The sequence below is a fragment of the Streptomyces venezuelae ATCC 10712 genome, assembly GCF_008639165.1.
GTDB classification, from domain to species: domain Bacteria; phylum Actinomycetota; class Actinomycetes; order Streptomycetales; family Streptomycetaceae; genus Streptomyces; species Streptomyces venezuelae.
The window spans coordinates 2890473-2945935 of record NZ_CP029197.1 but is presented as its reverse complement, the minus strand read 5'-3'; the positions used below and the strand labels follow the sequence as shown (position 1 = coordinate 2945935).

The following is a 55463-nucleotide window of genomic DNA, read 5'->3' as shown; positions in this document are numbered from 1 at the left end:
ATGGCGCCACCGGCGTCTGCGAGTCCTCCGGAACCAGTGACGCCACCGCCCTCGCCTCCGCCGCCGCCGCGCTCCTCTGGGCCAAGCACCCCGACTGGACCAACAACCAGGTCCTCAAAGTCATGCTCAACACCATCGCCGCGCCCACCGAGGGCGGGAAGCGCAGCGACTACATCGGGTACGGCGCCATCCGGCCGCTCCGTACGCTGAAGACCCCCGGCGACCCGGGGCCGGCCGATGTCCGGCCCATCGACGACCTGAAGGCCGTCGCGACCGAGGCGCCCGCCACCGAGGCGCCCGGGACCGCGTCCGCCGCGCCGACGCCCGCCGACGGGAAGACCGGGGCCCCGGCCCCCGCCCCGCAGGCCGCCACCACCGACGACGGCGGCAACACCGGCCTCTGGATCGGGCTCGGCATCGGCGCGGCCGTGCTGATCGCCGGAGCCGTCGCCGTGTCCGTACTTCGTTCGCGGCGGAGCTGAGACCGCTCCAGTCCGTGGACGTCCGCAAATCACTCATGGGGAAGTAGATGTCGTTCGACGAGGAGTGGAGCCAGGTCCGCAGCGAGGCCGCGGCGATGAGGCTCAACAGCGTGCCCACCGACCCCGGTGGGAGCGGCGGCGCCACCGACTACAAGGTGACCTCCGCCGATCTCAAGGCGATCGGCAACGAGGCCCAGGAGCTCTTCCACTGGTTCGAGCGGGACGCCTTCCACGCGGGCGCCCAGACCGACACGGCCGCCAAGAGCCTGGACGGTGACGGATTCCGTACCGGGTCGGCGATGTGGACCATGTGGGACACCTGGCGGGAGCAGTGCGAGACGCTCCTCAGCGCCTGCGCGCACATCCACAACCACCTCGAAGACACCGTCATCAGCCACGCCAATCATGAAGAAGTGCTGGTCACGAACTTCTCCATGTCCACGATCGACAAGCACTTCAACTGAGCCGACGCGCGGCGAGAGCGGCTGACGAGGGAAACACATGCTGAAGTTCGACCAGGTCCTCCACGCACACCTCAGCAGTCTCAAGGAGGCGATCACCGGCTGGTCGGAGACGGTGAGCAAGCTGGAGAAGGCCAAGGAGAAGGCGGACACGGGCCTCCAGGGCAAGGCCGACAAGGCCGACTGGAAGGGCGAGAACGCCGGGGTGACCCAGGCCTTCGTCCGGAAGACCGCCAAGGAGTTCGGCGACGCCCTGACCGAGGCGCGCAGCATCCGCAACATCCTGCGGGACGCGGAGACCGAGTTCCAGGCGGCGAAGAGCGAGCTGGAGAAGCTGGTGGCGGAGGCCCCCGGCAAGGGCATCCGGATCGACCAGGACGGGGTCGTCAGCTATCTGATCCACCCCGACCGCCGGGCCAAGGACTACGACGGCCCCAAGCCGGAGCAGGCCGACTTCGAAGCCATGCGGTCGGCGATCAAGGCCGCCATCACCCGGGCCGACGACGCCGACGACGTGGCCTCGCGCGCCCTGCGCACCCTCGTCGGCGGCGACAAGAACAACTTCTCCGGCACGAACTACGACTCCCTCAAGGCCGCCTCCAAGGTGCAGGACGCCGAGGACGCGCACGCCGCCTACGAGCTGTACAAGAAGGGCGACGAGGCCACTCCGGCGGAGATCGACAAGCTCAACGCCCTCTTCAAGGCCAACCAGAAGGACCCGTACTTCGCCGAGAAGTTCGCCCTGGAGGTCGGGCCCAAGGGCAGCATGGAGTACTGGGCGGACATGGGCGACCCGAGCGACGGCTCGCGCCTGGGCGTCGACCACCGGGACAAGCTCAAGGAACTCCAGACGAACTGGAGTATGACGCTCGCCACCGCGACCCATTCCACGAGCCCCGAGATGGAGCAGTGGAAGGCCGACGTCATCAAGGCCGGCACCGAGCCGATCCAGACGCGCGGCACCAGCCCGTACGGCTTCCAGGTCATGAGCAACCTGCTGCGGGTCGGCGACTACGACGACAAGTTCCTGAAGGACTACGGCAACGGGCTCGTCGTCGCCGAGCGGAAGATGACGCACGACGGGGCCCTGCCCCCGGGCCGTGCCTGGCAGCAGATGGGCGGCCAGCCGAGCCACCTGAACTGGCTGGGCGGCGACCTCGGCAAGGACCCGATGATCGGCTTCATGGAGGGCCTCGGGCACAACCCGAAGGCGTCCACGGAGTTCTTCAACAGCGACATCGACCTCACGCCGGAGAACAGCAAGGACAACAAGAAGCTCGACCCGTTCGACTACTTCTCCAAGGACCGCGAGTGGCCCGAGGAGCTGAACGACAAGGGCAACCTGACGAAGGAGCCCGGCTACAACGCGCTCGGCCACGCCCTGGAGTCCGCGACCACCGGCCATCCGTACGACGCCGAGGCCGAGGGCCTCAAGGACGTGCGGACCAAGGAGAACGCGGAGGTCATGCAGAAGGTCGTGGAGCGGTACGGCAGCGACCCGAAGTTCATGCACCAGCAGCCGGGCATCGACGACAGCCTGGGCAAGATGGGCGCCGCCTACATCGACGAGCTGAACCGTTCCCTGGAGACGGACAGCGACACGACGATGGAGGAGAAGACCAACTCCCCCTTCGGCTACAACGACGCCAAGGGCAAGTCCCGCTTCGGCGAGGAGTTCGACACCGGCCTGCTCTGGAACCGCGGCGACGCCGTCAACTTCATGGGCATCGTCTCGCAGAGCGAGACCGGCCACGCCACACTGTCGGCGGCCGAGACGCTGTACACGACCAGCGTCCTCGACCAGGTCGGCCCCAAGCCCGGCACCCCGTTCGACGAGCGGGACCTCACCGACGCGCGGACGACGCTGCGCATCGGGTCCGAGGCGCAGGGAATCATGGACGAGTCCCGCATGGCGCAGATCGACAAGGACTACGAGAAGGACTCCGAGGAGCACAAGAAGGCCGTCGGCAAGACCACCGAATGGGTCAAGTTCGGTGTCGGCGCGGTCGCGGCGGGCGGCGTCGTCGCCCTGACCGGCGGCGCCGGTGGCGTCCTCGTACCGCTGGCGGCCGAGACGGTCGGCGGCGCGGTGACCACCTTCATCGGGATGGAGGCGGACGACATCGCCGAGAAGTACGAGAAGGACGAGATGCTCAAGAAGAAGTCGGACGACCTCAAGAGCGAGGCGCTGTCCATGGGCAAGGAGAACTCGCTGCGGCCCGGCATCGCCTACGCCAACGCGCCCGGCTGGAACGAGAAGGACCGCAACTACCTCGACGAGATCCTGGTCGACTATGTTCGGGACGCTCGTCTGCACGCCCGGGACAACGACCTCCCGGACCCGTACGAAAAGAAGTGACGTTCATGAGGTCCGCGCTGGCAAGGATCGGGGTGGCCGCCGCAGCGGCCGCCCTCCTCACGAGCTGCTCCGGCGGCGACGGGGGTACGAAGGAACCCGAGGGCCTGGCCGCGGCCGAGGTCTGCGGGGGCTTCGCCAAGGAGGGGCCGGTCGAGGCCGCGCTGAAGGCCGTCCTGGGGAGCGACCGCTTCGAGGACAACTACTCGAAGCCGGACAAGGCCGTCGCCAGGCTGCGCGACGACGCGGCCGCGGAGTGGGCCGACGCCTACCGGCCGCAGCCCGTGACGTACTGCGGGCTGCGGCCCGCGGAGGGCGGCGAGAAGGACCTCAAGATCGAGGTGGGCGCGGTGGAGAAGGGCCCGTACCTGGACCCCGGGCTCGTCCCGAAGGTGACCTCCTACACCACGGGAATGGAGGCCTTCAGCTCCTCCGGGCTCGGCCACGTCTACTTCTCCTGCCGCCTCAAGGCACCCGCCCACGAGATCGTCGTCGAGACGACCGTCTGGGGCCCGGCGGGCGTCCCGGTGGCGGACCTGGAGCAGCGCACCCGTCTGATCACCCTCGCCAACGCGGCCGCCCGGCAGGTCTCGGCCAAGCTGGGCTGCCAGGGGGACGCACTCGCCACCGGCGTGCCCCCCACTCGCTCCTGAGCGGCGGGCTCTCCCGCTCGTAGCCCGTCGAGGGCCGGTCCTCGGCGGGCTCCTGCCCGTACGGCGGCGGCCTACTGCCCGTACACCGGCATCGCCGCGATGCGTCCCCCGCGGACGATGAAGACGCGGTTGCCGCCGCTCGCCAGCTGGTAGGCGCCCGTGCGCTGCATCGTGGCGAGGAAGAGGCGGTCGTGGGTGGTCTTGTGGACCACCTGCACCGAGCCGAGGTCGGGGGAGTGGAGCCAGACCGTCGCCCCCGCCACCGCCGGGGGGTTGACCGTGCCGATGCCGGTGCCGTCGAGGACCTCGTACCAGTCCGAGACCGGGAAGGACACGTCCTTCATGGTGCTGTAGCGGTAGGCGTTGTAGCTGTTGGCCGCGAAGACGAGGTCGCCGCTGGCCGTGGGGGTGCCCCAGCCCTGGGGGGAGTCGCTCTTCGCCGTCTCCTTCCACAGGAGGTCCCCCCGGTCCAGCCGGCGGGCGACCAGGTCCTTGCCTCCGAGGTAGGCGATGTTGTTGTCGCCGAGCGCGGGGGCCTGGCCGTCGGTGCCCTGGTCCTTGATCTCCCAGTCCGTCTCGCCCGTCTCGGTGAAGAGGGCGGCGACATGGCCGTCCCGGCCGTGGATCACGAGCCGTTTCCGGCCCACCGCGGCCTTCGCGGGGCCGTTCTGTGAGCGGGGTGACGTCATCGGGCGTGACCAGGTGGTGGCGAGGGTCCAGGCGTCGACCGCCCGCAGTTCGTTCTCCTTGGTCACCAGGTAGACGTGGGTGGCGTCGGCGGCGAGGACGTCGTCGACGTCGCCGCCGGTCTGCCAGACGGGCGCTCCGGTGGAGGCGACGAACGCGTTCAGGGCGCCCTTCTTGTCGACGCCGACGACGAGCCGGTCGGCGACGGAGACGAAACCGGCGTCCGCGTCGACGCCCGTCGCCCGCCAGCGTTCCTTCCCGTCCTTCACGGACAGGGCGAGCAGCCCGCCCGTCTTCGCCTGCACGATCACCACGTCTCGTACCGGCAGGGGGAGTTCACCGCCCGCCGCCGCCACGTCGAGCGGGCCCCACAGCGGCTTGGGCACCTCGCCGAACGGGGTGTCGATGACCGAGATGAAGGCGGCCTCCGGGGTCGGTACGGCCGGCGGCACGTCGAACGACGGGGTCTTCCCGCCCCGGTTCAGCCACCAGGCGCCCGCCCCGCCGCCCGCGCCGAGCACCGCCACGCCCACGGCGGCGCCGGTCAGGAAGCGGCGCCGGGACGGCGCACCGGACGGCACGGCGGTGTCCTCGGGCGCCGCCAGGCGCTTCGTGCCGGTCTCGCGCCGCTTGATGTCCTCGGCGAGCGGCCCCTTGCGCCAGGCGCGGTCGGCGCCCTTCGGCGGGGCGAAGGCCTCCGCGACCTGCGGGGGCTGCGGGCGGAACGCCGGGTCCTTCGCCAGGCAGGGCCCGATCATCTCCTGGAGCGCCGGCGGCACCTGGCTCATGTCGGGCGTCCCGTGCACCACCTCGTACTGGACGGCGGCGACATGGCCCGCGTCGAAGGCACGCCGCCCGCTCGCCGCGTAGACGAGGACCGCGCCGAGCGAGAACACGTCCGACGCCGGTCCGACGCGCTGCCCGAGGACCTGCTCGGGTGCCCCATACCCCGGGGTGACCGGGATCTGGCCGGTGGTGGTGAGGGTGAGGCCGTGCTCGGGGCGCGCGATGCCGAAGTCGATGATCCGGGGGCCGGTGGAGGTGAGCACGATGTTCGCCGGCTTGAGGTCGCGGTGGACCAGGCCCGCCGCGTGGATGTCGTGCAGGGTGCGGGCGAGCGGGTGGGCGAGGGCGCGGACCGTGGCCTCGTCCATCGGCCCGTACGCCCTGACGGCCTCGTCGAGGGTCGGCCCGGCGAGGAACTCGGCGGCGATCCACGGCCGTCCGCCCTCGGTCTGCGCCGCGAGCACCCGGGCCACGCCCTTGCTGGTGACGGCCCGTGCCATGTCGGCCTCGCGGACGAAGCGCTGGGCGAGGTGCTGGTCGTGGGCGAGTTCGGGGCGGAGGACCTTGACGGCGGCGGGCACACCGGCCGCGTCCCTGCCGATGTACACCTTGCCCATGCCGCCCTCGCCGAGGACGCCGAGCAGGCGGTACGGGCCGAGCCGGAGCGGGTCACCGGTGGCGAGGGGCTGCGTGGTCACGGGGATGCCTTCTGAGGGGAGATGGGTGATGGGGGTGAGGGGGGAAGGGGCCGGGGCATCGGTCCCCGGGCGGCCGTCAGACGTACGGGATGGCCATCACGGACGTCTCCCCGGCGCCGATGACCCGGGTCCGTGCCTTGTCGACGACGAACCGCGTGGCGTCCGTCGGGAACACCCATTTCGAGACGTGGGTGGTCCGGTCGACGGCGCTGAGACCGCCCCGGACCGGCGCGTACACGTACTTCTCGCCGACCACGGGCTGCTCGAACAGGGTCGGCGTCATGCTGCGGCCGGAGAAGACCTCCTCCCAGCGTTTGAGGCCCTTGTCCGCGCTGACCGCCACGATCCCCACGCCGTTCTTGTTGGCGTGGACGAGGCCGTCCGCGAGGACCGGTACGCCGTACTCGGTGGTCCGGGTGCCGGAGCCGTACTCCCAGGCGATCCTGCCGTCGGTGAGGCGCAGCGCCCGCAGCCGGTCGCCGCCCAGGTAGACGTGCCGGTCGTCGGTGACGAGCTGGCCGGGGATGTACCACGACGAATCCTTCAGGGGGAGCCGCCGCTGCCACAGCTGCCGGCCGGTGCGCAGATCCCGGGCCTGGACGAGGAACGACTCCAGGTCGCTGCTGTTCTTGCCCAGGATCAGCCGGCCGCCGGCGATCCGGGAGAGCCAGGGGCGCACCCCGTCCCAGTCGTAGTCGTGGCGCCACGCCAGCTTGCCCGTGCGCAGGTCGAGGGCGAACAGGTGCCAGTCCTTGTCGTCGTCGTCGACGGAGTCGTGGTACGAGCCGCGCCGGGCCGTGGCGTAGACGACGCCGCCCGCCGCGGTGATCAGTTCGGTGTTGCGGTGGGGGCCGACGAAGCCCTTGAGGACGACCTCACGGGCCGTCTCCTTGCCGGTACGGGGGTCGAGCGTACGAATGCGGAAGGCGCCCGGGCCTTCCATGGGGCCGTCCACCGCGAAGAAGGAGGTGCCGTCGGTGGTGACGTGCAGCGCCTCGAGGACCTTGGAGTCCTCCCAGAGTTCGGTGCCGTCCTTCGGGTCCACGGCCCGGAAGGAGACCGTCTCGGAGAATCCGACGACGTCCCCGGCCAGCAGCGGGGTGGCCTTCTCGTCCCGGTCGAGGACCTTGCCCTGCCACAGCGCCGCCGGCGCCCCGTCGGACGCGGTCGTCGCGGGGATCGCCGTCGGGCCGGTCGGGGTGGCTCCGCCGGCCGTCGCGCCCTTCTCGTCCTCCCGCGTCCCCAGCCAGGCCCAGGCGCCGCCGCCCGCCGCCGCCACGCCGAGCAGCGCCGCGCCGCCCGCCGAGAGGAGTCGTCGCCGGGAGAGCGGGGTGTCGGGGGTGGTCTCCGCCAGGGCGGCCGCCGCGGGGGCCGGGAGGCGGTGGGGGGTGTGGAGCCAGACGTCGGTGGCGCGGCGGGCGATGTCGGCGAGCAGCAGCGGGGGGAGGTGGTCGGCGAACTCGCCGTGGCCGTCGTGGAGTCGGTCGATCAGGGTGCCGGTGGTGGGGCGGGCCGCCGGGTCCTTGGCGAGGCAGGCCGTCAGGATCGGCAGCAGCGCCTCGGGTACGCCGGTGAGGTCGGGGTCGGCGTAGCGGACGCGGTAGAGGAGGTCGGCGGCGGAGCCCGTACCGAAGGGGCCGTGGCCGGTGGCGGCGAAGACCAGGACGCCGGCGAGGGCGAACACGTCACCGGCGGGCGGGTGTTCCTGGCCACTGGCCTGCTCGGGCGACATGAAGGCCGGCGTGCCGGCCGCCGTCCCGGTCCGGGTCAGCCGGTCGTCGCCCGCCGCGCGGGCGATGCCGAAGTCGATGATCTTCGGGCCGTACGCGGTGACGAGGACGTTCGACGGTTTGAGGTCGCGGTGGACCACGTCCGAGGAGTGCAGCTGCGCCAGCGCCCCGGCGAGCGCGGCGCCGAGGGCGCGGACGGTCGGTTCGGGGAGCGGGCCGCCGAGTGCGACGGCGTCGTCGAGGGGCGGGCCGAGGACGTACTCGGTGGCCAGCCACGGTGTCTCGGCCAGCGGATCGGCGTCGACGACGGCCGCGCCGTGGCGGGCGCCGATGATCCGCGCCGCGTCCGTCTCCAGCCGGAAACGGGCCCGGAAGGCGGGGTCGGTGGCGAGCCGGGCGTGCACGGTCTTGAGGGCGACGGTACGGCCGCCGGGGGTGCGCGCCAGGTAGACCGTGCCCATGCCGCCGGAACCGAGGCGGGCGATGAGCCGGTACGTGGCGACGGCGGCCGGGTCGTCGTGGGTGAGGGGCGACAGCATGCGATGAGGTCCGTCAGGTAGGTCGGTGCGGGGAGGGTGGCCGGGCAGGGTCCGGTGCCGGGGCGGCGGGGGCTCCCGGGGCCGCGCGGCTCGTGTGCGGTGAGGGGTGTGGGGTGTGCGGCGGGCCTCAGACCGCCGCCGGCTCGGGCGTCTCCGCGGCGAGGAGTTCCGCGGACTGGCGGGCCAGTGCGGCGACCACCCGGCCCGGCAGCCAGCCCGGGGTCAGGAGGGTGCCGGCCGAGTTCAGGACCGTCTCGTGCGCGGTCGGCGGGGCCAGCGCGGTCATCAGGGCGGGGGCCGTGGGGCGGTCGGCCGGGTCGCGGGCCAGACAGGCGGAGACCACCGGGCGCAGGGCGGGCGGGAGTTCGTCGCGTTCGGGCACGGTGTGGCCGGTGCTCGCGTACGCCAGGACGGCGCCCAGGGCGAAGACGTCCCCCGGCGGTCGCGGTCGGCCGCCCGAGGCCTGTTCGGGGGCGAGGGCCCCCGGGTCGAGGCCGGGCAGGCCGGTGCGCCGCTCCCCGTCGGCCGCCGCGGCCCGTACCGCGCCGAAGCAGGTAAGCCGCGGGCCGTCGGCGGTGAGCAGGACGGCCGCGGGGGAGACCCCGGCGTGCGTGAGGCCCTGGCCGTGCGCGGCGGCGAGTGCCTCGGCGAGGGCGGCGCCGACGGCGCGGACGGTGGCCTCGGGCAGCGGGCCGCCGTGGACCGCGAGGGCCACCGGAAGCGGGAGCGCCGGGACGTAGGGGGTCGCGTACCAGGGGGCTTCGCCGGGGCCGGCGAGGCCCGTCACGGGGGCGGTCCAGGGGCCGAGGAGGAAGCGGGCGGCCTCGGCCTCCGCCGCGAACCTGGCGGGGTCGGTGCCGGGCAGCGGCGTGCTGAGCAGCACGGTGTGCTCGCCGTCCTCGGTGCGGGCCACGAACCGGCGGCAGGGCAGCGCGGAACCGGGCGGATCGAGACGGGTGATCAGCCGGAAGGGGCCGATCCGCCGCGCGGATTCCTGCTGTGCGCGCGACTGTTCCACCGTTCGTACCCCCCCGTCGTCCGTGCACCCCGTGGTGACGGGGGCGGGTCGAGCCTATCGAGGCGGGACGGGAGGCGAGGGTGCAGGGGGCGTGCTCCGGGGTCCGGGAAGTCCGGGCTGTCCCGGTTGCGAAGGTGAAGTGGGCATGCGGGGGCGGTGAAGATCTCGGGGTCGTGGGTCATTCCCGGTGAGCAGGGGGCCGACGGGGGCCCATGGGGCTACGATCACCCTGATTCCGTGGGCACGGAACTTGCTGGGGCGAAGCCGGAACGATCACGTCACGTCAGATCGCAACACGTCACGTCGCGGGGGAGAGCATGTCGTTCGACAAGGAATGGGCGTCGGTACGCACCGCGTCCACGGCCGAGGTGAGCATGAGGCTCAACCAGGTGGCCCCGGAGCCCGGCACCGGCGGCGGCAACGCCGACCTCGGCGTCGACCAGGACAAGCTCGGAGCCATCGGCGGCGCCGCGTACGCGCTGCACGGCCGGCTGGTCAAGGACGGGAACCACGCGCGGACGAGCACCACGGAGGCGGCGGCCGGCCTGTCCAGCCACGGCTTCCTCACCGGGTCCGCGATGTCGACCGTGCAGGAGACGTGGAGCTCGCAGCTGAGCACCCTGCTCGACGCCTGCGCCAACATCTCCAACCACCTCGACTACAGCGCGGCTTCGCACGCCAAGGAAGAGGCGGACATCACGGCGGCCCTCGCGGCCTCCGCGATCAACGAGTACCTCAAGTAGGGCGGGGGCCTGCTGTGCTGACCTTTGACAACGTGTACCAGGCGCCGCTCGACAAGATGAAGACCGCGGCCGACGAGTGGGCCGCGATGAAGGGCAAGCTGGACAAGCTCGCCGAGGACGCCCGTACGACGATGGCGGCGAAGGCCAAGGACGAGTACTGGCGCGGGGTGAACGCCGAGGTCACCAAGCCGTTCGTGGACAAGACCGCGAAGGAGTTCGACGACGCCGCCAAGGCCGCCGACGGCATCCACAAGGTCCTGGAGGACGGCTACAACGCCTTCAAGAAGGCCAAGGACGAACTCAAGAAGATCGTCGACGTCGACGCTCCCGCGAAGCGCTTCAGGGTCAGCTCCGCCGGCAAGGTCGAGGCCGTCGAGCCGATCTCCCGGACCAAGGACCAGGGGCTGCGGCACGACCCCGACTTCCAGGACCTGATCCGCAAGGAGAACGCCGACATCGACGCGATGCAGCAGCGTATCGACGCGATCGTCGAGACCTGCGACGACGCGGACGTGTCCTGCTCCAACGCGCTCAAGGCCAACATCACCGGCGACCGGCACAACTTCAGCGCCCCCCGGTACACCAGCCTCGACGCCGAGGAGGCGCAGCGCGCCGTCGACCTGGCGAAGAAGGGCCGGGACATCACCCACGAGGAGCTGACCCGACTCAACGAGCTGCTCAAGGACAACAGCGGCTCCAAGGAGTTCTCCCGCACCTTCTACGACGGCATGGGCCCCAAGGGCGCCCTGGAGTTCTTCGGTCAGCTGTCCACGGACACGTACGACTACTCGAAGGTCGACAAGGAGCGGCTCGCCGACGTCCAGGAGCTCCAGAAGAACATGGGCCTCAACCTGGCGACGGCGACGCAGGGCGGCGACGCGTGGACCGACAAGTGGTCGGCGGAGATGCGCAAGCTCGGCACCGAGCGCATCCCGCTCGCCAAGTACGACAACAACCCGGCGTACGGCTACCAGCTGCTCGGCGGCATCATGCGCTACGGCGACTACGACAAGCGGTTCCTGGTCCCGATCGCCGAGCACGTCACCCAGCTCCACGCGAAGGACCCGTACCTCTTCGCCGACAGCAAGCCGATGGGCGGCTGGCTGAAGAACCAGTACAACCCGTCGGGCGTCAACGGCTCGGGCTTCGACCCGATGGTCTCGATGCTGGAGGCGCTGGGGCACAGCCCGGAGGCGTCCAAGGAGTTCTTCTCGAAGGAGCCGACGTCCTACAACAAGGACGGCAGCGTCGGCGGGACGGTCGACCTGGACCCCAAGAAGGACGGGAACCAGAAGGGCTACCTGGACTACTTCCAGAACAAGGACTACGACTTCTTCCCGGACGTCGAGGGCCACAACCCGGACGACTGGAAGAAGTCCGCCGAGTACATGCCGGACGCCCTCGGCCACGCCTTGGAGGCGGCGACCACCGGACACGGCTGGGACGACCCCAACCCCCAGCTGCACCGCGACGAGAAGTCCGCCGAGATCATGAAGCAGGTCATCGACTCCTACGGCACCAACACGGAACTGCGCGAGCAGCACAAGCCGCTGATGGACAGCCTGGGGCGGATGGGGGCCGCGTACATCGACGACCTGAACTACTCGACGTACAACTTCGGCGATTCCGGCGACGCCCTCGGCCGGGACAAGCTCTTCGGCGTGAGCAGCGACGGCAGCTCGCGCACGGACTTCGGCGAGGGCGCCAGCCTCCGGTTCATGAACGCCGTCGCGGCCGACGAGAACGGGTACAAGACGCTCTCCGCCGCACAGCAGGTCTTCGAGGCCGGCGGTCTCAAGGCGCTGGAGGGGGACAAGGGCTCCCAGCTCACCTTCCTCCACAACTCGACCAAGGTGCACGGCATCCTCGACGAATCGCGCATCGACGCCATCTCCCTGGAGTTCAAGGACCAGGAGGAGGCCAAGAACCTGGAGATGGAGAAGCAGGCGGAGTGGCGGAAGTCCGCCGTCAGCGGGGGTGTCGCCGCAGTGGTCGGCGTCGGCTCCGCCGTGGTGCTCGGGCCCGCCGCGGGACTCGTGGCGGCGACCGCTGTACCGATCCTCATGGAGACCGTCGGTTCCGCGATCAGCACGGACTACGCCTCGGACACCCTTCAGTACCTCAAGGACAACGAGTACAAGAACGACGACGAAGCGGACTCCGCCGTCGTGGACGCCCGCCAGGAAGGCCGCCGCGCCGTGGTCGTCCCCTCCCTCCACGTCGCCGAGATGCAGGGCATGACGCAGACCGAGCGGCAGGAACTGATGCGCGAGATCGAGGCCTCGTACAACATGGGCGCGAAGAGCGTCGACGACCTGACCGCGAACAAGTGAGGTGGCGGACGGTGAGTGACACGCGCAGGCCGGGGGCCATCGCCGCCGGGGCCTTGGCCGTGGCCCTGATCCTGAGCGGGTGCTCCGACGACGGGCCGGGCGGACGTGAGGAGCCGGGGGCCGTCTCCCCGGCCGCCCTGAAGAACTGCGGGAAGGTGTTCGGGGAGCGGAACGTCGAGGCGCTCCGAGCCGACCTCGGGAAGGATTTCCAGCCGCACGACCGTTCGCTCGGCGAGATGAAGGAGCGGATGCTGGTGGAGGCGCAGCTCTGGAATCCCGCCACGGACAAGCTCGCCCGGACGTCCTTCCATCCCTGCCAGATCGAGGGCCGGGCCGACGGGAAGGAAGCCTGGGTCATCGCCACGGTCGGCTGGTCGAAGTACGGCGTGGCCTTCATGACCGAGGGGAAGCACGCGCGCGAGTTCCGCGAGGTGGCGAAGGGGGTCTATCTCGACCTCCGGCAGGGGACCGACGGCGCCCGCACCCTCGTCATGCCGTGTGCGGTCCCCGGCACCCGGGCCGGACAGGGAGAGAACCTGCCGCTCCAGGTCTCCCTGACCGACACGGACCGCACGGCCCGGACGGTGTCCACGGACCAGCTGCTGAAGGCGCTCGCGGAGAGCACCCGGGAGTTGCTCGGCTGCGCCGAGAAGGTCACCGTGCCGGAGAAACCGCTGTCCTGAGGACGGGGCCCCCGAGGGGGGGCGTTTGGAGACCGTGGCGGGAATCGAACCCGCGTAACTCGCTTTGCAGGCGAGCCCCTGAACCTCTCGGGCACACGGTCGTGTGGTGCGACGGGTATGACGTTAGGGCGGGGGCCGGGAGGGGTGGAAGGGGTTCCGGGGGTGTGCCACGGGACTGCAATGCCGCTGCCACACCGCGTTCACAGAGGGGGCGGCGGACGCCTTCCGGTCGTACGTCGAAGGGCTGAGCGGGACCGGGACTCCTGACAGGGGTCATCTGGTGCTTCACCTCTTACCCTGGGGGGATGAGCGCCCTCGAACCCCGCGACGCCGCCGCCGACGCCGGCGCCGCCCCACCCCCCGGCCCCCTTGCCCCGCACGACGAGAGCAAGGGGTCCGTCCTCGACCCGGTCCACCGGGCGCTCAGCGTCGGCATCGTCTCCGTCGTCCTGCTCATCGCCTTCGAGGCCACCGCCGTCGGCACCGCGATGCCCGTCGCCGCCCGCGAGCTGAACGGCGTCTCCGTCTACGCCTTCGCCTTCTCCGCGTACTTCACCACCAGCCTCTTCGCCATGGTCCTGGCCGGGCAGTGGTCCGACCGCGGCGGCCCGCTCGCGCCCCTCACCGCCGGGATCAGCGCCTTCGCCGCCGGCCTGCTGCTCTCCGGGACGGCCGGCGCCATGTGGCTGTTCATCCTCGGCCGGGCCGTCCAGGGCCTCGGCGGCGGGCTGGTCATCGTCGCGCTGTACGTGGTCGTCGGCCGGGCCTACGCCGAGCACCTCAGGCCCGCGATCATGGCCGCGTTCGCCGCGTCCTGGGTCGTCCCCTCCGTCGTCGGACCGCTCGCCGCCGGAACCGTCACCGAGCACCTCGGCTGGCGCTGGGTCTTCGTCGGCATCCCCGTCCTCGTCGTCTTCCCGCTCGCCCTCGCCCTCCCCGCGATACGCCGCACCGCCTCCGGCCCCGCCGACCCCACCGCGCCCGTCACCCCGTGGGACCGGCGCCGGATCCGGCTCGCGCTCGGCATCTCGGCGGGCGCCGCGCTCCTGCAGTACGCCGGTCAGGAGCTGCGCTGGCTCTCGCTGCTGCCGGCGGCGGCCGGCGCCGCGCTCCTCGTGCCCGCCGTGCGCGGGCTGCTGCCGCACGGCACCTACCGGGCGGCCCGCGGCCTGCCGTCCGTGGTCCTGCTGCGGGGCATCGCCGCGGGCGCGTTCATCGCCGCGGAGTCCTTCGTGCCGCTGATGCTGGTCACCCAGCGCGGTCTGAGCCCCACCCTCGCGGGTTTCTCCCTCGCCCTCGGCGGCCTCACCTGGGCGCTCGGCTCCTGGATCCAGGCCCGGCCGTGGACGGAGCCGTACCGGGAGCGGCTGGTCGTCCTCGGCATGGTCCTGGTGGCGCTCGCCATCGCGGCGGCGCCGAGCGTGCTGATCACGGCCGTGCCGGTGTGGGTGCTCGCGGCGGCCTGGGGGCTCGGCTGCCTCGGCATGGGGTCCGTGATCGCCTCGACGAGCGTGCTGCTGATGAAGCTCTCCGCGCCCGAGGAGGTCGGCGCGAACTCGGCCGCCCTGCAGATCTCGGACGGCCTCTCCAACGTCCTGCTGCTCGCGGCCGGCGGCGCGGCCTTCGCGGCGCTCGGCGGCGGCGCGGTGGGTCACGCGGTCACGTCCGCCGCGGGCACCGGCTCGCATCCGGGGGCCTTCGCGGCCGTCTTCCTGCCGATGGCGGGGGTGGCGGCGGTGGGGGCGTGGGTGGCGACCCGGCTGCAGGGGGCGCCGGCGCGGGCCTGAGGTAACTGGTACCACCTTGGCCCCATCGAGTGGTACCGTTCTGGTATGGCCATGAACCTGCGTCTCCGCGACGACCAGACCGAGGCACTCAAGCTGCGCGCCGAGCAGGAGGGCACGAGCATGCACGCCCTCCTCCTCCAGGCCGTCGACGACTACCTCGCCCGGACCGCCCAGCAGGCGATCGTGCGGAAGACCGCCATGGAGCAGGCGGCCAAGTGGCACGAGCTCATGGAGCGGCTCAAGTGAGCTGCGTCTATCTCTCCGCCGAGGACGTCCTGGCCGTCGCCGAACACGCGGTGGACGACCAGGTCGTCGTCGTACGCGACGCGGGACTGCTCGAATCGGCCGTCCACCGGCCGTCCGCCGCCATGTTCGGCGAGGAGGCGTACCCCGACCTCCTCGGCAAGGCCGCCGCACTGCTCCAGTCGCTCGCGGTCAACCATCCGTTCCTCGACGGGAACAAGCGCACCGCCTGGCTGTCCTGCGTGACCTTCCTCGCCATGAACGGCGTCCAGCTCCGTCCCGACATCGACGCGGCGGAGCGCCTGGTCATCTCCGTGGCGACCGGCGAGACCGACGAGGTGAAGGTGATCTCCCAGGGACTTCGCGAGCTGATCGCCCCGGACGTGAGCTGAATCGCAACCGTCCCGGACCCGCCCCGTTTCGTACGACGTTCCCGTCGGGCCGCCGGTAAGGTGGCCCGGTTGTCATATCTGGACTGTCATACCGTGACGAGCGTCGAACCCGGAGATCGTGACTACTACCGCCACCTCCTCCCATCACCTTTCTCCCGCCTTCCCAGGACGGGCCCCCTGGGGTACCGCCGGCAAGCTGCGCGCCTGGCAGCAAGGGGCGATGGAGAAGTACATCCAGGAGCAGCCCCGTGACTTCCTCGCGGTCGCCACGCCCGGCGCAGGCAAGACCACCTTCGCGCTGACCCTCGCCTCGTGGCTGCTGCACCACCACGTCGTGCAGCAGATCACCGTCGTCGCCCCCACCGAGCACCTGAAGAAGCAGTGGGCGGCCGCGGCGGCGCGGATAGGGATCAAGCTCGACCCCGACTACAGCGCCGGGCCGCTCAGCAAGGAGTACGACGGGGTCGCCATCACGTACGCCGGTGTCGGCGTCCGCCCGATGCTGCACCGCAACCGTTCCGAACAGCGCAAGACCCTCGTCATCCTCGACGAGATCCACCACGCCGGAGACTCCAAGTCCTGGGGCGAGGCCTGCCTGGAGGCCTTCGAGCCCGCCACCCGGCGCCTCGCGCTGACCGGCACGCCCTTCCGTTCCGACACCAACCCCATCCCCTTCGTCACGTACGAGGAGGGCAACGACGGCATCCGGCGGTCCTCCGCCGACTACACCTACGGCTACGGCAACGCCCTCGGCGACGGCGTCGTCCGGCCCGTCATCTTCCTCTCCTACAGCGGCAACATGCGCTGGCGCACCAAGGCCGGCGACGAGATCGCCGCCCGCCTCGGCGAGCCGATGACCAAGGACGCCGTCTCGCAGGCCTGGCGGACCGCCCTGGACGCCAAGGGCGACTGGATGCCGAACGTGCTCCGCGCCGCCGACCAGCGCCTCACCGAGGTCCGCAAGTCCATCCCGGACGCCGGCGGCCTCGTCATCGCCTCCGACCAGGACTCGGCCCGCTCGTACGCGAAGCTGATCCGGGAGATCACCGGCACCAAGGCCACCGTCGTGCTCTCCGACGACGCCGGTGCCTCGAACCGGATCGACGAGTTCAGCGAGAGCACCGACCGCTGGATGGTCGCCGTCCGCATGGTGTCCGAGGGCGTCGACGTGCCGCGCCTCTCCGTCGGCGTGTACGCGACGACGATCTCGACCCCGCTGTTCTTCGCCCAGGCCGTCGGCCGTTTCGTGCGTTCGCGCAGACGCGGCGAGACCGCCTCGGTGTTCCTTCCCACGATCCCCAGCCTCCTCGGTTTCGCCAACGAGATGGAGGTCGAGCGCGACCACGTCCTCGACAAGCCGAAGAAGGCGGGCGAGGACGAGGACCCGTACGCCGAGTCCGAGAAGGAGATGGCCGAGGCCGAGCGCCAGCAGGACGAGGACACCGGCGAGCAGGACATGCTGCCCTTCGAGGCGCTGGAGTCCGACGCCGTCTTCGACCGCGTCCTCTACAACAGCGCCGAGTTCGGCATGCAGGCCCACCCCGGCAGCGCCGAGGAGCAGGACTACCTGGGCATCCCGGGCCTCCTCGAACCCGACCAGGTCCAGCTGCTCCTGCAGAAGCGCCAGGCCCGGCAGATCGCGCACAGCCGCAAGAAGCCGGACGAGGAGGCGGACCTGCTGGAACTCCCCGCCGAGCGGCGCCCTGTCGTTTCCCACAAGGAACTGCTCGAACTGCGCAAGCAGCTCAACACGATGGTCGGCGCGTACGTCCACCAGACCGGCAAGCCGCACGGAGTGATCCACACGGAGCTCCGCCGGGTCTGCGGCGGACCGCCGAGCGCGGAGGCCACCGCCGGGCAGATCCGGGAACGGATCAAGAAGGTCCAGGAGTGGGCCACCCGCATGCGGTGACGTTTCAGCGAACGGCTGAGGCCCGTACGACGGCGTTCGTACGGGCCTCACTCGTCCCGCGGCGGCGGGACGGGCCCCGGAGACAGGCCCCCACGGCTGGTCTCCGGGCACCCTCCACGCTACGGGCACGACAAAGCCGATCTTGTCCGCCAAAGTCCCGCGTCTGACCGACGAAGGTCCCGAACCGTCTCTATACGGTCGCCGGCGCCCGGATTCTGGACGAGGTCTTCCGCTGAGCGGAGCGGGTCGCTACTGTCCCGGCTCAAAAGCAATCGCCCCGTGGCAGCGCCGCCGCGGAGCGCAGCCGGTGTACCCCTTCCTGCCGGCGGCCTCTGACGTGCGTCGCCGACGGGACCGGCGACGCGACCCCGTGAGAGCACCGCCGCTACTCACTCCGAAGGAGAGGGCGTCGTGACCGCGGAGACCTCCCAGACGCTCGACCGGGGACTCAGAGTCCTCAAACTGCTCGCCGACACCGACCACGGCCTGACCGTCACCGAGTTGTCCAACAAACTCGGCGTCAACCGGACCGTCGTCTACCGCCTGCTCGCCACGCTCGAACAGCACGCCCTCGTCCGGCGTGACCTCGGCGGACGCGCCCGCGTCGGCCTCGGCGTGCTCCGGCTCGGCCGGCAGGTCCACCCCCTGGTGCGGGAGGCCGCGCTCCCCGCGCTGCGCTCGCTCGCCGAGGACATCGGGGCGACGGCCCACCTGACCCTCGTCGACGGGGCGGAGGCGCTCGCCGTCGCGGTCGTCGAACCCACCTGGACCGACTACCACGTCGCCTACCGGGCCGGTTTCCGTCACCCGCTCGACCGGGGCGCGGCCGGCCGGGCCATCCTCGCCGCCCGCCAGGGCGGACTGATCGAACCGGGCTTCACGCTCACCCACGGCGAGCTGGAGGCGGGCGCGAGCGGCGCGGCCGCGCCACTCGTCGGCGTGACGGGCGTCGAGGGCTCCGTCGGCGTCGTCATGCTCGCGGACGCGGTCCCCGAGCGGGTGGGACCGCGGGTGGTGGACGCGGCCCGGGAGGTCGCCGACGCGCTGCGCTAGGACGCGCGGCGGGGCCCCCGGTCCACGGTGGTGCCCGGGGCGCGGACGGCCGTACGGGTGCCGCTTCGGCCGTCGTCCGCCCGGCACCCGCCCGTACCTGGGGCCGTGCCCCGGGCCCGGCGGTCGCGTGCGTCCCAGTAGATTGGGGGCGTGCTCTCCAGTCTCTCCCGTCCCCGTGCTCTCGCGGTCTGCGCGCTGCCCGTCGTCGCGCTGTTCGCCGTCGCCGGGCTCGCGCCGCTCCCGTACGCCATCGCGCAGCCCGGTTCGACCGCCGACGTGCTGGGCAAGGACAACGGGCAGGAGGTCATCACCATCAGCGGCGCGCCCGTGCGGCCCACCGAGGGGCAGCTGCGGATGACGACGATCGTCGCGACCGGGCCGTCCACGGACGTGGACCTCGCCGATGTGGCCGACGCCTGGTTCCGTACCGACCGGGCCGTCCTGCCGAAGGACTCCGTCTACCCCTCGGGGAAGTCCGACGCCGAGATCGAGAAGCACAACCTCGGGCAGATGAAGGAGTCGCAGGACGCGGCCACCCTCGCCGCCCTCGGCTACCTGAAGCTGGACCCCGAGAAGGTGAAGGTGACCCTGAACCTCGCCGACATCGGCGGGCCGAGCGCCGGGCTGCTCTTCTCCCTCGGCATCGTCGACAAGCTCGACGGCGACGGGGGCGGCGGAGACCTCACCGGCGGCCGGATCGTGGCCGGTACGGGCACGATCGAGCCCGACGGCACGGTCGGCGCCGTCGGCGGGGTGTCCCTGAAGACCCAGGCCGCCGCCCGGGACGGGGCCACCGTCTTCCTCGTACCGAAGGCCGAGTGCTCGGACGCGCAGGCCGAGCTGCCCGACGGCCTGCGGCTCGTCCCCGTCACCGCGCTCAGCGACGCGGTGGCGTCCCTCCGGGCCCTTGAGCAGGGGCAGGAGTCGAAGGTTCCGGCCTGCTGACCTCCGCCCCGCGCGCAAGCCCCGCCTTCGGGGCCTCCATGCTCCGCCAGGACGGGAGCACCAGCGGCGAGAGGGAGGCCAGGAGGTACACGGCGGCGACCGTGAGCAACGCCGGGGTGAGCCCCGCCCGTTCCACCAGGAACCCGGCGGCGAGTCCGCCCAGCGGGGTGGTGATCAGCACGGAGGCCGTACTCGCTCCGCCGACGCGGCTGCGCAGACCCTCGGGGACGGTCTCGTAGAAGACGGTCGACAGGATCGGGTTGAGCACCCCGGCCCCCAGCCCGCCGACGGCCATCACCACGAGCAGCGGCACGGTGGTGTCGGTGAACGCCGCCGTCACGTACACCGGGGCGCCGGTGAGCAGGAATCCGGCCGCGAAGACCGGCCGGCGCGGGAAGCGGTGGCCGACGGCCCCGTAGAGCAGCGCACCGACGAGCGCGGAGCCGCCGGAGACGGCGACGAGCAGTCCCAGCGAGGCCGAACCGCCCAGGGACTCGCGGGCGTGCAGCGGCAGCAGGACCGCGTTCCAGCTCTGCGCCAGGCCGTTGGTCGTCATCACCGCGACGTTGATGCCGAGGAGCAGCGGGGTGCGCAGCAGGAACGAGTACCCCTCGCGCAGATCGGCCCGGTAGGCGGCCGGGGAGAGCGGCGGGGCGCCCCGCACGGGTTCGGCGGCGGGGACGCCGCGCAGCCCCGCGAGGACGAGCAGCGCGGAGAGACAGAACGTGGCCGCGTCGACGTACAGGACGGTGTCGGCACCCATGAAGGCCACCAGCAGGCCGGCGAGGGCGGCGCCGGTCATGCGGGCGCCGCGCGAGACGGCGTCGTAGAGGCTGGCGGCGCGGGAGAGCGGGGTGTCCGCGTGCCGGGCCAGGTCGGGGATGAGGACGTTGCGCGCGGTCTCGCCGGGGGCGTGGAAGAGGCCGGTGACGGCCATCAGCGCGCACAGCATCCAGAACCGCAGGAGCCCGGCCTCGTTGAGGAGCGGGATCGCGGCCAGCGCCAGGGCGCAGACCAGGTCGGAGGCGATGCTGACCCGCCGGCGGCCCAGCCGGTCGATGACCGGGCCGCCGGCGATCGCCGAGACCAGGACGGGCAGCGCCGCGCAGAAGGCGACGAGCCCGGCCTTGCCGGGGCTTCCCGTGGTGTCGAGCGCGAACCACGGGACGCCGATGATGGTGAGTGAATTGCCGGTGATGGAGACGGCGTTGGCGGTCAGGACGGTGGCCAGCGGGGTGCGGTCCCGCCGCGGCGGGTGCCCGCCGGTGTCCTGGCCCGGTTCCGCCGTGTCCGCTTCTCGTCCCCCCGAAGCGGTCATGCGGCGAGGGTCACCTGGCGGTGCGCGGGGGTGGCCAGCCGCAGACCCAGCTCCACGAGCTTCCAGCCGAGCTGGGTGCGGAGGGTGGTGCCGGTGAGGTGGGTGGCGCGGTGGGCGGCGGCTTCGCGGTGGAGTTCGGCGGCGTGCAGCTGGTGGAGGTGGAGGTGGATGTCGGCGTGCATGGCTCCGTGTTCCTTCCGTCAGTTCTCGTGCTGCGGGAATGCGTGCAGGTGGATCCGGACGCGCTCGGCGTCCGGCGCGTCCGCCTCCTCGATGCCCCGGTACGTCTCGATGAGCTCGTGCATCTTCCGGTCGAGCTCGCGGAGCTTCTCGGGGGGCAGGCGCAGGGTGAAGTCGCTCATGTCGAAGGCGGCGAGCCAGCGCTCGCCCCAGTCGTGCCGGGTGCCGAGGAAGGTGCCCAGCTCCTGGGTGTGAATGGTGGCGATCTCGTGCGAGTAGATGTCGAGGGCGCCGCGCACCTCCGGGTCCGGGTCCGCCGAGAGCGTCTCGTCGGCGGTGGTGCCCTCCTGCCCGGCCTTCCACCACCGCTCCCGGCCCTTGCCCCGCGTCGGGTCGTCCTCGACGAAGCCGTGGGCCGCGAGCTGGCGCAGGTGGTAGCTGGTCGCGCCGCTGGACTCGCCGAGGCGCTCCGCCAGTTGGGAGGCGGTGGCGGGGCCGTGCTTGCGCAGGGCGCGCAGCAGCTGGATGCGGAGGGGGTGGGCGAGACCGCGCAGGCTGCGGGGGTCCAGTTGGCGGGTCGGGAATTCCTCGGGCTGGGACATGGCTCAGAGCGTAGAGTTGCAAAGAAGTAGTTGCAAGGGTTTTTTGCAACTACTTCTTTGCAAGGGTTTCTTTGGAGCTTTGGCAGGGGCAGCGGCAGCAGCAACCGCCGCCGTCTCCGGGCGGCCCGGCCTACTCCTGCGCCGCCTGCTCCACCAGCGGGATGATCCGCAGCGGCACCGGGTTCTCCATCACGATCGCGGTCGACGCCCGCACGATCCCCTCGAAGGCGACCACCTTGTCGATCACCCGCTGGAGGTCCGCGTTCGAGCGCGCGACCAGGCGGCACAGCATGTCCCCGTGACCCGTCGTCGTGTGCAGTTCGAGCACCTCGGGCACCGTCGCCAGGTGCCCCCGCACATCCGCCCCCTGCCCCTGCTTGATCTCCAGGGTCGCGAACGCCGTCACCGGATAGCCCAGCGCCGCCGGATCCACCTGCGGCCCGAACCCCCGGATCACCCCGCTCGCCTGGAGCCGGTCCAGCCGCGCCTGCACCGTGCCCCGCGCCACCCCGAGCCGCCGGGAAGCCTCCAGGACCCCGATGCGCGGCTCCCGCGCGAGGAGCGTGATCAGCCGGCCGTCCAAATGATCGATCGCCACAACGGTCTCCCCATGGTCAGGATGTACAAGTCGCACGGCCATACTCGCGTGTCGCTGTGCAACATGCCCAGCAGATCAGCGAACTCTTGCGCACCTTGCCAAACGGCGGGACATTGCTGCCATGACTGAGACCATCGATCACACCCCCTCCACAGCGCGGCAGGCCGATCCCTTCCCCGTGAAGGGAATGGACGCGGTCGTCTTCGCCGTCGGCAACGCCAAGCAGGCCGCCCACTACTACTCCACGGCCTTCGGCATGAAGCTCGTCGCCTACTCCGGACCGGAGAACGGCAGCCGCGAGACCGCCAGCTACGTCCTCACCAACGGCTCCGCCCGTTTCGTGTTCACCTCCGTCATCAAGGTCTCCACCGACTGGGGCCGCTTCCTCGCCGAACACGTCGCCGAACACGGTGACGGCGTCGTCGACCTGGCGATCGAGGTGCCGGACGCCCGCGCCGCGTACGCCTACGCCGTCGAGCACGGCGCCACCGGCATCACCGAGCCGTACGAACTGAAGGACGAGCACGGCACCGTCGTCCTCGCCGCCATCGCCACCTACGGCAAGACCCGCCACACCCTCGTCGAGCGCTCCGGCTACGACGGCCCGTACCTCCCCGGCTTCGTCTCCGCGAACCCGATCGTCGAGCCGCCGGCGAAGCGCACCTTCCAGGCCATCGACCACTGCGTCGGCAACGTCGAGCTCGGCAAGATGAACGACTGGGTCGGCTTCTACAACAAGGTCATGGGCTTCACGAACATGAAGGAGTTCGTGGGCGACGACATCGCCACCGAGTACTCCGCCCTCATGTCGAAGGTCGTCGCGGACGGCACCCTCAAGGTGAAGTTCCCGATCAACGAGCCCGCGATCGCGAAGAAGAAGTCGCAGATCGACGAGTACCTGGAGTTCTACGGCGGGGCCGGCGTCCAGCACATCGCGCTCGCCACCAACGACATCGTCGCCACCGTCCGCGCGATGCGCGCCGCCGGTGTCGCCTTCCTCGACACCCCCGACTCGTACTACGACACGCTCGGCGAGTGGGCCGGCGAGACGCGGGTCCCCGTCGAGACCCTGCGCGAGCTGAAGATCCTCGTCGACCGCGACGAGGACGGCTACCTGCTGCAGATCTTCACGAAGCCGGTGCAGGACCGGCCGACGGTCTTCTTCGAGATGATCGAGCGGCACGGGTCGATGGGCTTCGGGAAGGGCAACTTCAAGGCGCTCTTCGAAGCGATCGAACGAGAGCAGGAAAAGCGCGGCAACCTGTAGCGCGCCCCCGTGTGGGCAATCGTCCCGCAGGGCGGGACGGGTGGGCACACGGGACGGCGCGCTTGGCGGCGCCTCCGCCCCTTGTGCCTGGACCCGCACCTACTGCGCGGCACGCATCCGGTGCGGGTTCAGGCGCGAAAGCCTAGGCCCGGCTAGGGGCACCGTCCGTTGTGCCCACCCTCCCCCAAGCTCTCGGCTTCGCTCGAGCAGGGGGGACCCCCATCGCCCCTGGCGGACGATTGCCCACAACGGGGCGGAGGTCTCGGGGGAGTTCGTCCGGGGGGTCACCGAGGGTCGTCGCCGCCTCCCGCGCCGCCCCCGCGTGCAGCGGCGAGAAGTGCGGGTTGATCCGCAGCGCCTCCGCCAGGTGGCGGCGGGCCGGCCCGTACTCCTCGACGGCCCGCTCGATCATCCCCCGGTGGTAGGAGAACAGCGCGCTCCGCAGCCCCTCGTCCGTGGCCCTCTTCGCGTACTCCAGCGCCTCCTTGGGCGCGCCCGACCGGTACAGCGCCCACCCCAGCGCGTCCGCCACCCGCACCGAGCGGTGTCCGCGCGCCCACTCCGCCCGCATCCGGGTGACCGCCGCCGCCGGATCGCCGTGGTCGGCGTCGAGCAGCGCCAGGGCCACTTCCCCGCGGACCCAGGTGCCGGTCCGCAGCCGCTCGTACAGGGCCCGCGCGTCCCCGTCCAGGCCCAGTGACTCGTGCAGTTCGCCGGCCTCAAGGACGTACTCCGGGAGCGGCAGCCGGGCGAGCGCCGCCCGCCAGTCCCGCAGCGCCTCGTCGGTCCGGCCGAGCGCCGTGAGCGCCCGCGCGCGGCCCGCGAGCGAGGGCCCGTGGTCCGGTACGAGCCGCAGCGCCGTCCCGTACCGGCCGAGCGCCTCTTCCGGTTCGCCCCGCTCCCACGCCAGGTCCCCGAGCCGCGCGAGCGAGGCCGCCTTCTCGGCGTCGGTCTCCGCGAGCGCCGCCGCGTCGAGGGCGGCCGCGTCGGCGTCCTCGCGCCAGCCCCGGTCGCGGAAGGTCTGCGAGGCCCTGGTGCGCACCGCGGCGCCCGAGTGGAGCTCTTCCAGGGTCTCCATGGCCTTCTGGGCCGCCGCGTAGTCCCCGAGGCCGTTGTACGCGTCCATCAGGACCGGGTAGGCGGGCCACCGTTTCGGGTCGGCCTTGCGGACCTTCTCGCCCCATTCCTTCGCCGACTTCCAGTCGCCGCGCGCCCCCGCGAGCGCCCCCAGCGCCAGCTGTGCGTCCAGATTGCCGCGCGCGGCGGGCCGTTCGGCGAGGGAGCGCCGCAACGCCCGTTCGGCCCGCGGGTAGTCCCGCGGGTCCCCGCGGCGCATCCCGCGCTCCGTGTACGCCGCGCCGAGCTCGGCCCAGGACGCGTCGTCGCCGGGGTGGGCGCGCAGCCACTTCTCCCGGTCGGTGATCAGCGCGGCCAGGTCGGGCAGCGAGGCCTGCGCGCCCGCGTGCGCCGCGATCGTCGCCCGTTCCGCGGGGCCGGGCGGGGCCGGCGGCCCCTGGTCGAGGAACTCGGGGACGTACACCAGCGCCGTCGCCGCGAGCACCGCGCCCACTCCGGCCGCCAGGACCGTCCTCGACACGTTCTGCGTCTTCATGGCGCTCACTGTGCTCCCGCCCGCACCTGTACGAAGAGCACACGAAGCGCCCGCCCCGGCGGGTTCACACCGATGGCCCCGGGTGCCACGCTGGACGCATGGACGATCTTCTGACGCGACTGCGCGCGGGTCTCCCCGCCGAGGCGCTGCTCACCGATCCGGACGTGACCGCCTCCTACGCGAACGACATGGCGAGCTTCTGCGAGTCCGGCGCCCCCGCCGTCGTCGTGCTCCCGCGCACCGTGGAGCAGGTGCGGCACGTGATGCGCACCGCGACCGAACTCCGCGTCCCGGTCGTCCCCCAGGGCGCCCGCACGGGCCTCTCCGGCGGCGCCAACGCCTCCGAGGGCTGCATCGTGCTCTCCCTGGTGAAGATGGACCGCATCCTGGAGATCAACCCGGTCGACCGGATCGCCGTCGTCGAACCGGGTGTGATCAACGCCGTGCTCTCACGGGCCGTCGCCGAGCACGGCCTGTACTACCCGCCGGACCCGTCCAGCTGGGAGATGTGCACCATCGGCGGGAACATCGGTACGGCCTCGGGGGGCCTGTGCTGTGTGAAGTACGGGGTGACCGCGGAGTACGTCCTCGGTCTCGACGTCGTCCTCGCCGACGGCCGCCTCCTGACCACCGGCCGCCGCACCGCCAAGGGCGTCGCCGGATATGACCTGACCAGGCTCTTCGTCGGCTCGGAGGGGAGCCTCGGCATCGTCGTGCGGGCCGTCCTGGCCCTGCGGCCGCAGCCTCCGGCGCAGCTCGCGCTGGCCGCCGAGTTCCCCTCGTCGGCGGCCGCCTGCGAGGCCGTCTGCGCGATCATGGAGCGCGGCCACACCCCGTCGCTGCTCGAGCTGATGGACCGCACCACCGTCCAGGCGGTCAACAAGCTGGCGCGCATGGGTCTGCCCGACACCACCGAAGCGCTGCTCTTGTGTGCCTTCGACACCCCGGACCCGGCCGCCGACCTGGCCGCCGTCGGGGAGCTGTGCAAGGCGGCGGGCGCCACGGAGGTCGTCCCGGCCGCGGACACCGCCGAGTCCGAACTCCTCCTCCAGGCGCGCCGGCTCTCGCTCACGGCCCTGGAGACGATCAAGTCCGCGACGATGATCGACGACGTGTGCGTGCCACGGACGCGGCTCGCCGAGATGCTCGACGGCACGGCGGCCGTCGCCCGGAAGTACGGCCTCACCATCGGTGTCTGCGCGCACGCCGGAGACGGCAACACCCATCCCGTCGTCTGCTTCGACCACACCGACGAGGACGAGTCGCGGCGCGCCCGCGAGTCCTTCGACGAGATCATGGCGCTCGGCCTCGCGCTCGGCGGCACGATCACCGGCGAGCACGGTGTGGGCGTCCTCAAGAAGGACTGGCTGGCGCGGGAGCTGGGGCCGGTCGGCCTGGAACTCCAGCGCGGGATCAAGGCCACGTTCGACCCGCTGGGGCTGCTCAACCCCGGAAAGCTCTTCTGAGTCCCGCTCCGCACGAGGGGGTACGGGGCTCACTGCTCGCCGTCCTGCGACTCGTCCGACGGCCACGGGTCGCGCAGCCACAGCTCGTCGGCGATCACGGTGGTGGCCAGGAGTTCGGCGAGGCCGTCGTCGATGCCGAGCCGGTCGGACTCGGTGCCCGGCGGCACCGCGCGCAGGGTCCGCTCCAGCCAGGCGGACACCTGCGCGGACGGGGCTTCGAGCAGCGCGTCGCCGTCGGGGGAGGAGAGCGCCATCAGGACGACGTTGCGGCCGTCGACCTTGGTGGGCCAGATCCGCACGTCGCCGTGGCCGCAGGCACGGAACACGCCCTCGACGAGGAGTTCGCGGGCGAACGTCCAGTTGACCGGGTGGTCGGTGCCGACGTGGAACGTGATGTGGACGGCGTACGGGTCGTCGGTGCGGTAGGCGAGCCGGGCGGGGACGGGGACGGCGCGCTCGGGCGAGAGCACCAGCTTCAGTTCCAGCTCGCGCTCGACGGTGGTGTTGTCGGTGTTCTGCACGGTCGTTCTCCCTCTCGCGGACCGGCCCCGGGCGGGCCTTCACCAGGAGAGAGCGGGGCACCCACGGCTCATTACGCGACTTCGGGAAGTTTTTTCGGGAAGTTTTTTCCGGGTAGGAGGTGCGAGGGGACGGTAGCCGGCGGGCAAGGCCCATGTACCGGCCCGAACATCACCGGGAGTGATCGATTCCGGTACGCGTCCCCCCGAAGGCGGGCTTTCTCCCGGGCTCTTTCTTCCCTCGGGGACGTTCTTCGTTACTGTCCTCCTTGGGCGCGGCACGCCCGGCACGCGGCCGCGCGGATCAAGGGCGTTGTGACTGAACGGAGTCGGGGCAGTGGCTACTCCTCCTGGAGGCGGCGAAGAGGTACCGCAGGCGGGGTACTACCCGGACCCGTCCATTCCCGGATACATCCGGTTCTGGAACGGCGCCGCCTGGGTCCCCGGCACGAGCCGGCCCGCGCCCAAGGACGGCGAGGCCGCGCCCCGTCCGCCCGCCTCGGCGATCCCGGCCGGCCCGATCCTGGCCTCCGGCCCGGCCCCCGCGCCCGTCTCCGTGCAGAGCGTCGCCGAGCCCGCGCGGCCCGCCGCCTCCGCGCCGCCCGCGCAGGTCCAGGCCCCGGCGCACGTCCCCGCCCAGGCCCAGGCGCCCGCACCGGTCCCGACCGTCGAGGAGACCGGGCCGGTCTTCTTCGACGAGGAGCCGGCCGCGGCCGAACCCGCCTCCGCCTGGCAGGCCGACACCTCCCGCCAGACCGGCTTCGGCGGCGAGCGCGACCAGCGGGTCTCCTGGGGCTCGCCCCGGACCCCCGACCCGCGGACCCCGGCGGACTGGCCGGTGGCCGGCGCGAACGAGCCCACCGAGGTGCGGGAGCCCGCTCCCGAGCGCGCCGCCGACCCCCGGACGGCCGGGGGAGCCGCGCGGCTCGGCGGCATGCCCGTCACGCCGATGCCCACGCCCGCCCCCGCCCAGCGCCAGCCCGAGCCGGCCCCCCAGGCCCCGCAGGCTCCTGAGCCCCCTCAGACCCCGCACAGCCCCCAGTCCTCCCAGGCGCCTCAAGCCCCCCGGACCCCCCAGACCCCTCAGGCCCTCCGGCCCCAGCCGGCCGCGCCCCAGCCGGCCGCGCCCGAGCCGGTGACGGCGGCCCCCGCCCCCACCCCCGTACAGCAGACGCCCGTACAGCAGACGCCCGTACAGCGAACGCCCGTCCAGCAGCCCCCCGTACAGCAGTCGCCCACCCCGGCTCCCGTACAGCAGGCGCAGGTTCCGGCTCCCGCGCCCGCGGCCCCCTCCTGGGCCCAGCAGTCCCAGCCGCAGGAACAGCAGCAGCCCGTCGTCCCCTGGAAGCCGCCCGTCGACGACCTGTTCGTGCAGGCGGCCCGCGCGCAGGCCTCCGCCCGCCCCGCGGGGCTCGGCCGACGGCTGCTCGCCCGGCTGGTCGACACCCTCGTCCTGGGCGCGCTCGTCGGCGCCGCCGCGTTCCCGTTGGTGACCGCGGCCCTCGACCACATCGACGGCAAGATCGAGGCGGCCAAGCAGTCCGGCGCCACCGTCCAGGTCTGGCTGGTGGACGGCACGACCTCCGTCCAGTTCGGCATCGCGCTGGCCGCGTTCCTCGTCATCGGTGTCCTGTACGAGGTGCTGCCGGTCGCCAAGTGGGGCCGCACGCTCGGCAAGAAGCTGTGCGGGATCGAGGTGCGGGACATCGAGGCGCACCAGCCGCCGAGGTTCGGAGCGGCGCTGCGCCGCTGGCTCGTCTACGGGGTCCTCGGGCTCCTGGCCATCGGGGTGCTCAACGTCCTGTGGTGCCTCTTCGACCGGCCCTGGCGCCAGTGCTGGCACGACAAGGCCGCCCGTACCTTCGTCGCCCGCTGACCCGCCGCCGTCCCGGACCCCCGACGGCCGGGGGTCCCCCGAACGGGCGGTGATTCCTTGCGGGGGCTCCCGGCCCGGGATGCACTGCCCCCATGAGCACCGACCAGCCGCCGCCCGACCAGCCGCCCGAGGACGACCCCTTCCTCAAGAGGCCGCAGGAGCCTCCGCCGCCCTCCGCCGGCCAGCCGCCCCCGCCCGGGCCGCCGCCTTCGTCCGGGCCGCCGCCGTCCGGACCGCCGCCCCCCGAGGGGCCCCCGTCCGGGAGTCCGTACGGACCCTCGGGGGGTTCGCCGTACGGCCCCACGGGCGGCTCCCCGTACGACAACGGCATGCCGCCGCCCCCGCCCCCGTACGGCGGCTACGGCGGCGGTTACGGCGGGAGCGACCCGCTCTCCGGGATGCCGCCGCTCGCCGAGTCCGGCAAGCGCATCATCGCCCGGATCATCGACTGGCTGATCATCGCGATCCCGCTGGCGCTCATCGGCATCCCGTTCGACATCTACTCGCGGGCGACCGACGACGGCAACGACTTCGGCGACACGGTCAACAGCCTCAACGGCGGCAGCCAGCTGGTCTTCCAGCTGATCACGATCGTCGCGTACGTCGCGTACGACACGGTGATGGTGGCGAAGGACGGCCAGACCCTCGGCAAGAAGTGGATGAAGCTGCGGGTCGCGATGCTCAACGACGGCTCGACGCCCCCGATGAGCCAGTCGCTGCTGCGCGCCGTGGTCCTGTGGCTGCCCGCGCTGATCTGCTGCGCCTGCCTGTGGCCGCTGCTGATCCTGATCCTGATCCTGGTCGACAAGCCCTACAAGCAGGGTCTGCACGACAAGGCGGCGAAGACGGTGGTGGTCTCCGTCCCGCGGTGAGCGGACCCCTTCACGAAGAGATCCGGGCATCGGCCCCCGCGCCCACACGCGGTGCCGGTACCCGGATCTTCTCGTTCTCGGGGGAAGCGGCGGCCTGTGCCTGGACGTGCACCGGAACCTGCGCCGGAACCTCGTCCGGGGCCTTGACGGCGGTCGTCCGCACCGGCATCGTCACCGCCACGAGCAGTCCGAGCAGCAGTCCGGCGAGGCTGACCGCGGTGATGCCCAGGGTGCTGGTGGTGCCGGAGAGCAGCAGCAGGGCGACGGTCGCGACGACGACGGTGGCCGAACCGTAGGCGAGCTGCGCGGCGTTCGGTCGCTGCATGACGGGTACCGCCCTCTCAGGACAACGGTTCGACTCCCTACGGCAGTGGATGCCCGGGCGGACCCAACGTAAGCGTGAGCCACCCCACAGTGCCGGGTGCACAGGGGGCGCACGGAGTCATGCGGGCGAGCAAGTGCCGCCGTCAATGCGCCTCTTGAGGTCCGGGGGGCGTCCGGGGAGGGACAGGAGAGTGTCCGGATATCGAAATCCGACTCCCACATAGTGCACTTGGTCTGTGCAAGTCAAGATCTGTCTTTTCTTGTCTCCCTCCGGTCGAATGTCGTCACTTGTGACGCGCGACCCGCCGGACGGACACCCCACCTTCGGTCCGAAGCGCGGGCGCCGGGGAGGACATATCAAGTGACCAACAGACGACGGGCGATCAGAGCGTCCGCAGTCGTCGTGGCGCTCGCGGCCACCGCCGCCACCGCCTCGACCTTCACCACCGCCTGGGCCGACAACCACGGCAGCGTGACGCCGGCCGGCATCCAGACCGTCGACAAGACGACGGTCGACCACGACCTCGAAGGCCCCTACAGCGAGCAGCAGGCGCAGCAGCGCAAGGCTGCCCTGGAGCAGGTGCTGAACGGCGAGGCCAAGGTCGAGAGCCGCAACGGCTCGAAGGTCGTCAAGCTCGACAGCAAGAAGTACGTCGAGCTCGGCCGGGAGAAGACCGACAAGATCTTCACGATCCTCGTCGAGTTCGGCGACCAGGTGGACAACACCACCCTGGTCGACCGCAAGGACGACGACACCCCGGACCTCAAGCCGAAGTACGGCGGCGAGCCCGGCCCCCTGCACAACCGCATAGCCAAGCCGGACCGTGCGAACGACAACTCCACGGCCTGGCAGGCGGACTACAACCAGAAGCACTTCCAGGACCTGTACTTCGGCACCGGCAAGGACGCCAAGGGACAGCCCAAGGAGTCGCTGAAGACCTACTACGAGAAGACCTCGTCCGGCCGCTACTCGGTCGACGGCACGGTCTCCGACTGGGTCAAGGTCCCGTACAACGAGGCCCGCTACGGCTCGAACTACTGCGGCCAGACCAACTGCTCCAACGTCTGGGACACCGTCCGCGACGGCCTCGACGCCTGGACGGCCGACCAGAAGGCCAAGGGCAAGACCGACGCCCAGATCAAGGCCACGCTGGCCGAGTACGACCAGTGGGACCGTTACGACTTCGACGGCGACGGCAACTTCAACGAGCCCGACGGCTACATCGACCACTTCCAGCTCGTGCACGCGGGCGAGGACGAGTCGGCCGGCGGCGGCGCCGAGGGCACCAACGCCCTCTGGGCCCACCGCTGGTACGCCTACGGCACCAACGCGGGCAAGACCGGCCCGGCGAACAACAAGGCCGGCGGCACCCCGATCGGCAACACCGGCATCTGGGTCGGCGACTACACGATGCAGCCGGAGAACGGCGGCCTCGGCGTCTTCGCGCACGAGTACGGCCACGACCTCGGTCTGCCGGACCACTACGACACCGCGGGCGGCGAGAACTCGACCGGGTTCTGGACCCTCATGTCGTCCGGTTCCTGGCTCGGCCAGGGCAAGGACGCCATCGGCGACCTGCCCGGCGACATGACCTCCTGGGACAAGCTCCAGCTCGGCTGGCTGAACTACGCCAAGGTCAACGACTGGCAGCGCTCCACCAAGACCACCCACAAGCTGGGCGTCTCGGAGTACAACACCAAGAACCCCCAGGCGCTCGTCGTCGAGCTGCCGAAGAAGAACGTCACCACCGACATCGTGGCCCCCGCCGAGGGCGCCACGCAGTGGTGGAGCAACATGGGTGACGACCTCAAGAACACCCTGACCCGCTCCGTCGACCTGACCGGCAAGACGGCGGCCTCCCTGGAGCTCCAGGGCTGGTACGACATCGAGGCCGAGTACGACTACCTCTACACCGAGGTGTCGACCGACGGCGGCGCCAACTGGACGGCCCTGGACGGCACCGCCGACGGCGTTGCCCTCCCGCGCGACGCGGCCGGCTCCCCGGCGCTGACCGGCGTCTCGGACACCCGCAAGAAGCTCGTCTACAACCTGGGCGCCTACGCGGGCAAGAAGTTCGACCTCCGCTTCCGCTACCAGACGGACGGCGGCGCGGGCGGCAAGGGCTTCACGGCCGACGCCATCACGCTGACCGCCGACGGTGCCGCCGTCTTCTCGGACAACGCCGAGAACGGTGACAACGGCTGGGTCGCCAAGGGCTTCTCGCGGGTCGGCAAGGGCTTCACGAAGGAGTACGAGCAGTACTACATCGCGGAGAACCGCCAGTACGTCTCGTACGACAAGACCCTCAAGGTCGGCCCGTACAACTTCGGGTTCACGGGTGCCAAGTCCAGCTGGGTCGAGCACTACGCGTACCAGAACGGTCTGCTCATCTGGAAGTGGGACCTGTCCCAGAAGGACAACAACACCTCCCAGCACCCGGGCGCCGGTCTGATCCTCCCGATCGACGCGCACCCGAGCCCGCTGAAGTACTCCGACGGCACCCTGATGCGCAACCGCGTCCAGTCGTACGACGCGCCGTTCAGCCTCTCCCGTACGGACGGCTTCGCGCTCCACAAGGCCGGCGTCGGCACCTGGGTCCCGTCCCAGGCCGGCAACCCGGTCTTCGACGACCGCAAGGGCACGTACTGGTACAAGGAGACCGAGCGCGCCGGTGTCCAGGTAACTGACACCAACACCAAGATCCAGGTCGTCAAGGAGCCGAAGGATGGCCAGACGATCACGGTTCAGGTGGGCCCCTCCACCAAGTAATTGGTAAAACCGCAGGTCAAAGCGTGATCGGCCGTCGCCCTCTAGCGGGCGGCGGCCGATCGTGTTTAGGTGCGTCTGACAGGCCAGACCGATGTTCTTATTGACAGTCGATCCACGGGGGAGTGGTTCCGCATGCCCAACGGAGGGTTCTGCAAGTTGCCGGGAGGCAGCGTGGTCGTCGCGATAGGGCTGCCCAGCCCGGCCCGCGACGGCGCCACCGTCCGCTTCCTGGTGCACGCCGCGAACCGGGCCCGCGCCCTGACCAGGCTGCGGAACCTCGGACTGCGGGCGGTCTACCTCCGCGGGAACAGCGAGCCGCCCACCCCGGACGAGATCACGGCCGTCCTGCACCACCCGGACGGCCTGCTGTGGAGATCGACCCCGGGCGCGGCCCAGGAGCTCTGGCACCCCGTACGGTCCCTCCCCAGGGAACCGGCGGCATAGTCGGCCGTCGGGCCACCGGAGGCCTCAGGCCCACCCGGCCGTCAGGCCACCCGGCCGTCAGGCCACCACCGGCTTGCCCGTCAGCTCCACGCCCGCCGTCCGGAGCTCCTCCAGGGCCCGGTCCGTGGTCTCCTTGGCCACGCCGGCCGTCAGATCGAGCAGGACGTGGGTCCGGAAGCCCGCCCGCGCCGCGTCCAGGGCCGTGGCCCGGACGCAGTGGTCGGTCGCGATGCCGACCACGTCCACCTCGGTCACGTCCCGCGCGCGCAGCCAGTCCGCGAGCGTCCGCCCGTTCTCGTCGAAGCCCTCGAAGCCGCTGTACGCCGCGGAGTACGCGCCCTTGTCGAACACGGCGTCGATCGCGCCGCTCGCCACGGCGGGCGCGAAGTTCGGGTGGAAGCCGACGCCCTCCGTGCCGGCCACGCAGTGCACCGGCCAGGAGGACACGTAGTCCGGCTGCTCGCCCGCCGGGGCGAAGTGCTCGCCCGGGTCGACGTGGTGGTCGCGGGTGGCGACCACGTGCCGGTAGGAGGTGCCCGCCGTCTGGCCGACCAGGTCGGTGATGGCGGCGGCGACGTCCGCGCCCCCGGTCACCGCGAGGCTGCCGCCCTCGCAGAAGTCGTTCTGCACGTCCACAACGATCAATGCGCGGTGCATGGCGGGTGTCCTTAAGCGCGTCGGGGAGGGGTCGGTTCGAGCCTAGGACCTTCCCCCTCCGCCCGGGAGGGGGCAGGTCCTACAGGTACTCCGTCGGCAGCACCGGCTCGCCGCGGGAGAGCTGGATCGCCGACATCGGCAGCCCCGCGCGGGCCGCGATGTGCCGGGCCCTCGCCGTCTCCAGCGGCTCCCTGGCCACCACGTCGCCGCCCTTGACCAGCTCGACCAGGAGCTGGTGCCCGGCGAGCTCCGGCGGGACCGGGCCGGTGCCCACGACCTCCGCCTCGGCGACCCCGGCCGCGTCGGGCCGGCGCGCCGCCCACTTGCGGCCGCCGACCGAGGCCTTGCCGCCCAGGGACTTCTTGGCGACGGGGGTGAGCGGGGCCTTGGGGTCGGCCGAGGAGGCCCGGGCGACCAGCTTGTAGACCATGGAGCAGGTCGGGTGGCCGCTGCCGGTGACGAGCTGGGTGCCCACCCCGTACGCGTCGACCGGCGCGGCCGCGAGCGAGGCGATGGCGTACTCGTCCAGGTCCGAGGTCACCACGATCTTGGTGTCCCGCGCGCCCAGCTCGTCGAGCTGGGACCGGACCCGGTGGGCGACGAGCAGCAGGTCGCCGGAGTCGATGCGGACGGCGCCGAGCTCGGGCCCGGCGACCTCCACTGCTGTCCGGACGGCCTCGGTCACGTCGTAGGTGTCGACGAGCAGGGTCGTGCCCCGGCCGAGGGTCTCGACCTGGGCCTGGAAGGCGTCCCGCTCGCTGTCGTGCAGCAGGGTGAAGGCGTGGGCGGAGGTGCCGACGGTCGGGATGCCGTAGCGGAAGCCGGCCGCGAGGTCCGACGTGGAGTCGAAGCCGCCGACGTACGCGGCGCGGGAGGCGGCGACGGCCGCCAGTTCGTGGGTGCGCCGGGCGCCCATCTCGATCAGCCGCCGGCCGCCGGCCGCGGCCGACATGCGGGAGGCGGCGGCGGCGATGGCCGAGTCGTGGTTGAGGATCGAGAGGATCACCGTCTCCAGGAGCACGCACTCGGCGAAGGAGCCCTCGACGCGCAGCACGGGCGAGCCGGGGAAGTACACCTCGCCCTCGGGGTAGCCCCAGATGTCGCCGGAGAAGCGGTAGCGGGCCAGCCACTCCAGGGTCGGCTCGTCGACGATGCCGCGCTCGCGCAGGAAGCCGAGGACGGCGGGGTCGAAGCGGAAGTTCTCGACGGCGTCCAGGACCCGGCCGACGCCCGCGAGGACGCCGTAGCGGCGGCCTTCGGGGAGCCTCCGGGTGAAGACCTCGAAGACGGAGCGCCGGTCGGCGGTGCCGCCCCTGAGGGCGGCCTGGAGCATGGTCAGCTCGTACTGATCGGTGAAGAGCGCGGTCGACGGCACGTCCACCGGCAGCCCAAGGTCCGCAGCGTTCATGTCAGCGATGCTAGCGCAGAAATCGTCAGAGTGACGAATAGTGTGGCGGGCGGGTGGCGAGCGGGTGACCCCGTTTGTGCGACGGACCCTCCGGGGTGGCAGCATGGGGTGAGTGAGCGTCGCGCCAATTGAGATCGAACGTACGGAATCGGCCGAGGAGGTCTCCGCGGTCGTCGAACCGGACGTGCCCTGGGTGACCCTCGTGCACAACGATCCGGTCAACCTGATGAGCTATGTGACGTACGTCTTCCAGTCGTACTTCGGATACTCCAAGGACAAGGCGCACAAGCTGATGCTCGACGTGCACAACAAGGGCCGCGCGGTGGTCTCCAGCGGCACCCGCGAGGAGATGGAGCGCGACGTGCAGGCGATGCACGGCTACGGCCTCTGGGCGACCCTCTCCCAGGACCGCTTCTGATGGCCGGACGCTTCGAGACCCTGCCCGGCGGTGGCGCCGCCGTCGCCCTCGACGACGTCGAGATCTCCATCCTCCGCTCCCTCGCCGTACAGCTCATGGAGCTGATCGGCCCGGGTGACGAGCCCGCGGAGGACGCCGACCCGCTCGCCGCGCTCTTCGCCGAGGGCCCGAGCAAGCCGCCGTCCGACCCCGCGCTCAAGCGCCTCTTCCCCGACGCGTACGGGGACGACAGCGAGGAGCTGCGCGCGGCCGCCTCCGACTTCCGCCGCTACACCGAGAACGACCTGCGGGCCCGCAAGCGCGAGGACGCCCTCGTCGTGGTGCGCGTCCTGGACTCGCTCTCCGCCGAGGCGGCGGGCGAGGGCGGCGCGGTCCTGAAGCTGACCCCGGACGAGTCCCGGGCCTGGCTCGGCGCGCTCAACGACCTCCGGCTGACCATCGGGACCCGGCTCGACGTCAAGGACGACGACGGCGAGCAGCTCTACCGGCTGCCGGACTCCGACCCGCGCAAGCCGATGGTGATGGCGTACCTCTGGCTCGGCGCCCTCCAGGAGTCCCTCGTCGAGACCCTGATGCCCTGACGGCACCCCCTCGGAACACCCCTCCGTGGCGGGGTGTTCGCTCAGCGGACGCTCAAATCCGGATAACGAATGCGTTATCAGAGCGTCCGCTTCGTCGTCTTGTGTCCCTTTTTCCCGGCGCTTTCCGTGACGTGCGCCACAGCCGACTCCCTCGATCACGCCCCCGGCCGTGATAAATCTTCACGACCGCTCGGGGACGCCACCCCTGTTCCCGAGGGCGCTTTGACCGGCTGACCGCCGGTGGCACTCCATCCACATCCGGGGGGATCAGGATCTGATCCGCGGCAGACGCACTCGCAGTCGCGCGGATCAGCATGGAGAAAGGCGCACCACCATGACCTCAGTGCAGGTCGACAAGCAGCACGACGGCAATGAGGCCGCGGACTCCGTCTCGGGCGAGGGTTACCACCGGGCACTCGGCGCCCGCCAGATCCAGATGATCGCGATCGGCGGCGCCATCGGCACCGGCCTGTTCCTGGGCGCGGGCAAGGGCATCTCCATCGCGGGACCCAGCCTGATCCTCGCGTACGCCATCGCGGGCCTCGTCATCTTCTTCATCATGCGGGCGCTCGGCGAGCTCCTCATGTACCGCCCGGTCTCGGGCTCCTTCTCGGAGTACGCCCGCGAGTTCATCGGCCCGTTCGCGGGCTTCGCGACCGGCTGGACGTACTGGCTCTTCTGGGTGGTCACCGGCATCACCGAGGTCACCGCCGCGGCGACCTACATGACGTACTGGTGGGACATCCCGCAGTGGCTCTCCGCCCTCGTCTTCACCGTGATCCTCTACGGTGCCAACCTGATCTCCGTGAAGCTCTTCGGTGAGCTGGAGTTCTGGTTCTCCATGGTCAAGGTCACCGCGATCGTCGGCATGATCCTGATCTGCGCCGGCATCCTCACCCTCGGCTTCTCCGACGCCGGCGACACCGCCTCCGTCACCCACCTGTGGGACCTCGGCGGCTTCTTCGCGGGCAAGGACGGCATCTTCTCGACCCTGATGACCCTCCAGATGGTCATGTTCGCGTTCCTCGCGGTCGAGCTGGTCGGCGTCACGGCCGGCGAGTCGAAGGACCCGAAGACGGTCCTGCCGAAGGCCATCAACACCGTGCCGTGGCGCATCGCCGTCTTCTACGTCGGCGCGCTGATCATGATCCTGTCGGTCGTCCCGTGGACCGAGTTCAAGCCGGGCGTCTCCCCGTTCGTCGCGGCCTTCGAGAAGATGGGCCTCGGCGTCGGCGCCGCGATCGTCAACTTCGTCGTCCTGACGGCGGCCCTGTCCTCCTGCAACTCGGGCATGTACTCCACCGGCCGCATGCTGCGCGACCTCGCGCTCAACGGCCAGGGCCCGAAGGTCTTCACCAAGCTGACCAAGTCCGGCACCCCGCTCGTCGGCACCACCTTCTCGGCCGCGCTGATGATGGTCGGCGTCTGGATCAACTACCAGTGGCCCGGCGAGGCGTTCAACTACGTCGTCTCCTTCGCCACCATCTCCGGCATGTGGGCCTGGATCGTCATCCTGATCTGCCAGATCCGCTACCGCCTCAAGGCCGACCGGGGCGAGCTGCCGCAGTCGTCCTTCCGGGCGCCCGGCGGCATCTGGGCCAGCGTCTTCGCGCTCGCCTTCATCGCCATGGTCGTCGTGACCATGGCCATGGACGCCGGCAACCGGGTCGCGCTGTACGGCGCGCCGGTCTGGGGCCTGATCCTCGCCGTCTCCTACCTGGTCCTGAAGTCCCGCGACCCCGAGGGCGCCGCCTTCGCCAAGCGGCCCTAACCAGGTCCCCGCGAGCGGTCGCCCCAGGTCGACCGGCCGTCCCCAAACGGCCCCCGACCCCGACCGTCTCGGCATCCGGGCCGTCCCGTACCACTCCTCGGTACGGGGCGGCCCGTCGGCTTATCCTGTCGGCATGCTGACCATCACCCGGGCCCTGTACGACCAGATCGTGGAACACTCCCGCGCGGACCACCCCGACGAGGCCTGCGGCGTGGTCGCGGGCCCGGTCGGCAGCGGGCGCCCCGAGCGGTTCATCCCGATGCTGAACGCGGCCCGCTCGCCCACCTTCTACGAGTTCGACTCCGCGGACCTGCTCAAGCTCTACCGCGAGATGGACGACCGGGACGAGGAGCCCGTCATCGTCTACCACTCGCACACCGCGACCGAGGCCTACCCCTCCCGTACGGACATCTCGTACGCCAACGAGCCCCAGGCCCACTACGTCCTCGTCTCCACCGCCGACAGCGACGGCGCCGGCCCCTTCCAGTTCCGCTCCTTCTCGATCGTCGAGGGCGTGGTGACGGAGGAGGAGGTCAAGGTCGTGGAGGCCTACGAGTAGGACCCGTCCACCGCCGTCGTGCGGAACCGCGCCAGATAGGCGGAGGGCGTCACCCCGAAATGCCGGGCGAACGCCCTCCGCAGCGTCTCGTCGCTGCCCAGACCGCTCCGCGCCGCCGCGCCCGTCACGCTCGCCCCGCCCTCCAGGAGCATCCGGGCCGCCTCCACCCGCACCCGCTCCACGTACCCCGCAGGCGTCGCCCCGGTCTGCTCCCGGAACAGCCGCGCCAGATGCCGGGCACTCACCCCGGCCCGCCGCGCGAGCACCGGAGCGCTGTGATCCGCCGCCGGATCGGCCGCCACCGCGTCCAGCAGCGGACGGACCACCGGATGCGCCGTCGGGGGAGTGCGCGACGCGGCCGAGAACTGCGACTGCCCGCCCGGCCGCTGGAGGAACACCACCAGGTCCCGGGCGACCGCGCGCGCCGCCTCCGGACCCCGGTCCTCCTCCACGAGCGCCAGACACAGGTCGATCCCCGCCGTCACACCCGCCGAGGACCACACCTCCCCGTCCCGCACGTGGATCGCGTCCGGACACACCTCGACCGCCGGAAACCGGCGGGCCAGCTCCGCCGCGTGCTCCCAGTGCGTCGTCGCCCGCCGCCCGGCCAGCAGCCCCGCCGCCCCCAGCGCGAACGCCCCCGTGCACACCGACGCCACCCGCCCCGAACGGGCCGCGAGATCCGCCACCGCCGGTGCCACCGCCACGCACCGCTCCACGTCCACCGCCCCCGGCACGATCAGGGTGTCCGCCCGCGTCACCGCCGCCACCGCGAGATCGGCCCCGATCCGCAGCCCGGCCGAGGTCCGCACGTCCCGCCCGTCGGGCGAGCACACCACCACCTCGTAACCCGACCCCGCCGTGGCGAAGACCTCCAGGGGCGCGGAGACGTCCAGGAGCCGTACGCCGTCGAAAGCCGCCACCACCACCGTGTGCACCGTCATGTGTCCGATTCTGTGGGATGCCTGTCCATCAGGACATGGCGGGCGCCCCGGCCCGACGGCGAGCCTTGCCCCATGGACCCGATGACGCTCATCCCCGACAGCCGCCTCGCCGCCGCCGCCACCGAACTCGTCCGCGACACCACCAGCGACCTCGTCTACCACCACTCCCGGCGCGTCCACCTCTTCGGCGCCCTCCGAGGACGCGCCCTCGGCCTCGCCTTCGACCCCGAACTCCTCTACGTCGGCGCCATGTTCCACGACCTCGGACTCGGCGAGAAGCACCGGACCAGCGGCCGGCGCTTCGAGGTCGACGGCGCCGAGGAGGCCGCCGCGTTCCTCCGCGCCCAGGGCGCCGACGAGGACGCCGTCCGCCGCGTCTGGACCGCGATCGCCCTCCACACCACCCCCGGCATCCCCGCGTTCATGGAGCCCGAGGTCGCCCTCGTCACCGCCGGCGTCGAGTACGACGTCCTCGGCATCGGCTACGACGACCCCACCGCCGTCACCCCCGAGGACCGCGCCGCGATCGTCGCCGCCCACCCCCGCCCCGACTTCAAGCGGCGCATCCTGGCCGCCTTCACCGAGGGTATCGCCCCCAGGCCCGACACCACCTTCGGCAACGTCAAGGCCGACGTCCTGCGCCACTTCGTGCCCGGCTTCACCGCCGGAGACTTCGTGACCACCATCCGCGAGTCGTCCTGGCCCGAGTGAGACACTGGCCGGGACCAACGGGCGGCAGGACCCAGGAAGCCGGTGCGAATCCGGCGCGGTCCCGCCACTGTGACCGCCTCCCCCGGGAGGCGGCAGCCAGGAACTGACCTGCCGCCTGCCAGCACCGATCGGGGACGTGGAAATCCCCGGAGGAGGCAACCCGCCATGACCTGGCCCCGCCGCGCCCTGCTGCCCGCCGCCCTCGTCACCCTGCTCGCCGGCTGCGCCGCCCCCGCCGAACGGGCCCCCGAGGCGAAACCCGCCCCGGGATTCCCGTACACCGTCTCCAACTGCGGTGTGAAGACCACCTACCAGGCCCCGCCGAAGCGCGCGGTCACCATGAACCAGCACGTCACCGAGATCATGCTGGCCCTCGGCCTCGAGAAGTCCCTCGTCGGCACCGCCTACCTCGACGACGCGGTCCTCCCCGCCTACCGCGCGGCGTACGACTCCGTGCCCGTCCTCGCGAAGGAGTACCCCTCCAAGGAGGCCCTGCTCGCCGCCAACCCCGACTTCGTGTACGGCGGTTACTCCTCCGCCTTCGCGGCCAAGGACGGCCGCGGCCGCGACGACCTGAAGCGCTCCGGCATCGACACCCGGCTCAACACCGAGTACTGCCCGTCCGGTGCGCCCTCCGTCGACGACCTCTACCGCGAAGTCGGCGAGATCGGCCGGACGTTCGGCGTCCCCGACCGGGCCGACAAGTGGGTCCGGGAGGCGCGCACCACCGTCGCCGCCACCGAGAAGCGCCTCAAGGGCACCGCGCCCGTCTCCGTGTTCGTCTACGACAGCGGCGACAAGACCGCCTTCACCGCGGGCGGCAAGGGCATCGGAAACGACCTCATCACCCGCGCCGGCGGCCGCAACGTCTTCGCCGACCTCGACAAGGCCTTCGGCGACGCCACCTGGGAACAGGTCGTCGCCCGGAAGCCCGAGGTCGTCGTCATCTACGACTACGGCTCCACCACCGTCGAACAGAAGAAGAAGCGGCTCCTCGACGACCCCGCCCTCAAGGACGTCCCCGCGATCAAGAACCGCCGGTTCGCCGTGATGCCGCTCTCCGACACCGTCCTCGGCGTCCGCGTCCCCGCCGCCGTCGACAAGCTCGCCGCCCAGCTCCACCCCGCCCGATGAGCACGGACACCCGCGCCGCCGGCCCGTCCGCGCCGGCCCGGACCGGCCGCCCGGGACCCGCCGCCCGGGCCGGCGGCGGACCGGTGCGGTACGCGGCCGTCGTCACCGGGCTCCTCCTCGCCCTCGCCGCCGCGGCCACCGCCTCGCTCGCCCTCGGCTCCGTCCGGATACCGCCCGGGCAGGTGCTCGACGCCCTCACCGGGCAGGCCGGCCCCTCCCCGTACCGGACGATCGTCCTCGACGTCCGCCTGCCACGGGTCCTGCTCGGCGCGGTCGTCGGCGCCGGACTCGCCGTCGTCGGCGCCGTCCTCCAGGCCCTCGTCCGCAACCGGCTCGCCGACCCCTTCCTCCTCGGGATCTCCTCCGGCGCCTCCGCCGGAGCCGTCCTCGTCCTCGTCGCCGGCGGGGGAGCGGGCCTCGTGGCGGGCGTGACCACCACGATCGCGCTGCCCGCCGGAGCCTTCGCGGGCGCGCTGCTCTCCCTCGTCCTCGTCTACGGACTCGCCCGCCGGGGCGGCACCCTGACCAGCACCCGGCTCGTCCTCGCCGGCGTCGCCGTCTCCTACATCCTGTCCGCGCTCGCCACCCTGCTCCTGGTCGTCGCCGGACGCCCCGAACAGTTCCAGGAGGCCATGTACTGGTCCCTCGGCGGCCTCGGCAGCGCCCGCTGGGACACCCTGGCCCTGCCCGCCGCCGTCCTCGCCCTCGGCGTCGCCGCCCTGCTCACCCTCGCCCGCCCGCTCGACCTGCTCCTCGTCGGCGAGGAGGGTGCCACCGTCCTCGGCCTGGACACCGCCCGCTTCCGCGCCGCCGTCTTCGTCCTCGCCTCCCTCGTCACCGCCGTCATGGTCGCCGCCAGCGGAGCCGTCGGCTTCGTCGGCCTGATGGCCCCGCACGCCGCCCGGCTCGCCGTCGGCGCCCCGCACCGCCGGCTGCTGCCCGTCGCCGCGCTCGGCGGAGCGCTCGCCCTGGTCCTCGCCGACCTCGGCGCCCGCACCGTCGCCGCACCCCAGGACGTGCCCGTCGGCATCCTCACCGCCCTCACCGGCGGCCCGTTCTTCCTCTGGCTCATGCGCCGCCGCCCGGAAGGAGCCGCCCCGTGACCGAACTGCGCCTGCACGGCCTCTCGTACGGGGACCGGCTCCGCGCCGTCGACCTGACCGTCTGCCCCGGCGAGACCGTCGGCCTCATCGGCCCCAACGCCAGCGGCAAGACCACCCTCCTGCGCTGCGTCTACGGCACCCTCGCCCCCACCGCCGGACGCGCCCTCCTCGACGGCGACGACCTGCACGCCCTCGGGCCCAAGGCCCGCGCCCGCCGGATCGCCACCGTCCCCCAGGACAGCGCCGTCGAGTTCGAGCTCACCGTCGGCGAACTCGTCGCCCTCGGCCGCTCCCCGCACAAACGGTTCTGGGAGGGCGACACCGGCGCCGACCGGGAGCGCGCCGAGGCGGCGCTCGCCCGCGTCGGCCTCGCGGACCTCGCCGACCGGCCGTACCCCACCCTCTCCGGCGGCGAGCGCCAGCGCGCCCTCGTCGCCCGCGCGCTCGTCCAGGACCCGGCCCTCCTCGTCCTCGACGAGCCCACCAACCACCTGGACATCCGTCACCAGCTGGACGTCCTCGCCCTCGTCCGCACGCTCGGCACCACCAACCTGCTCGCCCTGCACGACCTCAACCTGGCGGGGGCGTACTGCGACCGGCTCTACGTCCTGGAGCGCGGCCGGCTCGTCACCGGCGGCACCCCCGCCGAGGTCCTCACACCCGCGCTCCTGGCGACGGTCTACGGTGTGGACGCCGAGGTCATCCCGCATCCGAGGACCGGCAGCCCGACCGTCCTCTACCAGCACCGTCCGGCACTCGGGCGGGAACCATCCACCATGTGAGATCACATTCCGGAACCCGGACCGGGAATCGATACGATGAGCCCATGGTTTCCCACGACGTGAGCGAAGACACCCCGGGCACAGTGCTGCTTGTGGCGCGCCTGCACGTCGACCTGTGCCGCCTCGCCAGCGCGATCTGTTCGTCCCGCGCTGCGCTCTGAGCGACCGGCCGAGCGCACCTCCGTACGACCCCCCTCCGCGCGGGGGCCCCAGCAGCGCGCCCATCACGCCACTTCCGACAGGAGCCCACGCCATGGCCATCGAGGTCCGCATCCCGACCATCCTCCGCACCTACACCGACGGCGAGAAGGCCGTCGAGGGCAGCGGCGGCACCCTCGCCGAGCTCTTCGCCGACCTGGAGACCCGTCACAACGGGATCGAGGCCCGCATCGTCGACGACGGCAAGCTCCGCCGCTTCGTCAACGTCTACCTGAACGACGAGGACGTCCGCTTCCTCGACGGCATCGACACCAAGCTCACCGACGGCGACAACGTCACGATCCTGCCGGCCGTCGCCGGTGGCATGGTCTGATCCACATGCGCTACGACTCCTCGCTGGCGGCGGTCGGCAACACGCCGCTCGTCCGCCTCCCCCGGCTCTCGCCCTCGGACGACGTCCGCATCTGGGCGAAGCTGGAGGACCGGAACCCGACCGGCTCGGTCAAGGACCGCCCCGCGCTCCACATGATCGAGCAGGCGGAGAAGGACGGCCGCCTCACCCCCGGCTGCACCATCCTGGAGCCGACCAGCGGCAACACCGGCATCTCCCTCGCCATGGCCGCCAAGCTCAAGGGCTACCGCATCGTCTGCGTCATGCCCGAGAACACCAGCGAGGAGCGTCGCCAGCTGCTCGCCATGTGGGGCGCGGAGATCATCTCGTCCCCCGCGGCGGGCGGATCCAACACCGCGGTGCGCGTCGCCAAGGAACTCGCCGCCGAGAACCCCAGCTGGGTGATGCTGTACCAGTACGGCAACCCCCACAACGCGGGCGCCCACTACGCCACCACCGGCCCCGAGATCCTCGCCGACCTGCCCTCCATCACCCACTTCGTGGCGGGCCTCGGCACCACCGGCACGCTCATGGGCGTCGGCCGCTACCTGCGCGAGCACAAGCCCGACGTCAAGATCGTCGCCGCCGAGCCGCGCTACGACGACCTCGTCTACGGCCTGCGGAACCTCGACGAGGGCTTCGTACCCGAGCTGTACGACGCCTCCGTCCTCACCACCCGCTTCTCCGTCGGCTCCGCCGACGCGGTCACCCGCACCCGCGAACTCCTCCAGCAGGAGGGCATCTTCGCGGGCGTCTCCACGGGCGCCGCCCTCCACGCGGCCATCGGCGTCGGCAACAAGGCGCTGAAGGCGGGCGAGAGCGCGGACATCGCCTTCGTCGTCGCCGACGGCGGCTGGAAGTACCTCTCGACCGGCCTCTACACGGCCGCCACCACCGAGGAAGCGATCGCCGCGGTCCAGGGCCAGCTCTGGGCGTAGTGCCCGCTGGCGCGCAAGACGGCGGACCTGGTCCCACAGGACGCTCTGGGCCCAGCTCCCGCTAGCGCGCAAGATGGCGGACCTGGTCCCACAGGACCGGGTCCGCCGTTCCCACTCTCCGGCGGAAGCCGAGCACCGGCACCTCCCGCAGCTCGTCCGTCTCCAGGAAGCTCGGCCGCCCCTGCGCGTCCCCGACGGCACCCGGCGGCAGCGCGATCACACCCGGCCGCTCGTCGTGGTACTTGCTGGTGATCTTGGCGACGAGCGCGCTGTCACCCCGTACCGACAGCACCAGACAGGGCCGGTCCTTCGACCCCGGCCCGTCCTCGAACGGCACGTCCGCCCACCAGATCTCGGCCGCCCTCGGCAACCGCGACGGAGCCTTCCGCGGCCCCGCAGGACGGCCCGGCGGCCGGGCCGGCGGCCGCGTCCGTCCCGCCGGCCGGCGCGACGAACGCCTCTTCCCGCCGGCGAGCGCCACCACCAGCGCGATCGCCACGACCGCGGCCAGCGCGGGCCACCACGACGTGTCCATACCTCAAGACGGTACCGGCGGGCGGCCGACTCCGCCGAGGCGGCCCACCATCCATCCGAACCGGTGACAGAGCCCGTGAGTTCGCCCACAACGGGCCACCACGAAGGAGCGACAGGCCCGGGTGCGCCTTACGCTCGACAGACCGCACAGCCTCCCCCCTTCCCCAGCGCGCTTTCCGTATCCGTCCACGGAGGTTCACGCTCCATGAAGCTCACCGTCGTCGGCTGCTCCGGGTCGTTCCCGTCCGCGGATTCGGCCTGTTCGAGCTACCTCGTCGAGGCCGACGGCTTCCGGCTGCTCCTCGACATGGGCAACGGCGCCCTGGGCGAGCTGCAGCGACACATCGGTCTGTACGACCTCGACGCGATCTTCCTCAGCCATCTGCACGCGGACCACTGCATCGACATGTGCGGGTACTTCGTCGCCCGCTACTACCGGCACGAGGGCGGACGCTGCGACGCGATCCCCGTCTACGCCCCGGAGGGCGCCGAGCAGCGCCTGACCACGGCGTACGCGGACACCCCCTCGCCCACCTCGATGAGCGAGGTCTTCGACTTCCGCACCCTGAAGTCGGAGGCGTTCGAGATCGGCCCGTTCTCCGTCCGTACGGAGAAGGTGTGCCATCCGGTCGAGGCGTACGGCATCCGGGTCGAGCACGGCGGCCGCTCGCTCACGTACTCCGGGGACACCGGGGTCTGCGAGTCGCTGCACAAGCTCGCCGAGGGCACCGACCTCTTCCTCTGCGAGGCCTCCTTCACCCACGGCAAGGAGGACATCCCGTCCCTCCACCTCAACGGCCGCGAGGCCGGTGCCGAGGCGGCCCGCTCGGCGGTGGGCCGGCTGGTCCTCACCCACATCCCGCCGTGGACCGACGGCGAGCAGAACCTGGCGGACGCCCGCGCGGTGTACCGCGGGCCGTCGGAGCTGGCGAGACCGGGCGCGGTGTACGAGGTCTGAGCCTCGCGCGGACACGGGGAAGGCCCCGGAACCTGTCGGTTCCGGGGCCTTCCGTCGTGCCGTACGGCTTACTTCGCCTCGGCCTTCTGGAGCTCGGCGAGCTCCTCGTCGGACTCGCGGCCCGGCGTCGGGAGGTTGAACTTGGTGATCGCGAAGCGGAAGACCACGTAATAGATCGCCGCGAAGACGAGGCCGATCGGGATGATCATCCACGGCTTGGTCGCGAGACCCCAGTTCAGGAAGTAGTCGATCGCACCGGCCGAGAAGCTGAAGCCGTGGTGCACGCCCAGGGCCCAGGTGACGGCCATGGCGATGGCGGTCAGGATCGCGTGGATCACGTAGAGCACCGGGGCGATGAACATGAACGCGAACTCGATCGGCTCGGTGATGCCGGTGACGAAGGAGGTCAGCGCGAGGGAGACCATCATGCCGCCGACGACCTTGCGGCGCTCCGGGCGGGCGCAGTGCGTGATGGCGAGCGCGGCGGCCGGGAGGGCGAACATCATGATCGGGAAGAAGCCGGACATGAACTGACCGGCGGTCGGGTCACCGTGGAAGAAGCGCGGCAGGTCGCCGTGCCAGACGGCACCGGCCGAGTCCTTGTAGGAGCCGATCTCCTGCCAGGCGACGGTGTTGACGAACTGGTGCATGCCGATCGGGAGCAGACCGCGGTTGACGACGCCGAAGATGCCCGCGCCGACGGCGCCCAGGCCGGTCATCCACTCGCCGAAGTTGGTGATGACGTTGCCGATGGGCTCCCAGACCAGGCCGAAGAAGACACCCATGACGGTGCCGACGAAGGCCATGATGATCGGGACGAGGCGGCGGCCGTTGAAGAAGCCGAGCCAGTCGACCAGCTTGGTGCGGTGGTACCGCTGCCATATGACGGCCGCCAGCAGGCCCATGACGATGCCGCCGAGGACCTTGGGGTCGTTGTAGGTGGCGGCGACGTCGACACCGTTGTTCTTGGTGGTGTTGACGACGCCCTCGGTCACGGGGAACGCGGTCAGCACGTTCTTGTAGACCAGGAAGCCGACCAGGGCGGCGAGGGCGGTGGAGCCGTCGGCCTTCTTGGCGAAGCCGATGGCGATGCCGACGCAGAACAGCAGGGGCAGGTTCGCGAAGACCGCGTCGCCGGCGGTGGCGAAGACCTTCGCGACCTTGTCCCAGCCGAGGCCGTCCTTGCCGAAGACGTCGTCCTGGCCGAGACGGAGCAGGATACCTGCGGCCGGCAGCACGGCGATCGGCAGCTGCAGGCTGCGACCGACCTTCTGCAGGCCCTGGAACAGGCCGGATCCGCGCTTCTTCGCGGGAGCGGCGGCCTGGGCGGTGGCCGTACTCATCAACTTCCTCCAGTAAGGCAAGGCGCCGCCAGAGGACAGTGAAAAGGGGGGACGGCGACGTCTCGTGGAACGCGGTGGTCTGGACCGCGTGGTCTACACCAATGAGTGGTGTAGACCAGTTGTAGCACGTGAGACTTAGATAAGGAACCTGCGAATTTTGTGTGCTCAGCCATAGCTGGAAATGCACGACATAAGGCCCCCGGACCGTCAGGTCCAGGGGCCTTCAGCAGGCCTTACGGGCGGGACGAAAGCCCCGTACCGGTCAGGCCTCGGAGGGTGCGCGCGAGGTCACTTCACGTTGTCCCGCTCCATCTCCTCCGCGACCTCCTCCGGCTCACGGCCGGGCGTCGGAAGATTGAACTTGGTGATCGCGAACCGGAAGATCGCGTAGTACACCACCGCGAACCCGAGCCCGATCGGAATGATCAGCCACGGCTTCGTCGCCAGATTCCAGTTGATCACGTAGTCGATCAGGCCGGCCGAGAAGCTGAAGCCGTCCTTCACGCCGAGCGCCCAGGTCACCGCCATCGAGACGCCCGTGAGCACCGCGTGGATCGCGTAGAGGACCGGCGCGATGAAGAGGAACGAGTACTCCAGCGGCTCCGTGATGCCGGTGACGAACGAGGTCAGCGCCACCGACAGCATCAGACCGCCGACCTCCTTGCGCCGGTGCGGCCGGGCGCAGTGGGTGATCGCGAGCGCCGCCGCCGGCAGCGCGAACATCATGATCGGGAAGAAGCCCGTCAGGAACTGGCCGGCGTTCGGGTCGCCCGCCAGGAACATCGGGATGTCACCGTGGACCACCCCGCCGCCCGGCTTCTCGTACGTGCCGAACTGGAACCAGATCGGCACGTTCAGGAACTGGTGCAGGCCGATGACCAGCAGCGCCCGGTTCGCCACGCCGAAGATGCCCGAACCCCACGCGCCCAGCCCGACCAGCCAGTCGCTGAAGCTCTCCAGGGCGTCACCGATCGGCGGCCAGATCCACAGGCAGATCGCGGCGAACGCGATCGCCACGAACGTCATGATGATCGGGACGAGACGGCGGCCGTTGAAGAACCCCAGCCAGTCGACCAGCTTCGTCCGGTGGTAGCGCTGCCACAGGTACGCGGTGAGCAGACCCATCACGATGCCGCCGAAGACACCGGGGTTCTGGTACGTGTAACCCGCGAAAGCGTCGTCCGCACCGAGACAGCCGCCACCGATGTCCCTCGTGCCCGACGGACAGTCCTTCGGGAACTGACGCAGCACCGTGTAGTAGACGAGGAAACCGACGACGGCGGCGAGCGCCGTCGAACCGTCCGCCTTCTTCGCCATGCCGATCGCGACACCGATGCAGAAGAGGATCGGCAGCCCCAGACTGCCGTCGAGCAGCGCACCACCCGCACCCGACATCACCTTGGCGACGTTGTCCCAGCCGAGACCGTCGGCGCCGAACACGTCCGGCTGGCCGAGCCGGTTGATGATGCCGGCGGCCGGGAGGACGGCGATCGGGAGCTGGAGGCTGCGGCCCATCTTCTGGAGACCCTGGAAGAGCCCGCCCCACACGGACTTCTTCGGCTGCGCCGCGGCGCTGTCGGTACTCATCGGCGTCCTCCCTGCCCGGAACAAGCCGGGTGCGCGTCTCGTTGCACGGTGGTGTAGACCAGTTGCGATAGGCTCCCGGGAGCCCGCTGAGGACAGGCCGCCGGTGATCGTCATCATTCGGCAGAACGGCGGCACGCGCTCGCGAAGTTGGGCCAACCGTGGGTTACCGTGACAAAGCGGACCGCAGGTGCGCCGAGACTCGCGTACGCGCGAACAGAACGGACAGGGAGAAACACATGGCCAGCAAGGCTGAGAAGATCGTCGCCGGGCTCGGCGGCATCGAGAACATCGAAGAGGTCGAAGGCTGCATCACCCGCCTGCGCACCGAGGTCCTGGACCCGTCCAAGGTCGACGAGGCCGCCCTCAAGGCCGCCGGCGCCCACGGCGTCGTCAAGATGGGCACCGCGATCCAGGTCGTCATCGGCACCGACGCCGACCCGATCGCCGCCGACATCGAAGACATGATGTAAGCAGCCGCATCACGCGAAGGGCCCGTTCCGGCAGGGGAACGGGCCCTTCCCCGTATCCCGCTAGGCTCGACCCATGTCTCGTATCGACGGCCGTACCCCCGAACAGCTCCGCCCCGTCACCATCGAACGCGGATGGAGCAAGCACGCCGAGGGCTCCGTCCTCATCTCCTTCGGCGACACCAAGGTCTTCTGCACCGCCTCCGTCACCGAAGGCGTCCCGCGCTGGCGCAAGGGCAGCGGCGAAGGCTGGGTCACCGGCGAATACTCCATGCTCCCGCGCGCCACCAACACCCGCGGCGACCGCGAATCCGTCCGCGGCAAGATCGGCGGCCGCACCCACGAGATCTCCCGCCTCATCGGCCGCTCACTGCGCGCCGTCATCGACTACAAGGCCCTCGGCGAGAACACCATCGTCCTCGACTGCGACGTCCTCCAGGCCGACGGCGGCACCCGCACCGCCGCCATCACCGGCGCCTACGTCGCCCTCGCCGACGCCGTCGCCTGGGCCCAGACGAAGAAGCTCGTCAAAGCCGGCCGCAAGCCCCTCACCGGCACCGTCGGCGCCGTCTCCGTCGGCATCGTCGACGGCGTCCCCCTCCTCGACCTCTGCTACGAAGAGGACGTCCGCGCCGACACCGACATGAACGTCGTCTGCACCGGCGACGGCCGCTTCGTCGAAGTCCAGGGCACCGCCGAAGCCGAGCCCTTCGACCGCAAGGAACTCAACGCCCTCCTCGACCTCGCCTCCGGCGGCTGCGCCGAGCTCGCCGAGATCCAGCGCAAGGCCCTCGAAGGAACCCTCTGACCCCTGACCGCGTCCTGACGGGCGGGCGGCCCGGTACGATCCGTGCGCCCGCCCGTCCGCGTGTACGAATATGGGGGAGGACCCGCCTTGAAGCGCCGTCTCGCACTCGCCATGGCCACGGCCGCCGCACTCACCACCGTCCTGAGCGGCTGCGGAGCCCTCGACACCGCCATGGACTGCGTCAAGACCGCCGACGCGATAGCCACCTCGGTGAGCAAACTCCAGCAGGCCGTCTCCAACGCCTCCAACGACGCCACCCAGATCGAGGAATCCCTCAACTCCATCTCCACGGAACTGGGCAACCTCAAGAACACCACCGACAACGCCGACCTCGCCAAGGCCGTCGACGACCTCACCAAGGGCGTCGACACCGTCCGCACCGCCGTCAAGAACGGTGACGCCACCCCGGACATCACGCCCATCACCGACGCGGCCGGCGAAGTCACCAAGGTCTGCACCCCGGGATAATCGGCGGCATGACCCGTCTGATCCTCGCCACCCGCAACCCGGGCAAGATCACCGAACTCCACGCGATCCTCGCCGACGCAGGCCTCGACCTCGAACTCGTCGGCGCGGACGCGTACCCGGAGATCCCCGACGTCAAGGAAACCGGCGTCACCTTCGCCGAGAACGCCCTGCTGAAGGCGCACGCCCTGGCCCGCGCCACCGGCCTCCCGGCCGTCGCCGACGACTCCGGCCTCTGCGTCGACGTCCTGAACGGCGCCCCCGGCATCTTCTCCGCCCGCTGGGCGGGCCGGCACGGCGACGACCGCGCCAACCTGGACCTCCTCCTGGCCCAGCTCTCCGACATCGCGGACGAACACCGGGGCGCCCACTTCGCCTGCGCGGCCGCCCTGGCCCTCCCCGACGGCACGGAACGCGTCGTCGAGGGCCGCATGGAGGGCACCCTCCGCCACACCCCGACCGGCACGAACGGCTTCGGCTACGACCCGATCCTCCAGCCCGAGGGCCACGACCTGACCTGCGCGGAACTGACCCCGTCAGAAAAGAACGCCATCAGCCACCGAGGCAAGGCCTTCCGCGCCCTGGCACCGGTGGTGAAGGAGCTGCTGGGCTGAGGAGCGCAAACGGACGGCCTGCGAACCGATCTTTCGATTCGCAGGCCGTTCCGGTGCGGCGGAAGGGATTCGAACCCTCAAGCCCGATCAAGGGCCACAGATCCTAAGTCTGCTGCGTCGCCATTGCGCCACCGCCGCTCGCTGCGTGTCATCGTACCGGGCGCCCCCCGGCACCACGTCGTGGTGGTCGCATGGCAGTTGGGGCACAGCAGCCGAAGGTTCTCGCGCCGGTCGTCGCTCCAGTCGCCGCTGATGTGGTCGACCTCAAGCGTCATCGGCCTGCCGAGCCACTCGGGGCCGACTCCGCACCGGGCGCACTCATCAGGTACACCGACCGCCCGCAGTGCCCGGTGCAGCTGCTTGGCGGCGGTCCGGCGCCCGTTGCTGTGCCGTACCAGCACTTCCTCCGGGCGCTTGGCCGTCGGGCTCGTTCTGCCTCGCTGGTGAGCCTGCCCCAGGAAGTGAGCGGTCGACAGGTCGTCCTCGGTGATCCAGCGTCGTAGGTTCGCGCGCTGCGCCCCGCTGTCCGCGCGCCCCAGCCGGCGCAGGGCCTCCCGGAGGGACAGCGACGCCGCCACCGCTTCCCGTACGTCGTGAGCGCTCGGCCGGATGCCCCTGCCGAACGGGGCGCCGTTCCTCATCGGGTGCGCCCCTTTCCGCGCCCGCGGTACGTGTCCGTCGTGGAGTGGCAGTTGGGGCACAGCAGCCGCAGGTTCTCGATCCGATTGTTCCGCCAGTCGCCGTCGGAGTGGTCGACTTCCAGGGGCAGTGGCTCACCCCGCCACACCGCCTCGGTCCCGCACAGCGCGCACCGTTCCACGACGCCGACCTCCAGCATCGCTCTCCTGAGGGTGCTGCTCCTCTCACGCCGCGGGTGGGTCGAGGTGTCCTGGACGAGGATCTCCTCCGGCGGTCGGCGTCGCTGGTTGTGCCTCATCTGCTCGGTCCAGCGCGACGTGGTGAAGTGCGAGGTGTCGATGCCGAACGCCTTGATGCGCCGGCTGATGTGGGCGTGCTGCCCGCCCACGAGCTCCACCCCGAGTCGCCGTAGTACGTCGTACACGCTCGTCGAGTCGGCCACCGCCTCCGCCAGCACCTCCCGTGTCCAGCGGACCCCCTCCCGCTCGAAGTGCGAGACATCCACCCCCAGCTTCCTCATCCGCTCCCGCACGTACCTCCGCGTCGGGCTCCTCGGGGCCACCCCCAGTCGCTCCAGTGCCTCCGTCAGCGTTCGGGCCTCCCGGGCCGCTGTTTCCAGGCGTTCCCTCGTGTACGCACTCGTCCCCATCCCGTCCCCTCCCCAGTACGGATCCCGTACGTACTAACGACCCGAATATCGGACGGTCACGTCATATCGCGTACACGGAAACGGAACGGCCCGCACCGGGGCATCCGGTGCGGGCGCTATCGCGGGCGGGGGAGGGTCAGAACTTCGGTTCCGGGGCCTGGGACATCACCAGTTCCGCCGCTTCCTCCGGGGTTTCCACCGACGGCGGGGAGCCCTCCAGGGGCTTCTGGGCCGTCTCCTTCATGCAGGCGACCGCGACCACCCCGACGAGCGCCGCGCCCATCGCGTAGTACGCCGGCATCAGGTTGCTGCCGGTCGCCCCGATGAGGGCCGTGATCACCAGCGGGGTCGTGCCGCCGAACAGCGACGCCGACAGGTTGTAGCCCACCGACAGGGAGCCGTAGCGGACGTCCGTCGGGAAGAGCGCCGGGAGCGCCGCCGACATCGTGCCGAGCATGCACACCAGGGACAGGCCGAGCATCAGCATGCCCGCCGTGATCGCGGGCACGCCGCCCTGGCCGATCAGCAGGAACGCGGGCAGCGACAGGAAGAGGAAGCCCAGCATGCCCGCCATCAGCACCGGCTTCCGCCCGAAGCGGTCGTTGAGACGGCCGACCTGAGTGATGATCAGCATCAGCAGCACCATCACGAGCAGCAGGATCAGCAGGCCGTGGGTCTCGCTGTAGCCGAGCTCGTCGGAGAGGTACGTCGGCATGTACGACAGCAGCATGTAGTCGGTGATGTTGTACGCGCCGACCAGCGCGATGCACAGGATCAGCGTCGGCCACTGCTGCCGGAAGATCTTCGCGAGGTCGCCCTTGGTGGAGGTCTCCACCGCGTCCGCCGCCTCGGAGGCGCGGGCCGTGTCGCTCTCCAGTTTCTGGTAGGCGGGCGTCTCGTCGAGCCGCAGCCGCAGGTAGAGGCCGACGAGCCCCAGCGGGCCCGCGACCAGGAACGGCACGCGCCAGCCCCACGCCTCCATGGTGTCGGAGCCGAGCCAGCCGGTGAGCGCGGTCACGAGGCCGGCCGCGGCGACGTACCCGGCCAGGGTGCCGAACTCCAGGAAGCTGCCGAAGTAGCCCCTGCGGCGGTCGGGGGCGTACTCGGCGATGAAGGTGGAGGCGCCGCCGTATTCGCCGCCGGTGGAGAAGCCCTGGAGCATCCGGAAGAGGACGAGGAGGACCGGCGCCCAGAAGCCGATGGAGGCGTACGACGGGATGAGGCCGATCGCGAAGGTGCCGACGGCCATGAGGATCATCGTGAGGGCGAGGACCTTCTTGCGGCCGAGCCGGTCACCCATCGGGCCGAACACCATGCCGCCGAGCGGGCGGACCAGGAAGGCGACCGCGAACGTCGCGAAGGACGACAGCAGCTGGACGGTGTCGTTGCCCGCGGGGAAGAAGACGTGACCGAGGGTGACGGCCAGGTAGGCGTAGATGCCGAAGTCGAACCATTCCATGGCGTTGCCGAGGGAGGCCGCCTTCACGGCCCGCTTGACGGCCGCCTCGTCGGTGACGGTGATGTCGGTGCGCCGCAGTCTGGGCTGCCGCCGCCGGCTGACGGCTTTGAACAGCAGCGGGTGACGCCTCTGGGCCTCGGGATCGGCGACGTGGCCGTCGCGGTCTGTGGCCGGCATGGCCGTACGTCCTCTCTCCGGGAAAAACTCCAGAGGACCTTCTGCACGATCATGCCGATCACAAACGGAAGTCGCCCGGGATGGGACGTCCGTCACGTCGCCCGGGTGGCGGTTCAGGCTTCGATGGAGAGGTCCCTGAGGATCTTCGCCACGTGGCCGGTCGCCTTCACGTTGTAGAAGGCGTGCTCCACCTTGCCGTCCTCGTCGACGACGACGGTCGAGCGGATCACGCCCGTCACCGTCTTGCCGTACAGCTTCTTCTCGCCGAAGGCGCCGTACGCCTCCAGGGTCTCCTTCGACGGGTCGCCGACCAGGGTGACCTTGAGGTTCTCCTTCTCGCGGAACTTCGCCAGCTTCTCCGGCTTGTCCGGCGAGACGCCGATGACGTCGTAGCCCGCGGCGGCCAGTACGTCGAGGTTGTCGGTGAAGTCGCAGGCCTGCTTCGTGCAGCCGGGGGTGAGCGCGGCGGGGTAGAAGTAGACGATGACCTTGCGGCCCTTGTGGTCCGCGAGGGAGACGTCGGTGCCGTCCGCGTCGGGCAGGGTGAAGGCGGGGGCGGTGTCGCCGGGCTGCAGTCGCTCGCTCATGGCTGGCTCTCCTCGGGGATGGTTCGCGTACGCATTCAGAGCCTAATGGGGGTCGGGGACAGCCCCGCGGCTGCGGAGCTGACAGACTGTCCACAACGACCGGATCACGACTACGGAGGCAGCGCGGTGTCGGAGGCCAGGACCCCTGCGCAGATCGAGGCGGACATCGTCCGCCGGCGCGAGCAGCTCGCCGTCACTCTCGACGAGATCGGCATTCGGATGCACCCGAAGACGATCATCGGGGACGCGAAGGCCAAGGTCGCCTCGACGGT

The 55463-nt window shown here is 71.2% G+C and carries 55 protein-coding genes, 2 tRNA genes, 1 pseudogene and 1 riboswitch (2 of these 59 cut by a window edge); of the genes and pseudogenes, 36 read left to right on the top strand and 22 right to left on the bottom strand.

The genetic code is table 11. From position 1 onward, the window contains the following. The 4 genes in view from mycP to DEJ43_RS13420 are tightly spaced (at most 47 nt apart) and all read left to right on the top strand, a layout consistent with a single transcriptional unit that may run on beyond the window. On the top strand, positions 1 to 482 hold the 3' end of the coding sequence (mycP, locus tag DEJ43_RS13435; protein ID WP_015033908.1) for a type VII secretion-associated serine protease mycosin. It extends 772 nt beyond the left edge of the window; 482 of the gene's 1254 nt are visible here — the last part of the coding sequence; the start codon falls outside the window, past its left edge; its stop codon occupies positions 480 to 482. A gap of 47 nt (positions 483 to 529) precedes the next feature. Continuing rightward, entirely contained in the window at positions 530 to 946 is a 417-nt protein-coding gene (locus DEJ43_RS13430; protein ID WP_015033907.1) for a hypothetical protein, read from the top strand. Positions 947 to 983: 37 nt separating this feature from the next. Next, positions 984 to 3302: a DUF6571 family protein gene (locus DEJ43_RS13425; RefSeq protein WP_015033906.1), complete on the top strand. Its 2319-nt coding sequence runs from the start codon at positions 984 to 986 to the stop codon at positions 3300 to 3302. Positions 3303 to 3307: 5 nt separating this feature from the next. Beyond that, positions 3308 to 3952: a hypothetical protein gene (locus tag DEJ43_RS13420; RefSeq protein ID WP_202490754.1), complete on the top strand. Its 645-nt coding sequence runs from the start codon at positions 3308 to 3310 to the stop codon at positions 3950 to 3952. Positions 3953 to 4023: 71 nt separating this feature from the next. Here DEJ43_RS13420 and DEJ43_RS13415 read toward each other — a convergent pair whose 3' ends face one another. From DEJ43_RS13415 to DEJ43_RS13405, 3 genes are all read right to left on the bottom strand, one after another. Continuing rightward, the gene (locus DEJ43_RS13415) at positions 4024 to 6123 is read right to left on the bottom strand and encodes a protein kinase domain-containing protein (protein ID WP_015033904.1); all 2100 of its coding nucleotides are present in this window, start codon (positions 6121 to 6123) and stop codon (positions 4024 to 4026) included. 76 nt (positions 6124 to 6199) lie between these two features. Further along, entirely contained in the window at positions 6200 to 8392 is a 2193-nt protein-coding gene (locus tag DEJ43_RS13410) for a protein kinase domain-containing protein (RefSeq protein ID WP_015033903.1), read from the bottom strand. Between the two features lie 127 nt (positions 8393 to 8519). Further along, positions 8520 to 9410, bottom strand: coding sequence for a protein kinase family protein (locus DEJ43_RS13405; RefSeq protein WP_015033902.1), 891 nt, complete (start codon positions 9408 to 9410; stop codon positions 8520 to 8522). A gap of 317 nt (positions 9411 to 9727) precedes the next feature. Here DEJ43_RS13405 and DEJ43_RS13395 point away from each other — a divergent pair, with 317 nt between their 5' ends. Genes DEJ43_RS13395 through DEJ43_RS13385 form a run of 3 tightly spaced genes read left to right on the top strand, consistent with a single transcriptional unit; the run spans position 9728 to position 13169 of the window. After that, positions 9728 to 10153, top strand: a complete 426-nt coding sequence (locus DEJ43_RS13395; RefSeq protein ID WP_015033901.1) for a hypothetical protein — start codon at positions 9728 to 9730, stop codon at positions 10151 to 10153. A gap of 14 nt (positions 10154 to 10167) precedes the next feature. After that, positions 10168 to 12486, top strand: a complete 2319-nt coding sequence (locus DEJ43_RS13390; protein WP_015033900.1) for a hypothetical protein — start codon at positions 10168 to 10170, stop codon at positions 12484 to 12486. An 11-nt stretch (positions 12487 to 12497) separates the two neighbouring features. Next, positions 12498 to 13169 (top strand): hypothetical protein, encoded by a 672-nt coding sequence (locus tag DEJ43_RS13385; protein WP_181399425.1) that lies wholly within the window; start codon positions 12498 to 12500, stop codon positions 13167 to 13169. A 26-nt stretch (positions 13170 to 13195) separates the two neighbouring features. On the opposite strand, the gene DEJ43_RS13380 is transcribed toward DEJ43_RS13385, so the two are convergent. Continuing rightward, positions 13196 to 13270 (bottom strand) — tRNA-Cys (locus tag DEJ43_RS13380). 204 nt (positions 13271 to 13474) lie between these two features. Here DEJ43_RS13380 and DEJ43_RS13375 point away from each other — a divergent pair. From DEJ43_RS13375 to DEJ43_RS13350, 6 genes are all read left to right on the top strand, one after another. Continuing rightward, entirely contained in the window at positions 13475 to 14956 is a 1482-nt protein-coding gene (locus tag DEJ43_RS13375) for an MFS transporter (RefSeq protein WP_015033898.1), read from the top strand. A 45-nt stretch (positions 14957 to 15001) separates the two neighbouring features. Further along, on the top strand, positions 15002 to 15202 hold the full coding sequence (locus DEJ43_RS13370; protein WP_015033897.1) for a ribbon-helix-helix protein, CopG family: 201 nt from the start codon (positions 15002 to 15004) through the stop codon (positions 15200 to 15202). Beyond that, a complete protein-coding gene (locus DEJ43_RS13365) occupies positions 15199 to 15591 on the top strand; it encodes a type II toxin-antitoxin system death-on-curing family toxin (protein ID WP_015033896.1) in 393 nt (130 codons plus the stop codon). Before DEJ43_RS13370 ends, DEJ43_RS13365 begins: the two co-directional genes overlap by 4 nt. Positions 15592 to 15709: 118 nt before the next feature. After that, a complete protein-coding gene (locus tag DEJ43_RS13360) occupies positions 15710 to 17503 on the top strand; it encodes a DEAD/DEAH box helicase (protein WP_015033895.1) in 1794 nt (597 codons plus the stop codon). Between the two features lie 411 nt (positions 17504 to 17914). Beyond that, on the top strand, positions 17915 to 18556 hold the full coding sequence (locus DEJ43_RS13355) for an IclR family transcriptional regulator (protein WP_015033894.1): 642 nt from the start codon (positions 17915 to 17917) through the stop codon (positions 18554 to 18556). Positions 18557 to 18706: 150 nt separating this feature from the next. Further along, positions 18707 to 19501 carry a S16 family serine protease gene (locus tag DEJ43_RS13350; protein WP_015033893.1) on the top strand — a complete coding sequence of 265 codons (795 nt, stop codon included), beginning with the start codon at positions 18707 to 18709 and terminating at the stop codon, positions 19499 to 19501. On the opposite strand, the gene DEJ43_RS13345 is transcribed toward DEJ43_RS13350, so the two are convergent. The 4 genes from DEJ43_RS13345 to DEJ43_RS13330 all read right to left on the bottom strand — a co-directional run bounded on the left by DEJ43_RS13345 (position 19434) and on the right by DEJ43_RS13330 (position 22199). Continuing rightward, the gene (locus DEJ43_RS13345) at positions 19434 to 20819 is read right to left on the bottom strand and encodes an MFS transporter (RefSeq protein WP_015033892.1); all 1386 of its coding nucleotides are present in this window, start codon (positions 20817 to 20819) and stop codon (positions 19434 to 19436) included. The genes DEJ43_RS13350 and DEJ43_RS13345 overlap by 68 nt on opposite strands. After that, complete coding sequence (locus tag DEJ43_RS13340) at positions 20816 to 21001, bottom strand: hypothetical protein (protein WP_015033891.1); 186 nt, start codon at positions 20999 to 21001, stop codon at positions 20816 to 20818. Before DEJ43_RS13340 ends, DEJ43_RS13345 begins: the two co-directional genes overlap by 4 nt. Positions 21002 to 21019: 18 nt before the next feature. Further along, positions 21020 to 21601, bottom strand: a complete 582-nt coding sequence (locus DEJ43_RS13335; protein WP_015033890.1) for an ArsR/SmtB family transcription factor — start codon at positions 21599 to 21601, stop codon at positions 21020 to 21022. Between the two features lie 130 nt (positions 21602 to 21731). Then, on the bottom strand, positions 21732 to 22199 hold the full coding sequence (locus tag DEJ43_RS13330) for an Lrp/AsnC family transcriptional regulator (RefSeq protein ID WP_041662431.1): 468 nt from the start codon (positions 22197 to 22199) through the stop codon (positions 21732 to 21734). A gap of 121 nt (positions 22200 to 22320) precedes the next feature. On the opposite strand from DEJ43_RS13330, the gene hppD reads away from it, so the two are divergent. Continuing rightward, positions 22321 to 23466, top strand: coding sequence for a 4-hydroxyphenylpyruvate dioxygenase (gene hppD, locus DEJ43_RS13325; protein WP_015033888.1), 1146 nt, complete (start codon positions 22321 to 22323; stop codon positions 23464 to 23466). A 142-nt stretch (positions 23467 to 23608) separates the two neighbouring features. Here hppD and DEJ43_RS13320 read toward each other — a convergent pair whose 3' ends face one another. Then, a complete protein-coding gene (locus DEJ43_RS13320; RefSeq protein WP_202490753.1) occupies positions 23609 to 25078 on the bottom strand; it encodes a tetratricopeptide repeat protein in 1470 nt (489 codons plus the stop codon). A gap of 98 nt (positions 25079 to 25176) precedes the next feature. Here DEJ43_RS13320 and DEJ43_RS13315 point away from each other — a divergent pair, with 98 nt between their 5' ends. After that, entirely contained in the window at positions 25177 to 26544 is a 1368-nt protein-coding gene (locus DEJ43_RS13315; protein ID WP_015033886.1) for an FAD-binding oxidoreductase, read from the top strand. 29 nt (positions 26545 to 26573) lie between these two features. Here the strand turns inward: DEJ43_RS13315 and DEJ43_RS13310 are convergent, their stop codons facing one another. Next, entirely contained in the window at positions 26574 to 27065 is a 492-nt protein-coding gene (locus DEJ43_RS13310) for an SsgA family sporulation/cell division regulator (RefSeq protein ID WP_015033885.1), read from the bottom strand. Positions 27066 to 27399: 334 nt separating this feature from the next. Here DEJ43_RS13310 and DEJ43_RS13305 point away from each other — a divergent pair, with 334 nt between their 5' ends. Both DEJ43_RS13305 and DEJ43_RS13300 read left to right on the top strand, forming a co-directional pair. Next, entirely contained in the window at positions 27400 to 28938 is a 1539-nt protein-coding gene (locus DEJ43_RS13305) for an RDD family protein (RefSeq protein ID WP_150253459.1), read from the top strand. Between the two features lie 92 nt (positions 28939 to 29030). Beyond that, positions 29031 to 29810 carry an RDD family protein gene (locus DEJ43_RS13300; protein WP_015033882.1) on the top strand — a complete coding sequence of 260 codons (780 nt, stop codon included), beginning with the start codon at positions 29031 to 29033 and terminating at the stop codon, positions 29808 to 29810. 10 nt (positions 29811 to 29820) lie between these two features. Here DEJ43_RS13300 and DEJ43_RS13295 read toward each other — a convergent pair whose 3' ends face one another. Further along, on the bottom strand, positions 29821 to 30135 hold the full coding sequence (locus DEJ43_RS13295; RefSeq protein ID WP_015033881.1) for a hypothetical protein: 315 nt from the start codon (positions 30133 to 30135) through the stop codon (positions 29821 to 29823). Between the two features lie 360 nt (positions 30136 to 30495). Here DEJ43_RS13295 and DEJ43_RS13290 point away from each other — a divergent pair, with 360 nt between their 5' ends. Both DEJ43_RS13290 and DEJ43_RS13285 read left to right on the top strand, forming a co-directional pair. Next, complete coding sequence (locus DEJ43_RS13290) at positions 30496 to 32904, top strand: immune inhibitor A domain-containing protein (protein ID WP_015033880.1); 2409 nt, start codon at positions 30496 to 30498, stop codon at positions 32902 to 32904. Between the two features lie 132 nt (positions 32905 to 33036). Then, the gene (locus DEJ43_RS13285) at positions 33037 to 33348 is read left to right on the top strand and encodes a hypothetical protein (protein ID WP_015033879.1); all 312 of its coding nucleotides are present in this window, start codon (positions 33037 to 33039) and stop codon (positions 33346 to 33348) included. A gap of 57 nt (positions 33349 to 33405) precedes the next feature. Here DEJ43_RS13285 and DEJ43_RS13280 read toward each other — a convergent pair whose 3' ends face one another. Then, on the bottom strand, positions 33406 to 34005 hold the full coding sequence (locus tag DEJ43_RS13280; protein ID WP_015033878.1) for an isochorismatase family protein: 600 nt from the start codon (positions 34003 to 34005) through the stop codon (positions 33406 to 33408). A 79-nt stretch (positions 34006 to 34084) separates the two neighbouring features. Continuing rightward, entirely contained in the window at positions 34085 to 35413 is a 1329-nt protein-coding gene (locus DEJ43_RS13275) for a nicotinate phosphoribosyltransferase (RefSeq protein WP_015033877.1), read from the bottom strand. Between the two features lie 112 nt (positions 35414 to 35525). Here DEJ43_RS13275 and clpS point away from each other — a divergent pair, with 112 nt between their 5' ends. From clpS to DEJ43_RS13255, 4 genes are all read left to right on the top strand, one after another. Next, entirely contained in the window at positions 35526 to 35831 is a 306-nt protein-coding gene (clpS, locus tag DEJ43_RS13270) for an ATP-dependent Clp protease adapter ClpS (RefSeq protein WP_015033876.1), read from the top strand. Next, positions 35831 to 36412 carry a DUF2017 domain-containing protein gene (locus DEJ43_RS13265; protein WP_015033875.1) on the top strand — a complete coding sequence of 194 codons (582 nt, stop codon included), beginning with the start codon at positions 35831 to 35833 and terminating at the stop codon, positions 36410 to 36412. Before clpS ends, DEJ43_RS13265 begins: the two co-directional genes overlap by 1 nt. Before the next feature lie 334 nt (positions 36413 to 36746). Beyond that, positions 36747 to 38183: an amino acid permease gene (locus DEJ43_RS13260; RefSeq protein WP_015033874.1), complete on the top strand. Its 1437-nt coding sequence runs from the start codon at positions 36747 to 36749 to the stop codon at positions 38181 to 38183. Between the two features lie 133 nt (positions 38184 to 38316). After that, positions 38317 to 38742, top strand: coding sequence for a M67 family metallopeptidase (locus tag DEJ43_RS13255; protein ID WP_015033873.1), 426 nt, complete (start codon positions 38317 to 38319; stop codon positions 38740 to 38742). Here DEJ43_RS13255 and DEJ43_RS13250 read toward each other — a convergent pair. Further along, positions 38733 to 39686 (bottom strand): GlxA family transcriptional regulator, encoded by a 954-nt coding sequence (locus DEJ43_RS13250; RefSeq protein ID WP_015033872.1) that lies wholly within the window; start codon positions 39684 to 39686, stop codon positions 38733 to 38735. The two genes, DEJ43_RS13255 and DEJ43_RS13250, sit on opposite strands and share 10 nt — an antisense overlap. 72 nt (positions 39687 to 39758) lie before the next feature. Here DEJ43_RS13250 and DEJ43_RS13245 point away from each other — a divergent pair, with 72 nt between their 5' ends. The 7 genes from DEJ43_RS13245 (at position 39759) to DEJ43_RS13220 (ending at position 44904) form a co-directional block, all read left to right on the top strand. Continuing rightward, on the top strand, positions 39759 to 40397 hold the full coding sequence (locus DEJ43_RS13245; protein ID WP_015033871.1) for an HD domain-containing protein: 639 nt from the start codon (positions 39759 to 39761) through the stop codon (positions 40395 to 40397). Positions 40398 to 40429: 32 nt separating this feature from the next. Next, a riboswitch (cobalamin riboswitch) is annotated at positions 40430 to 40503 on the top strand. A 59-nt stretch (positions 40504 to 40562) separates the two neighbouring features. After that, positions 40563 to 41531, top strand: a complete 969-nt coding sequence (locus tag DEJ43_RS13240) for an ABC transporter substrate-binding protein (RefSeq protein ID WP_015033870.1) — start codon at positions 40563 to 40565, stop codon at positions 41529 to 41531. Continuing rightward, positions 41528 to 42634 (top strand): FecCD family ABC transporter permease, encoded by a 1107-nt coding sequence (locus DEJ43_RS13235; protein WP_015033869.1) that lies wholly within the window; start codon positions 41528 to 41530, stop codon positions 42632 to 42634. Before DEJ43_RS13240 ends, DEJ43_RS13235 begins: the two co-directional genes overlap by 4 nt. After that, on the top strand, positions 42631 to 43416 hold the full coding sequence (locus tag DEJ43_RS13230; protein ID WP_015033868.1) for an ABC transporter ATP-binding protein: 786 nt from the start codon (positions 42631 to 42633) through the stop codon (positions 43414 to 43416). Before DEJ43_RS13235 ends, DEJ43_RS13230 begins: the two co-directional genes overlap by 4 nt. A 44-nt stretch (positions 43417 to 43460) precedes the next feature. Then, positions 43461 to 43577: a putative leader peptide gene (locus tag DEJ43_RS38680; protein WP_317851032.1), complete on the top strand. Its 117-nt coding sequence runs from the start codon at positions 43461 to 43463 to the stop codon at positions 43575 to 43577. A gap of 92 nt (positions 43578 to 43669) precedes the next feature. Further along, on the top strand, positions 43670 to 43948 hold the full coding sequence (locus DEJ43_RS13225; protein WP_015033867.1) for a MoaD/ThiS family protein: 279 nt from the start codon (positions 43670 to 43672) through the stop codon (positions 43946 to 43948). Positions 43949 to 43953: 5 nt separating this feature from the next. Then, complete coding sequence (locus DEJ43_RS13220) at positions 43954 to 44904, top strand: PLP-dependent cysteine synthase family protein (RefSeq protein WP_015033866.1); 951 nt, start codon at positions 43954 to 43956, stop codon at positions 44902 to 44904. Positions 44905 to 44965: 61 nt separating this feature from the next. Here the strand turns inward: DEJ43_RS13220 and DEJ43_RS13215 are convergent, their stop codons facing one another. After that, the gene (locus DEJ43_RS13215; RefSeq protein WP_015033865.1) at positions 44966 to 45439 is read right to left on the bottom strand and encodes a type II toxin-antitoxin system PemK/MazF family toxin; all 474 of its coding nucleotides are present in this window, start codon (positions 45437 to 45439) and stop codon (positions 44966 to 44968) included. A 204-nt stretch (positions 45440 to 45643) separates the two neighbouring features. Between DEJ43_RS13215 and DEJ43_RS13210 the strand changes: the two genes are divergently transcribed. Beyond that, positions 45644 to 46396 (top strand): MBL fold metallo-hydrolase, encoded by a 753-nt coding sequence (locus tag DEJ43_RS13210; RefSeq protein WP_015033864.1) that lies wholly within the window; start codon positions 45644 to 45646, stop codon positions 46394 to 46396. 68 nt (positions 46397 to 46464) lie between these two features. Here the strand turns inward: DEJ43_RS13210 and DEJ43_RS13205 are convergent, their stop codons facing one another. Both DEJ43_RS13205 and DEJ43_RS13200 read right to left on the bottom strand, forming a co-directional pair. Then, complete coding sequence (locus DEJ43_RS13205) at positions 46465 to 47739, bottom strand: PTS transporter subunit EIIC (RefSeq protein WP_015033863.1); 1275 nt, start codon at positions 47737 to 47739, stop codon at positions 46465 to 46467. A 288-nt stretch (positions 47740 to 48027) separates the two neighbouring features. Continuing rightward, a complete protein-coding gene (locus DEJ43_RS13200; protein WP_015033862.1) occupies positions 48028 to 49326 on the bottom strand; it encodes a PTS transporter subunit EIIC in 1299 nt (432 codons plus the stop codon). Positions 49327 to 49484: 158 nt separating this feature from the next. On the opposite strand from DEJ43_RS13200, the gene DEJ43_RS13195 reads away from it, so the two are divergent. From DEJ43_RS13195 to rdgB, 4 genes are all read left to right on the top strand, one after another. Beyond that, on the top strand, positions 49485 to 49796 hold the full coding sequence (locus DEJ43_RS13195; protein ID WP_272482079.1) for a PTS sugar transporter subunit IIB: 312 nt from the start codon (positions 49485 to 49487) through the stop codon (positions 49794 to 49796). A 73-nt stretch (positions 49797 to 49869) separates the two neighbouring features. Next, complete coding sequence (gene rph, locus DEJ43_RS13190) at positions 49870 to 50601, top strand: ribonuclease PH (RefSeq protein ID WP_015033860.1); 732 nt, start codon at positions 49870 to 49872, stop codon at positions 50599 to 50601. Between the two features lie 111 nt (positions 50602 to 50712). Beyond that, positions 50713 to 51069, top strand: coding sequence for a hypothetical protein (locus DEJ43_RS13185; protein ID WP_041662429.1), 357 nt, complete (start codon positions 50713 to 50715; stop codon positions 51067 to 51069). An 8-nt stretch (positions 51070 to 51077) separates the two neighbouring features. Continuing rightward, positions 51078 to 51680, top strand: coding sequence for an RdgB/HAM1 family non-canonical purine NTP pyrophosphatase (rdgB, locus tag DEJ43_RS13180; RefSeq protein ID WP_015033858.1), 603 nt, complete (start codon positions 51078 to 51080; stop codon positions 51678 to 51680). 54 nt (positions 51681 to 51734) lie between these two features. On the opposite strand, the gene DEJ43_RS13175 is transcribed toward rdgB, so the two are convergent. The 5 genes and pseudogenes from DEJ43_RS13175 to bcp all read right to left on the bottom strand — a co-directional run bounded on the left by DEJ43_RS13175 (position 51735) and on the right by bcp (position 55191). Beyond that, positions 51735 to 51818 (bottom strand) — tRNA-Leu (locus DEJ43_RS13175). Between the two features lie 59 nt (positions 51819 to 51877). Next, positions 51878 to 52321: pseudogene (locus DEJ43_RS13170) on the bottom strand (HNH endonuclease); the annotation flags it as partial. Beyond that, the gene (locus DEJ43_RS13165; protein ID WP_015033856.1) at positions 52318 to 52968 is read right to left on the bottom strand and encodes an HNH endonuclease signature motif containing protein; all 651 of its coding nucleotides are present in this window, start codon (positions 52966 to 52968) and stop codon (positions 52318 to 52320) included. The pseudogene DEJ43_RS13170 and the gene DEJ43_RS13165, both read right to left, overlap by 4 nt. Positions 52969 to 53104: 136 nt before the next feature. Then, the gene (proP, locus tag DEJ43_RS13160; protein WP_015033855.1) at positions 53105 to 54604 is read right to left on the bottom strand and encodes a glycine betaine/L-proline transporter ProP; all 1500 of its coding nucleotides are present in this window, start codon (positions 54602 to 54604) and stop codon (positions 53105 to 53107) included. Between the two features lie 113 nt (positions 54605 to 54717). Next, a complete protein-coding gene (gene bcp, locus DEJ43_RS13155) occupies positions 54718 to 55191 on the bottom strand; it encodes a thioredoxin-dependent thiol peroxidase (protein ID WP_015033854.1) in 474 nt (157 codons plus the stop codon). Positions 55192 to 55317: 126 nt separating this feature from the next. Between bcp and DEJ43_RS13150 the strand changes: the two genes are divergently transcribed. Further along, positions 55318 to 55463, top strand: partial view of a DUF3618 domain-containing protein gene (locus DEJ43_RS13150; protein ID WP_015033853.1) — the beginning only. It continues 175 nt past the right edge of the window; only the first 146 of its 321 coding nucleotides appear in the window; the start codon lies at positions 55318 to 55320; its stop codon lies beyond the right edge, outside the window.

Excerpts from the sequence above, each read along its gene's own strand:
- DEJ43_RS13250 (WP_015033872.1), bottom strand. The coding sequence starts at position 39,686 with ATGACGGTGCACACGGTGGTGGTGGCGGCTTTCGACGGCGTACGGCTC.
- DEJ43_RS13245 (WP_015033871.1), top strand. The coding sequence starts at position 39,759 with ATGGACCCGATGACGCTCATCCCCGACAGCCGCCTCGCCGCCGCCGCC.
- bcp (WP_015033854.1), bottom strand. The coding sequence starts at position 55,191 with ATGAGCGAGCGACTGCAGCCCGGCGACACCGCCCCCGCCTTCACCCTG.
- DEJ43_RS13235 (WP_015033869.1), top strand. The coding sequence starts at position 41,528 with ATGAGCACGGACACCCGCGCCGCCGGCCCGTCCGCGCCGGCCCGGACC.
- DEJ43_RS13320 (WP_202490753.1), bottom strand. The coding sequence starts at position 25,078 with ATGAAGACGCAGAACGTGTCGAGGACGGTCCTGGCGGCCGGAGTGGGC.
- DEJ43_RS38680 (WP_317851032.1), top strand. The coding sequence starts at position 43,461 with ATGGTTTCCCACGACGTGAGCGAAGACACCCCGGGCACAGTGCTGCTT.
- DEJ43_RS13260 (WP_015033874.1), top strand. The coding sequence starts at position 36,747 with ATGACCTCAGTGCAGGTCGACAAGCAGCACGACGGCAATGAGGCCGCG.
- DEJ43_RS13375 (WP_015033898.1), top strand. The coding sequence starts at position 13,475 with ATGAGCGCCCTCGAACCCCGCGACGCCGCCGCCGACGCCGGCGCCGCC.
- DEJ43_RS13295 (WP_015033881.1), bottom strand. The coding sequence starts at position 30,135 with ATGCAGCGACCGAACGCCGCGCAGCTCGCCTACGGTTCGGCCACCGTC.
- DEJ43_RS13225 (WP_015033867.1), top strand. The coding sequence starts at position 43,670 with ATGGCCATCGAGGTCCGCATCCCGACCATCCTCCGCACCTACACCGAC.
- DEJ43_RS13430 (WP_015033907.1), top strand. The coding sequence starts at position 530 with ATGTCGTTCGACGAGGAGTGGAGCCAGGTCCGCAGCGAGGCCGCGGCG.
- DEJ43_RS13165 (WP_015033856.1), bottom strand. The coding sequence starts at position 52,968 with ATGGGGACGAGTGCGTACACGAGGGAACGCCTGGAAACAGCGGCCCGG.
- DEJ43_RS13275 (WP_015033877.1), bottom strand. The coding sequence starts at position 35,413 with ATGAACGCTGCGGACCTTGGGCTGCCGGTGGACGTGCCGTCGACCGCG.
- hppD (WP_015033888.1), top strand. The coding sequence starts at position 22,321 with ATGACTGAGACCATCGATCACACCCCCTCCACAGCGCGGCAGGCCGAT.
- DEJ43_RS13200 (WP_015033862.1), bottom strand. The coding sequence starts at position 49,326 with ATGAGTACCGACAGCGCCGCGGCGCAGCCGAAGAAGTCCGTGTGGGGC.
- DEJ43_RS13220 (WP_015033866.1), top strand. The coding sequence starts at position 43,954 with ATGCGCTACGACTCCTCGCTGGCGGCGGTCGGCAACACGCCGCTCGTC.
- DEJ43_RS13340 (WP_015033891.1), bottom strand. The coding sequence starts at position 21,001 with ATGCACGCCGACATCCACCTCCACCTCCACCAGCTGCACGCCGCCGAA.
- DEJ43_RS13215 (WP_015033865.1), bottom strand. The coding sequence starts at position 45,439 with ATGGACACGTCGTGGTGGCCCGCGCTGGCCGCGGTCGTGGCGATCGCG.
- DEJ43_RS13370 (WP_015033897.1), top strand. The coding sequence starts at position 15,002 with ATGGCCATGAACCTGCGTCTCCGCGACGACCAGACCGAGGCACTCAAG.
- rph (WP_015033860.1), top strand. The coding sequence starts at position 49,870 with ATGTCTCGTATCGACGGCCGTACCCCCGAACAGCTCCGCCCCGTCACC.
- DEJ43_RS13395 (WP_015033901.1), top strand. The coding sequence starts at position 9,728 with ATGTCGTTCGACAAGGAATGGGCGTCGGTACGCACCGCGTCCACGGCC.
- DEJ43_RS13240 (WP_015033870.1), top strand. The coding sequence starts at position 40,563 with ATGACCTGGCCCCGCCGCGCCCTGCTGCCCGCCGCCCTCGTCACCCTG.
- DEJ43_RS13345 (WP_015033892.1), bottom strand. The coding sequence starts at position 20,819 with ATGACCGCTTCGGGGGGACGAGAAGCGGACACGGCGGAACCGGGCCAG.
- DEJ43_RS13315 (WP_015033886.1), top strand. The coding sequence starts at position 25,177 with ATGGACGATCTTCTGACGCGACTGCGCGCGGGTCTCCCCGCCGAGGCG.
- rdgB (WP_015033858.1), top strand. The coding sequence starts at position 51,078 with ATGACCCGTCTGATCCTCGCCACCCGCAACCCGGGCAAGATCACCGAA.
- DEJ43_RS13280 (WP_015033878.1), bottom strand. The coding sequence starts at position 34,005 with ATGCACCGCGCATTGATCGTTGTGGACGTGCAGAACGACTTCTGCGAG.
- proP (WP_015033855.1), bottom strand. The coding sequence starts at position 54,604 with ATGCCGGCCACAGACCGCGACGGCCACGTCGCCGATCCCGAGGCCCAG.
- DEJ43_RS13420 (WP_202490754.1), top strand. The coding sequence starts at position 3,308 with ATGAGGTCCGCGCTGGCAAGGATCGGGGTGGCCGCCGCAGCGGCCGCC.
- DEJ43_RS13210 (WP_015033864.1), top strand. The coding sequence starts at position 45,644 with ATGAAGCTCACCGTCGTCGGCTGCTCCGGGTCGTTCCCGTCCGCGGAT.
- DEJ43_RS13185 (WP_041662429.1), top strand. The coding sequence starts at position 50,713 with ATGGCCACGGCCGCCGCACTCACCACCGTCCTGAGCGGCTGCGGAGCC.
- DEJ43_RS13205 (WP_015033863.1), bottom strand. The coding sequence starts at position 47,739 with ATGAGTACGGCCACCGCCCAGGCCGCCGCTCCCGCGAAGAAGCGCGGA.
- DEJ43_RS13410 (WP_015033903.1), bottom strand. The coding sequence starts at position 8,392 with ATGCTGTCGCCCCTCACCCACGACGACCCGGCCGCCGTCGCCACGTAC.
- DEJ43_RS13285 (WP_015033879.1), top strand. The coding sequence starts at position 33,037 with ATGCCCAACGGAGGGTTCTGCAAGTTGCCGGGAGGCAGCGTGGTCGTC.
- DEJ43_RS13335 (WP_015033890.1), bottom strand. The coding sequence starts at position 21,601 with ATGTCCCAGCCCGAGGAATTCCCGACCCGCCAACTGGACCCCCGCAGC.
- DEJ43_RS13300 (WP_015033882.1), top strand. The coding sequence starts at position 29,031 with ATGAGCACCGACCAGCCGCCGCCCGACCAGCCGCCCGAGGACGACCCC.
- DEJ43_RS13255 (WP_015033873.1), top strand. The coding sequence starts at position 38,317 with ATGCTGACCATCACCCGGGCCCTGTACGACCAGATCGTGGAACACTCC.
- DEJ43_RS13265 (WP_015033875.1), top strand. The coding sequence starts at position 35,831 with ATGGCCGGACGCTTCGAGACCCTGCCCGGCGGTGGCGCCGCCGTCGCC.
- DEJ43_RS13425 (WP_015033906.1), top strand. The coding sequence starts at position 984 with ATGCTGAAGTTCGACCAGGTCCTCCACGCACACCTCAGCAGTCTCAAG.